At 61.9% G+C, this 57,671-nt stretch carries 51 protein-coding genes, 1 tRNA gene and 1 other RNA gene (2 of these 53 cut by a window edge); 32 read left to right on the forward strand and 21 right to left on the reverse strand.

The window, feature by feature from the left end; genetic code table 11:
- The 3 genes from Clow_RS06990 to Clow_RS07000 form a co-directional block, all read right to left on the reverse strand.
- Window positions 1-867: the start of a bifunctional proline dehydrogenase/L-glutamate gamma-semialdehyde dehydrogenase gene (locus Clow_RS06990; RefSeq protein ID WP_055178079.1), read on the reverse strand. It extends 2,580 nt beyond the left edge of the window; 867 of the gene's 3,447 nt are visible here — the first part of the coding sequence; the start codon lies at window positions 865-867; the stop codon falls past the left edge of the window.
- A gap of 98 nt (window positions 868-965) precedes the next feature.
- On the reverse strand, window positions 966-1,994 hold the full coding sequence (locus Clow_RS06995; protein WP_055178080.1) for an ornithine cyclodeaminase: 1,029 nt from the start codon (window positions 1,992-1,994) through the stop codon (window positions 966-968).
- 76 nt (window positions 1,995-2,070) lie between these two features.
- Window positions 2,071-3,468 carry an amino acid permease gene (locus Clow_RS07000; RefSeq protein WP_245625730.1) on the reverse strand — a complete coding sequence of 466 codons (1,398 nt, stop codon included), beginning with the start codon at window positions 3,466-3,468 and terminating at the stop codon, window positions 2,071-2,073.
- Between the two features lie 656 nt (window positions 3,469-4,124).
- On the opposite strand from Clow_RS07000, the gene dnaK reads away from it, so the two are divergent.
- From dnaK to Clow_RS11440, 4 genes are all read left to right on the forward strand, one after another.
- Complete coding sequence (gene dnaK, locus Clow_RS07005) at window positions 4,125-5,960, forward strand: molecular chaperone DnaK (RefSeq protein WP_055178081.1); 1,836 nt, start codon at window positions 4,125-4,127, stop codon at window positions 5,958-5,960.
- On the forward strand, window positions 5,957-6,466 hold the full coding sequence (gene grpE / locus Clow_RS07010) for a nucleotide exchange factor GrpE (protein WP_082418586.1): 510 nt from the start codon (window positions 5,957-5,959) through the stop codon (window positions 6,464-6,466). The genes dnaK and grpE overlap by 4 nt, the downstream gene beginning before the upstream one ends.
- Before the next feature lie 89 nt (window positions 6,467-6,555).
- A complete protein-coding gene (gene dnaJ, locus Clow_RS07015; RefSeq protein ID WP_055178082.1) occupies window positions 6,556-7,710 on the forward strand; it encodes a molecular chaperone DnaJ in 1,155 nt (384 codons plus the stop codon).
- Window position 7,711: 1 nt separating this feature from the next.
- A complete protein-coding gene (locus Clow_RS11440) occupies window positions 7,712-8,146 on the forward strand; it encodes a heat shock protein transcriptional repressor HspR (protein ID WP_082418587.1) in 435 nt (144 codons plus the stop codon).
- Here the strand turns inward: Clow_RS11440 and Clow_RS07020 are convergent.
- Both Clow_RS07020 and Clow_RS07025 read right to left on the reverse strand, forming a co-directional pair.
- The gene (locus Clow_RS07020) at window positions 8,079-9,293 is read right to left on the reverse strand and encodes an alpha/beta hydrolase (protein ID WP_055178083.1); all 1,215 of its coding nucleotides are present in this window, start codon (window positions 9,291-9,293) and stop codon (window positions 8,079-8,081) included. The genes Clow_RS11440 and Clow_RS07020 overlap by 68 nt on opposite strands.
- Entirely contained in the window at window positions 9,281-9,529 is a 249-nt protein-coding gene (locus tag Clow_RS07025; RefSeq protein ID WP_156334743.1) for a hypothetical protein, read from the reverse strand. Before Clow_RS07025 ends, Clow_RS07020 begins: the two co-directional genes overlap by 13 nt.
- Before the next feature lie 91 nt (window positions 9,530-9,620).
- Here Clow_RS07025 and Clow_RS07030 point away from each other — a divergent pair, with 91 nt between their 5' ends.
- Entirely contained in the window at window positions 9,621-10,409 is a 789-nt protein-coding gene (locus tag Clow_RS07030; protein ID WP_055178085.1) for a carbon-nitrogen hydrolase family protein, read from the forward strand.
- 3 nt (window positions 10,410-10,412) lie between these two features.
- Here Clow_RS07030 and Clow_RS07035 read toward each other — a convergent pair whose 3' ends face one another.
- Together Clow_RS07035 and Clow_RS07040 are read right to left on the reverse strand one after the other, a co-directional pair.
- A complete protein-coding gene (locus Clow_RS07035; RefSeq protein ID WP_156334745.1) occupies window positions 10,413-11,591 on the reverse strand; it encodes a hypothetical protein in 1,179 nt (392 codons plus the stop codon).
- A gap of 151 nt (window positions 11,592-11,742) precedes the next feature.
- Window positions 11,743-12,885, reverse strand: coding sequence for an NAD(P)-binding domain-containing protein (locus tag Clow_RS07040; RefSeq protein WP_055178087.1), 1,143 nt, complete (start codon window positions 12,883-12,885; stop codon window positions 11,743-11,745).
- 87 nt (window positions 12,886-12,972) lie between these two features.
- Between Clow_RS07040 and Clow_RS07045 the strand changes: the two genes are divergently transcribed.
- From Clow_RS07045 to Clow_RS07075, 7 genes are all read left to right on the forward strand, one after another.
- Window positions 12,973-14,316: a sodium/glutamate symporter gene (locus Clow_RS07045; protein ID WP_055178088.1), complete on the forward strand. Its 1,344-nt coding sequence runs from the start codon at window positions 12,973-12,975 to the stop codon at window positions 14,314-14,316.
- A gap of 449 nt (window positions 14,317-14,765) precedes the next feature.
- Window positions 14,766-17,339 (forward strand): ATP-dependent chaperone ClpB, encoded by a 2,574-nt coding sequence (gene clpB / locus Clow_RS07050; RefSeq protein ID WP_055178089.1) that lies wholly within the window; start codon window positions 14,766-14,768, stop codon window positions 17,337-17,339.
- Between the two features lie 118 nt (window positions 17,340-17,457).
- Window positions 17,458-17,781, forward strand: a complete 324-nt coding sequence (locus Clow_RS07055) for a hypothetical protein (RefSeq protein WP_055178090.1) — start codon at window positions 17,458-17,460, stop codon at window positions 17,779-17,781.
- A 112-nt stretch (window positions 17,782-17,893) separates the two neighbouring features.
- A complete protein-coding gene (locus Clow_RS07060; protein ID WP_055178091.1) occupies window positions 17,894-18,994 on the forward strand; it encodes a type III secretion system chaperone family protein in 1,101 nt (366 codons plus the stop codon).
- Between the two features lies 1 nt (window position 18,995).
- A complete protein-coding gene (gene pyrE / locus Clow_RS07065) occupies window positions 18,996-19,541 on the forward strand; it encodes an orotate phosphoribosyltransferase (RefSeq protein WP_055178092.1) in 546 nt (181 codons plus the stop codon).
- Window positions 19,507-20,187, forward strand: coding sequence for a TrmH family RNA methyltransferase (locus Clow_RS07070; RefSeq protein ID WP_055178093.1), 681 nt, complete (start codon window positions 19,507-19,509; stop codon window positions 20,185-20,187). Before pyrE ends, Clow_RS07070 begins: the two co-directional genes overlap by 35 nt.
- A gap of 57 nt (window positions 20,188-20,244) precedes the next feature.
- The gene (locus Clow_RS07075) at window positions 20,245-21,438 is read left to right on the forward strand and encodes a glycoside hydrolase family 76 protein (protein WP_055178094.1); all 1,194 of its coding nucleotides are present in this window, start codon (window positions 20,245-20,247) and stop codon (window positions 21,436-21,438) included.
- Between the two features lie 43 nt (window positions 21,439-21,481).
- On the opposite strand, the gene Clow_RS07080 is transcribed toward Clow_RS07075, so the two are convergent.
- The gene (locus Clow_RS07080) at window positions 21,482-22,141 is read right to left on the reverse strand and encodes a VTT domain-containing protein (protein WP_055178095.1); all 660 of its coding nucleotides are present in this window, start codon (window positions 22,139-22,141) and stop codon (window positions 21,482-21,484) included.
- Between the two features lie 208 nt (window positions 22,142-22,349).
- Here Clow_RS07080 and fbaA point away from each other — a divergent pair, with 208 nt between their 5' ends.
- The 3 genes from fbaA to Clow_RS07095 all read left to right on the forward strand — a co-directional run bounded on the left by fbaA (window position 22,350) and on the right by Clow_RS07095 (window position 24,965).
- Complete coding sequence (gene fbaA, locus Clow_RS07085; RefSeq protein ID WP_055178096.1) at window positions 22,350-23,384, forward strand: class II fructose-bisphosphate aldolase; 1,035 nt, start codon at window positions 22,350-22,352, stop codon at window positions 23,382-23,384.
- Between the two features lie 58 nt (window positions 23,385-23,442).
- A complete protein-coding gene (locus Clow_RS07090) occupies window positions 23,443-24,627 on the forward strand; it encodes an FUSC family protein (RefSeq protein ID WP_055178097.1) in 1,185 nt (394 codons plus the stop codon).
- A 101-nt stretch (window positions 24,628-24,728) separates the two neighbouring features.
- Entirely contained in the window at window positions 24,729-24,965 is a 237-nt protein-coding gene (locus tag Clow_RS07095; protein ID WP_055178098.1) for a hypothetical protein, read from the forward strand.
- Here the strand turns inward: Clow_RS07095 and Clow_RS07100 are convergent.
- Complete coding sequence (locus tag Clow_RS07100) at window positions 24,962-25,882, reverse strand: hypothetical protein (protein ID WP_055178099.1); 921 nt, start codon at window positions 25,880-25,882, stop codon at window positions 24,962-24,964. The two genes, Clow_RS07095 and Clow_RS07100, sit on opposite strands and share 4 nt — an antisense overlap.
- 105 nt (window positions 25,883-25,987) lie before the next feature.
- Between Clow_RS07100 and Clow_RS07105 the strand changes: the two genes are divergently transcribed.
- The 8 genes from Clow_RS07105 (at window position 25,988) to Clow_RS07140 (ending at window position 36,989) form a co-directional block, all read left to right on the forward strand.
- Window positions 25,988-27,277, forward strand: coding sequence for an adenylosuccinate synthase (locus tag Clow_RS07105; RefSeq protein ID WP_055178100.1), 1,290 nt, complete (start codon window positions 25,988-25,990; stop codon window positions 27,275-27,277).
- 132 nt (window positions 27,278-27,409) lie between these two features.
- Window positions 27,410-29,014, forward strand: a complete 1,605-nt coding sequence (locus Clow_RS07110) for an alpha/beta fold hydrolase (RefSeq protein WP_055178101.1) — start codon at window positions 27,410-27,412, stop codon at window positions 29,012-29,014.
- A 161-nt stretch (window positions 29,015-29,175) separates the two neighbouring features.
- Window positions 29,176-30,066, forward strand: coding sequence for a GDSL-type esterase/lipase family protein (locus Clow_RS07115; RefSeq protein WP_055178102.1), 891 nt, complete (start codon window positions 29,176-29,178; stop codon window positions 30,064-30,066).
- Window positions 30,067-30,346: 280 nt separating this feature from the next.
- Window positions 30,347-31,312, forward strand: a complete 966-nt coding sequence (locus tag Clow_RS07120) for an SGNH/GDSL hydrolase family protein (protein ID WP_055178103.1) — start codon at window positions 30,347-30,349, stop codon at window positions 31,310-31,312.
- 207 nt (window positions 31,313-31,519) lie between these two features.
- On the forward strand, window positions 31,520-32,785 hold the full coding sequence (gene purT / locus Clow_RS07125; protein ID WP_055178213.1) for a formate-dependent phosphoribosylglycinamide formyltransferase: 1,266 nt from the start codon (window positions 31,520-31,522) through the stop codon (window positions 32,783-32,785).
- 18 nt (window positions 32,786-32,803) lie between these two features.
- Window positions 32,804-34,723, forward strand: a complete 1,920-nt coding sequence (locus tag Clow_RS07130; protein WP_055178104.1) for a fructose-specific PTS transporter subunit EIIC — start codon at window positions 32,804-32,806, stop codon at window positions 34,721-34,723.
- 52 nt (window positions 34,724-34,775) lie between these two features.
- A complete protein-coding gene (locus tag Clow_RS11765) occupies window positions 34,776-35,936 on the forward strand; it encodes a chymotrypsin family serine protease (RefSeq protein ID WP_156334748.1) in 1,161 nt (386 codons plus the stop codon).
- 27 nt (window positions 35,937-35,963) lie between these two features.
- On the forward strand, window positions 35,964-36,989 hold the full coding sequence (locus tag Clow_RS07140; protein ID WP_055178105.1) for a chymotrypsin family serine protease: 1,026 nt from the start codon (window positions 35,964-35,966) through the stop codon (window positions 36,987-36,989).
- 73 nt (window positions 36,990-37,062) lie between these two features.
- Here Clow_RS07140 and recR read toward each other — a convergent pair whose 3' ends face one another.
- From recR to ffs, 6 genes are all read right to left on the reverse strand, one after another.
- Window positions 37,063-37,719 (reverse strand): recombination mediator RecR, encoded by a 657-nt coding sequence (gene recR, locus Clow_RS07145; protein WP_055178215.1) that lies wholly within the window; start codon window positions 37,717-37,719, stop codon window positions 37,063-37,065.
- Window positions 37,720-37,729: 10 nt separating this feature from the next.
- Window positions 37,730-38,056, reverse strand: a complete 327-nt coding sequence (locus Clow_RS07150; RefSeq protein WP_055178106.1) for a YbaB/EbfC family nucleoid-associated protein — start codon at window positions 38,054-38,056, stop codon at window positions 37,730-37,732.
- A gap of 54 nt (window positions 38,057-38,110) precedes the next feature.
- Window positions 38,111-40,231, reverse strand: a complete 2,121-nt coding sequence (locus Clow_RS07155) for a DNA polymerase III subunit gamma and tau (RefSeq protein ID WP_055178107.1) — start codon at window positions 40,229-40,231, stop codon at window positions 38,111-38,113.
- Between the two features lie 31 nt (window positions 40,232-40,262).
- Window positions 40,263-40,874: a hypothetical protein gene (locus Clow_RS07160; RefSeq protein ID WP_055178108.1), complete on the reverse strand. Its 612-nt coding sequence runs from the start codon at window positions 40,872-40,874 to the stop codon at window positions 40,263-40,265.
- A 33-nt stretch (window positions 40,875-40,907) separates the two neighbouring features.
- Window positions 40,908-42,176 (reverse strand): aspartate aminotransferase type Ic, encoded by a 1,269-nt coding sequence (locus tag Clow_RS07165; RefSeq protein ID WP_055178109.1) that lies wholly within the window; start codon window positions 42,174-42,176, stop codon window positions 40,908-40,910.
- Window positions 42,177-42,303: 127 nt separating this feature from the next.
- Window positions 42,304-42,398, reverse strand: an RNA gene (gene ffs, locus Clow_RS11190) — signal recognition particle sRNA small type.
- A gap of 128 nt (window positions 42,399-42,526) precedes the next feature.
- On the opposite strand from ffs, the gene Clow_RS07170 reads away from it, so the two are divergent.
- A tRNA-Ser gene (locus Clow_RS07170) sits at window positions 42,527-42,615 on the forward strand.
- A gap of 94 nt (window positions 42,616-42,709) precedes the next feature.
- Here the strand turns inward: Clow_RS07170 and Clow_RS07175 are convergent.
- Both Clow_RS07175 and Clow_RS07180 read right to left on the reverse strand, forming a co-directional pair.
- Window positions 42,710-43,612 (reverse strand): SPFH domain-containing protein, encoded by a 903-nt coding sequence (locus tag Clow_RS07175; protein ID WP_055178110.1) that lies wholly within the window; start codon window positions 43,610-43,612, stop codon window positions 42,710-42,712.
- A 142-nt stretch (window positions 43,613-43,754) separates the two neighbouring features.
- Entirely contained in the window at window positions 43,755-44,855 is a 1,101-nt protein-coding gene (locus Clow_RS07180; protein ID WP_055178111.1) for a peptidoglycan recognition protein family protein, read from the reverse strand.
- Between the two features lie 157 nt (window positions 44,856-45,012).
- On the opposite strand from Clow_RS07180, the gene bioB reads away from it, so the two are divergent.
- Both bioB and bsaP read left to right on the forward strand, forming a co-directional pair.
- Window positions 45,013-46,008 carry a biotin synthase BioB gene (gene bioB, locus Clow_RS07185; RefSeq protein WP_055178112.1) on the forward strand — a complete coding sequence of 332 codons (996 nt, stop codon included), beginning with the start codon at window positions 45,013-45,015 and terminating at the stop codon, window positions 46,006-46,008.
- 10 nt (window positions 46,009-46,018) lie between these two features.
- Window positions 46,019-46,261, forward strand: a complete 243-nt coding sequence (gene bsaP / locus Clow_RS07190; RefSeq protein ID WP_055178113.1) for a biotin synthase auxiliary protein BsaP — start codon at window positions 46,019-46,021, stop codon at window positions 46,259-46,261.
- Between the two features lie 12 nt (window positions 46,262-46,273).
- Here the strand turns inward: bsaP and Clow_RS07195 are convergent, their stop codons facing one another.
- A complete protein-coding gene (locus Clow_RS07195) occupies window positions 46,274-47,641 on the reverse strand; it encodes an FAD-dependent oxidoreductase (RefSeq protein ID WP_055178114.1) in 1,368 nt (455 codons plus the stop codon).
- A 219-nt stretch (window positions 47,642-47,860) separates the two neighbouring features.
- Here Clow_RS07195 and pta point away from each other — a divergent pair, with 219 nt between their 5' ends.
- From pta to Clow_RS07220, 6 genes are all read left to right on the forward strand, one after another.
- Window positions 47,861-49,231 (forward strand): phosphate acetyltransferase, encoded by a 1,371-nt coding sequence (pta, locus tag Clow_RS07200; protein WP_082418589.1) that lies wholly within the window; start codon window positions 47,861-47,863, stop codon window positions 49,229-49,231.
- Window positions 49,231-50,424 carry an acetate kinase gene (locus Clow_RS07205; protein WP_055178116.1) on the forward strand — a complete coding sequence of 398 codons (1,194 nt, stop codon included), beginning with the start codon at window positions 49,231-49,233 and terminating at the stop codon, window positions 50,422-50,424. The genes pta and Clow_RS07205 overlap by 1 nt, the downstream gene beginning before the upstream one ends.
- Before the next feature lie 265 nt (window positions 50,425-50,689).
- Complete coding sequence (locus tag Clow_RS07210) at window positions 50,690-51,859, forward strand: 6-pyruvoyl tetrahydrobiopterin synthase (RefSeq protein WP_245625726.1); 1,170 nt, start codon at window positions 50,690-50,692, stop codon at window positions 51,857-51,859.
- Window positions 51,860-51,872: 13 nt separating this feature from the next.
- On the forward strand, window positions 51,873-52,388 hold the full coding sequence (locus tag Clow_RS07215; RefSeq protein ID WP_055178118.1) for a twin-arginine translocation signal domain-containing protein: 516 nt from the start codon (window positions 51,873-51,875) through the stop codon (window positions 52,386-52,388).
- Window positions 52,389-52,654: 266 nt separating this feature from the next.
- Entirely contained in the window at window positions 52,655-53,059 is a 405-nt protein-coding gene (locus Clow_RS11770) for a hypothetical protein (protein ID WP_156334750.1), read from the forward strand.
- Between the two features lie 275 nt (window positions 53,060-53,334).
- The gene (locus tag Clow_RS07220) at window positions 53,335-53,787 is read left to right on the forward strand and encodes a hypothetical protein (protein ID WP_055178119.1); all 453 of its coding nucleotides are present in this window, start codon (window positions 53,335-53,337) and stop codon (window positions 53,785-53,787) included.
- A gap of 74 nt (window positions 53,788-53,861) precedes the next feature.
- Here Clow_RS07220 and Clow_RS07225 read toward each other — a convergent pair whose 3' ends face one another.
- The 3 genes in view from Clow_RS07225 to Clow_RS07235 are tightly spaced (each overlapping or abutting the next) and all read right to left on the reverse strand, a layout consistent with a single transcriptional unit that may run on beyond the window.
- Window positions 53,862-56,276, reverse strand: a complete 2,415-nt coding sequence (locus Clow_RS07225) for a serine/threonine protein kinase (protein ID WP_055178120.1) — start codon at window positions 56,274-56,276, stop codon at window positions 53,862-53,864.
- Window positions 56,269-57,363 carry a glutamate ABC transporter substrate-binding protein gene (locus tag Clow_RS07230; RefSeq protein ID WP_082418590.1) on the reverse strand — a complete coding sequence of 365 codons (1,095 nt, stop codon included), beginning with the start codon at window positions 57,361-57,363 and terminating at the stop codon, window positions 56,269-56,271. Before Clow_RS07230 ends, Clow_RS07225 begins: the two co-directional genes overlap by 8 nt.
- On the reverse strand, window positions 57,360-57,671 hold the end of the coding sequence (locus tag Clow_RS07235) for a hypothetical protein (protein WP_055178121.1). 1,200 nt of this gene lie beyond the right edge of the window; 312 of the gene's 1,512 nt are visible here — the last part of the coding sequence; its start codon lies beyond the right edge, outside the window; it ends in the stop codon at window positions 57,360-57,362. Before Clow_RS07235 ends, Clow_RS07230 begins: the two co-directional genes overlap by 4 nt.

Here is a 57,671-nt window from a genome sequence, read left to right on the forward strand (position 1 = left end):
AGCGCCGCCTTCGGAGCGGCGCTTTAAAGCAAACTCGGTGAGTTCTTCTAGGGCCGCCAGGGTATCCGGCAGGTAGGCCTGGAGCACGATGCCAGCTTCGAGATCCTTGAATTCCGACTCACTGATGAGCTCGGTGAACAGCCGGATAGTCAGGTGCAGATCGTGGTATTCCTCCATGTCCAGGTTAATGAATACTTTGCTGCTGCGGGCCTGGGCTTCTTGGTAGAGCGGGCGCAGGCGATCCTTGAGGCGCACTACCGAACCCTCAAAATCCCAGTGGTTCAACTGCGCGCACAGGCTCGATGCTTTCACCGACACATAGGTTACGCGCGGGTTGCGGATGAGCTGACGGGTGCGCTCGGCGCGAGCCTTGGCTTCCTTTTCGCCTAGCACGGCTTCACCTAGCAGATTGAGGTTAAGCTGCGTGCCCTGGGCTGCAGCTTTATCCAATAACTTATTGAGGGCATCGCCCTCGGCATCGAGCACCAGGTGGCCCACCAGCTGCCGCATGCGCGCGCGGGCCACCAGCATCACGACACCGGGTAGGGCATAGCTGGCGACGGCCCCCAGACCCATCATCGCCTTATTCACTGGGCCGAGGAAGCTCGGAATTTCACCCAGGCTGCGTAGACTGGCCGCCGCCACCTTATTATCCTCCGGGCGGGCCACGCGATCCACGAACTCCATCGTGAAGCGCACACCCTCGGGATCGCGCACCATGTCAGCTAGTTGCTCGGTGGCGCGGGTCTCTTTGCGGGAAGATTCGGAGTCGGTTTGATTCAGCCATTCCTCGGCCAGACGCAGAGCCTGGGGTACCACGGCCTCAACGTCGCCGGAATTGGTGGGGATGAGGGAAGAAGTATTCATCGGGTGATTCTTTCTCTGAGTTAAGGGAGGGGGTAATGGCCGCCCCTGGAAACGGGGCGGGGTGCCGCTACGCGGTAGATACTCGTTGCAGCGCGCGTTTAGAGCAGTGGTGCAAAGGTGGGAATCAAGGAGAATAGATCCTTGGGATCATCGGGATCGGCCACCAGATCAAGGTGGGTCTCAAGATCGGAACCGGCCACGGAATCACGCAGGTAGCGCAGGGCGGCAAAGTCATTGATGGCAAAGCCCACGGAATCAAAGAGCGTGATCTGCTCAGCAGAGGTGCGGCCCTCACGCTTACCGGCGATGACCTCCCACATCTCGATTACCGGGAAGTCCGCTGGCATCTGCTGAATCTCGCCCTCAATGCGGGTTTGCTCCGGGAACTCCACGAACACATCGGCCTTATCCAAAATCGCGGCCTCCAGTTCCGTCTTACCGGGGCAATCCCCACCCACGGCGTTGAGGTGCACTCCGGGGGCTACGTGTTCGGTGCTCAGGATCGTATTCTGAGCTTTATCGGCGGTGCAGGTGGTAATCACATCGGCGCCCGCCACGGCGTCGGCTACCGATGCCGCCCGGTGCACGCGGAAGCCCAGCGGCTCGACGTTGCGCACGAACTTATCCACGGCAGCCGGGTCAATGTCATAGATGCGAATGTCCTCGATCCCCAGGGCTGCACGCATGCCGAGGGCCTGGAACTCGGATTGGCTGCCCGCACCGATCATGCCCATCACCGTGGAATCCTTGCGGGCCAGGTGGCGGGCCACCATGCCGGAGGTAGCGGCGGTGCGCAGGGCCGTGAGCAGGGTCATCTCCGCGAGGAAGGTGGGGTAACCATTATCGACGTCCGCGAGCATGCCGAAGGCGGCCACCGTCTGGAATCCGCGCGCCGGGTTGGAAGGGTGCCCATTGACGTACTTGAAGGCGTACTCCTCGCCATCGGAGGTGGGCATGAGCTCGATGACACCGAGGGGGGTGTGGCTGGCCACGCGGGGGATCTTGTCAAAACGCTGCCAGCGCTCGTAATCGCGCTCCAAGTAGTCCATCATTCCGCTGATGATCTTTTCCACACCCTCGCGCTGAATCCACTGGGTCATGGACTTGACATCGACGAAACCGGTCATAGAAAACAGTGCTCCTTATCTGATTGAGCTGATTGAAGATCGAAGTGTTTGCTGGGGCTGGGTCTGGTGGGGCTGCTTAATCCCCCTGCTGGCGATCATGCCCGTGTTCTTGCAAGCCCGCTTGGCGTTCAGCCTGGCGGGCATCTACAGCATCCATGATTCGACTGCGGTTCACTCTCCACCCCAAAGCCAAAATGGGGAAGAAAAGGAGGGAAACAATGAGTGTCCAGGTGCCCACCGGATAGTCAAAGGCCATGAGCACGATGACACAGCCCAAAAAACCCAGCGTGAGATAGTTTGTCCACGGCGCCAAATACGCTTGATACGCGGGGCGTTCGTAGATGCCCTTCTTAGCCAGGGCCACGAACTTCATGTGGGATAGGGCGATGGCCGCCCAGCTAGCCATCGTTCCCAAAGCGGCGAGGTTGAGCACGATCTCAAAGGTTTGCTCCGGCACCACATAATTCAACCCCACCCCCACTAGTGCTACCGCTGTGGTCAGCAGGATGCCCCCGTAGGGCACTCCGGAGCGGGTGAGCTTGGCAGCGAACTTGGGGGCAGAACCCGCCAGTGCCAGGGAGTGCATGATGCGCCCGGTGGAGTACAGCCCGGCGTTCAGTGAGGAGAGCGCTGCCGTAATCACAATGAGCTGCATGATGGGGGCCGCCACATCCACCCCGATGGAGGCGAAGAAGGTGACGAAGGGCGATTCTCCCGCAGAATACTCGGTATAGGGCAAAAGCAGACACAGCAGGAGAACCGAGCCGAAGTAAAACACCGCAATGCGCAGAATCACCAGGTTGATGGCCTTGGGGATCTCCGTGCGGGCATCCTTGGCCTCGCCTGAGGTGGTGCCCACGAGCTCGATACCGGCGTAGGCAAACACCACGCCTTGCACCACAATGAGCGCGGGCAGGAGGCCATTGGGGAATACCCCGCCGCCCTCGGAAAGCAGATGGATGCCCGTGGGCTGCCCGTTAGGGCTGCCGAAGATCACAAAGAAGATACCGATGATGAGGAAGAGAATCAGCGCGCCGACCTTCACGGCGGAGAACCAAAACTCCAACTCTCCAAAGACCTTCACTGAGACTAGGTTCAGCCCCAGCACGCCCAGTACCACGGCTAGCGCCAGCAACCACTGGGGGAGTTGGTTGATGAAATCGCTGTACTGACCGAACCACTTGATGTAAATGGCGATGGCAGTGCCGTCAGCCACGGCGGTCATGGCCCAGTTAAACCAATACATCCACCCCGCGGTATAGGCGGCTTTCTCCCCAAAGAACTCCCTGGCATAGGAGACAAAGGAACCGGAGGTAGGCCGGTACACAATGAGCTCGCCCAGGGAACGCAGGATGAGGTAGCCGAAGAGGCCACAGATGAGATAGAGGAGCGCCAGGGCGGGCCCGGCCTGTTCCAGGCGCGCGCCTGTGCCCAGGAAGAGCCCGGTGCCAATGGCGGAACCGATGGCGATCATCTGGAGCTGACGGCGGCTCAGCGACTTCTGGAGGCCGGTGTGCTCATCGGGATGCACATGACCACGGTTTTTACGGGATGTCTTTCCCTTTTTGATGCGCCGACGAGTTCGTTGGCGGGGGAGAAGTGGTGATGCAGTGCCCTCCCTCGGTGTGGGAATAAGAGCGGGGCACTCGTTTGGTATGTGCTGTGCCATAAGGCGGAACCTATATGAGAAGGTGCATATTGTGAACCCGTGTTTATTTGGGCTTGGGGGAGAGTGGAATCACTCGAGGGGGCGGTTGACCAGGGGTATTAGGACGTTTCTCCCACTTTGTGGGGTGGCTGGAAAGTAACTGGATGTGGCATTTGTCTCGCCATTATCACCCCCAAATGGGTGATGGTCCACTCTGGGTTTCTCGGTGGCCCGTGCTCTCTTGAGTGTGGAATTGCCTGACGTTCGGTAAGGCTGCTTGATGGAGTGCTAATGCTGTGTAAAAAAATTGAGCGGAGTGGGAACAACTTTGAAGGGGGTGGCGTTGGGGTAGATGTAGGCTTGAGTGTGGCCGACTCAATGATTGTTGTGCTCGTCTGTTATGATGGGTGCCGGAGTTGAGCGGTGCACAGTCAAGGTGCGGCACTCAACTGGAATACATATTCAATCAGGAGGAAAAGATAATGGGACGTGCAGTAGGAATTGACTTGGGTACCACGAACTCGGTGGTATCCGTGCTAGAAGGTGGCGAGCCCACCGTTATTGCGAACGCCGAGGGCTCGCGCACCACGCCTTCCGTGGTGGCCTTCGCTAAGAACGGTGAGGTGCTGGTGGGACAGTCCGCTAAGAACCAGGCCGTGACCAACGTGGATCGAACCATCCGCTCCGTGAAGCGCCACATCGGTGAAAATGATTGGCACGTGGACATCGACGAGAAGAAGTACACCCCACAGGAAATTTCCGCTCGTACCCTGCAAAAGCTCAAGAGGGACGCGGAGGCTTACTTGGGTGAGGACGTTACCGACGCCGTGATTACCGTCCCGGCTTACTTTGAGGACGCCCAGCGCCAGGCCACTAAGGAAGCTGGCCAGATCGCGGGCCTGAATGTGCTGCGTATCGTCAATGAGCCCACCGCAGCGGCCCTGGCCTACGGACTGGAGAAGAATGACGAGGAGCAGACCATCCTCGTATTTGACCTCGGTGGCGGTACCTTTGACGTTTCCCTGCTGGAGATCGGTGACGGCGTGGTGGAGGTGCGCGCCACCGCCGGTGATAACCAGCTCGGCGGCGATGACTGGGACCAGCGCATCGTGGATTGGCTGGCGGAGAAGTTCAAGGCCAGCAACGGCATTGACCTGACCAAGGATAAGATGGCCCTCCAGCGCCTGCGCGAGGCTGCGGAGAAGGCGAAGATTGAACTTTCCTCTTCCCAGCAGGCCACCATCAACCTGCCCTACATCACCGTGGACGCCGAGAAGAACCCCCTCTTCCTCGACGAGACCCTTTCCCGCGCCGAGTTCCAGCGCATCACCCAGGATCTGCTCGACCGCACCAAGAAGCCCTTTAACCAGGTGCTTGCGGACGCGGATATGAAGGTCTCCGACATTGACCAGGTGGTGCTCGTGGGTGGTTCCACTCGTATGCCTGCCGTGACCGATTTGGTTAAGGAACTCACCGGCGGCAAGGAGCCGAACAAGGGCGTGAACCCCGATGAGGTCGTGGCCGTGGGTGCCGCTTTGCAGGCCGGCGTGCTGCGCGGCGAGGTCAAGGACGTGCTGCTTCTCGACGTCACTCCGCTCTCCCTTGGCATTGAGACCAAGGGCGGAGTGATGACCAAGCTCATCGAGCGCAACACCACGATCCCCACTAAGCGCTCGGAAACCTTCACCACCGCCGAGGACAACCAGCCCTCCGTACAGATTCAGGTGTTCCAGGGTGAGCGTGAGATGGCCGCAGCTAACAAGCTGCTCGGCTCCTTCGAACTCGGTGGTATCGCTCCCGCCCCGCGCGGAGTGCCGCAGATCGAGGTGACCTTTGACATTGACGCCAACGGCATTGTGCACGTGACTGCCAAGGATAAGGGCACAGGTAAGGAGAACACCATCACCATCCAGGATGGTTCTGGCCTTTCCCAGGAGGAGATTGACCGCATGGTCAAGGATGCGGAGGCCCACGCCGAGGAGGATAAGAAGCGCCGCGAGGAGCAGGAGACCCGCAACGCCGCGGAGTCCACCGCCTACCAGACCCGCAAGTTCCTGGAAGATAACGCGGATAAGGTTTCCGAGGAAACCAAGACCAAGGTGGAGGCCGCTGCCACTGAGGTGGAAGAAGCCCTCAAGGGCGACGACCTGGAGGCCATCAAGGCCGCTGTGGAGAAGCTGAACACCGAGTCCCAGGAGATGGGCAAAGCCATCTATGAGGCTGAGGCAGCTAAGCAGGGCGCTGCTGATGCTGAGGGTGCCGCCAACGACGACGTTGTGGACGCCGAGGTTGTGGACGAAGAGGGTGACAAGAAGTGACCCAGAACGACGACGCAACCGAAGAGCCGGAGAACGTCGAGGAGACCCCTTTGGAAACCGCTGAGGAAGCTCCCGAGGCGGAGGAACCAGCCGCCGATCCGGTAGCGGAACTCACCGAGGATCTCCAGCGCGTGACGGCAGAGTACGCCAACTATCGACGCCGCTCTACCCGCGAGCGCCAGGCAGCCGTGGAGGCCGCTCGCGCCTCCGTGGTCTCTCAGTTGCTGCCCATCATGGATGATCTGGCCCTGGCTAAGCAGCACGGTGATCTGGAAGAAGGTCCGCTCAAGGCCTTCTCCGAGAAGTTCCACTCCACCCTTGATTCCCTGGGCCTGGTGGCCTTTGGTGAGGAGGGAGAGGGCTTTGACCCTGAACTGCATGAAGCCGTGCAGGATAGTTCCTCCGGGGACGAGAAGATTCTGGGTACGGTGCTCCGCCAGGGGTACCGCCTGGGTGATAAGACCATCCGACACGCGATGGTGATGATCGCTGATCCCGCAGAATAATTAGCGCGGAGATTTCTCGGCACCGCTGATCGCTTTTATTCGACCAGCGGTGCCGTTTTTCTTAAAAGCAAGAAAGGAGGAGATGCCCAGTGGCTGAGCGCGAATGGGCAGAAAAGAACTATTACGCGGACCTGGGAGTCTCCTCGTCCGCAAGCCAGGAGGATATTAAAAAGGCGTATCGAAAAATCGCCCGCGAGAATCACCCGGATAAAAAGCCGGGGGATAAGGTAGCCGAGGAACGCTTTAAGAAAGCCGCCGAGGCATACGACGTCGTAGGCGATGAGGCTAAGCGCAAGGAATACGATGATTTTCGTGCCATGCTCGGCAGTGGCGGGTTAGGAGGCTCCGGTTTTCCGGGCGGGTTTCGCTCGTCCGGGACGGCGGGGAACTTCCAAGCCTCGGACTTCTTTGGACAAGGCGGAGGTTATTCTCCAGAGGGCGGTCTTGGTGACATCTTCGGTAGCTTCTTTGGTCGCGGCGGGAATCCTCGCCAATCAGCTCGGCCGACCAGGGGAGCGGACGTCGAAACGGATATCACGCTCGACTTCCGGGAAGCGGCGAAGGGGGCCACTCTTCCCCTTCAACTAAGCGGCGAGGCCCCTTGCAATACCTGCCACGGCTCGGGCTCTAAGTCCGGCCACCCCACCACTTGCCAGGCATGCCAGGGCACGGGTTTTACCTCGGAGCAGCGGGGCGCCTTCGGGCTATCCGCTCCCTGTAGCGTCTGCGGTGGCACCGGGGAGATCATTGAGGATCCCTGCCCCACGTGCCAGGGCAGCGGCACGGTGCATCGGACTCGCTCGATTACGGTGCGTATCCCGGCCGGAGTGATTGACGGGCAAAAAGTGCGCCTGGCAGGCCAAGGAGAGGCAGGCCCCAATGGCAAGCCCTCCGGCGATCTCTTCGTGACGGTACACGTGCGCCCTGACCCCGTGTTTACCCGCTCTGGGGACGACCTAGAGGTGACCGTGCCGGTTTCCTTTGCGGAATTGGCCCTGGGTGACACGATTACCGTGCCTACCCTGGATTCGCCGGTGCGGGTGAAAGTTCCTGCTGGTACCCGTGATGGGCGCACGCTGCGCGTGCGTGGGCGAGGCATTAAGAACGGTGATCTGCGGGTGAAGGTACAGGTTAAGGTGCCCACCAACCTGGATGCCGCGGCCACCAGTGCCCTGCGCACCTATGCCCAGGCGGAGCGAGAATCCGGGTTCAACCCCCGCACTGATTGGGAAGGGGCGAAGTAGCATGACTAGTGCGCAGCAATCTTCCCAGAGGCAGGGGACGGAGGAGGTTTTTGTGATCTCCGTGGCTGCCGAACTTTCCGGGATGCACGCTCAAACCCTCCGTACTTATGACCGCATGGGGTTGGTGACTCCGGCGCGTACCAGCGGTGGAGGGCGCCGCTATTCCCGTGCCGATGTAGAAATGCTGCGCCACATTCAAAAGCTCAGCCAGGAAGATGGCGTGAACCTCGCGGGTATTAAAGCGATAATCGCCTTGACGAGGCAGAACGAGGAACTTAAAGCTGAGGTGGCGCAGTTGCGCGCAGAAAACGAAAACATGCGGGCACACCATTCCATACGGGGTGGGGAACTCGTGCATGTGCCCCGGTCTACGGCGGTGGTGATGTGGAGCCCGAAGGTTCGGCGTCGCGGCGAACACCGGGGGAATCGGGGTTAGCTATTTCCCGAAGTGCGCGGTGCACCTGGGGATCATTCCAATAAGAGGAGTGATCCCCAGGAGAAACCGGCCACACCGTAGCTCCGAATTGCGGGGAGGTGGGGTCTACACCGTGTATTCCGCCGTAATTGGTGGCGGTGAGATCAATGGGGTCACCGGGGGCGGTGAGCGCATGGACGCTGCCAGGGCCATTGCCGTGTAACCGAAATTGTGAGGCGCGAGGTAGTACAGCACCGGGGGAGCCCACGAGTACCACGGCATCAGTGAGTAACCCTGTGCTTGAGGCTTGTCCCACTACCACGGAACCGTAGCTGTACCCCAACACCACCCGTCTTTGGGTGGGATTGCGGGCGGCGAGGTCGCGTTGAAAGCGCTGTAGTGCCTGGGCACCGGCTTGGGCTGGTTGTGTGGCAATGGCATGGGGCACGGTGGAAGGAGCGGAATATCCTAACCACACCACGGAGGCTCCACCCGTGGCGGCGGCGATGGTGCGTCCTCGTTCTAGATGGGTGGGCCAGCCAGAAGTATCGGAGGAACCGGTACCAGCTACGAAGGTGGTCACGGAGGCCGAAGAATCAAGATCGCCAAAGGCCACGGCCACGGTGTTGGCGCCAGCCTCGATAAAGCGCGCTTCCGGGTATTTCTCCGCTAGGTCACGCCACTGCGGGGCAGCGAGCAGGGTGGCTTCGTGAATTGCGTCAAGGGAGAGATCCGCCATGGAACCTAGGCGGTGGAGCGGCGGGGCAGCCACGGGAGTACACAGGCGAGTTATTTCCCTGGCGCAGTGCCAATCCAATACCGCCCCGAGGGAGGAAATGGCCTGAGTTGCTCCAGTGAGCACGAGGGAATGGTTGGAGAGCGAAAGCAGGCGCTCCGTGGCCTGCTCTAATTCTTTTTGCAGCCCACTGGTGCGGATGAGCACATGTGCTACCTTTTGCATTTGCTTGGCTCCGATTGCCCAGGGAGAAGAGGCATCGTCAAGGCGATCTAGCGCAAGGAGAGGTGCCCCGAGAGGATTGGCCCCGCGCAGGGAGATATTTTGAGAGCGCTCTTGGGTAGAAGCGGTGGCGGTGTGCCTGGCCAGGATGGAGGTATGTGAGGCGGTGCGGTCCATATCGGCGGAATTGAGTGGAGTTAGCGCAGACATTGAGCCATGCTTTCGTCGGTAGCTTGGGCGCGGGAACAAAAGAGGGTGAGGTCACCCAGTAAGCGCTGGCGGGCCTCGGCGGCGCGCAACAGGCTGTGTTCCCAGGAGGCCGTGGCGGCGCGAAGAGCCTGAGCGGTGAGGGAAGAACCGGGTAGGTGTGGCATGGCTCCGGGGAAGTGTGTGGTGGTGGCGCGGAGGCGGTGGAGGAATACCTCGGGAAGGCGTAGTTCGTTCATGCCCACGAGTACAGCGCGAATGATAGTGCTGAGGAAAGGAACCGAGGGCGAAGTTGTGGATAAACGGTAGTTGTCCACATAGGCTGAGTGCATGCGCATCGCACTGGCCCAAATACAGGCTACGCAGAGCCTGGTGAAAAACCTCCGCATTGTGCAGGACTATGCCCAGCGCGCCGCCGAGCGCGGTGCCCGCATGGTGATCTTCCCTGAGGCCACCTCTCAGGCCTTTGGCACTGGCTGCCTGGATACCCAGGCGGAGGATTACGATGGCCCCTTTGCCACGGGAATCAATGACCTTGCACGCAGCTTGGGGCTGGTCATCGTGGCCGGAATGTTTCGCCCGGCAGATCGCACTCCGCAGGGGACTAACCGCGTGTGGAATACCGCGCTGATCGCGGACGGGGGAGAGCTGCGTGGTTATGACAAAATCCACACCTATGATGCCTTTGACCAGCGGGAATCGGAAACCGTGCGCCCCGGCACTAAGCCGGTGACCTTTGAGATTGATGGCGTGATGGTGGGTGTAGCCACCTGCTTTGACCTGCGCTTTCCCAGTCTTTTCCAAGACCTTGCGCGCCGGGGTGCAGAGGTGATCGTGGTACCGGCTTCCTGGGCGGATGGGCCGGGGAAACTACATCAGTGGCGCACGTTGACCGCCGCGCGAGCCTTGGATACCGGGGCGTTCATCGTGGCGTCGGATATGGCACACCCAGGGGGAAAGCGGGGGGAAAACCGCGGACCCACGGGTTTGGGGCACTCTGCTGTGCTTAGTCCGGTGGGGGAACGTTTGGTGGAGGCGAGCTATGACGCGGAACTCGTGATTGCAGATATAGCTCCTGAACAGGTGGAAGAGACGCGGCGCGCGCTGCCCATCTTGTAAAAGTTATTCCGCAGGCGCCCAATCAGCCCCCGGTGTGCGCTGGGGCCAGGCTTCCACCTGAATGTTGTGGGCCCCCGTGGCGCTCAGAGCGGCGGCGCTGTGCAGGGCATTATCCTCCGGCCCGGCAATGAGAATCTCATGATCCTGCCAATTGCCACGGCTGGCGGCGAGCGCGCCGGGAGATTCGGAAACTGCTATGTAGAGGTCCGGCAGTGTGGTTTGGGAATTGACCCACCAAGCGTCTTTATTCGTGGTGGCGCAGGGAACCACGGTGAACCACGAGCTCGCCTGCGCGAGCGCCCAGAGGCGGGGGAGTTCGTAGAGCTCACCGGGGTAATCGGCGCTGAGGAAGAGCGTGACATTGGGCTGGTTTTCCCAGGTGAGCATGTCAAAGAGGAGGGAACGCAGCGGGGCCCAACCGGTAGAGTGAGCGATGAGGAGAATATCGCGCTCGCCGCTGACCGCCAGGGAACCCTGTGGCTGGCCGAAAACCCAGTGGTCGCCCACCTTGGACTTGGCGAGGCGTTGGGCGGCGGTATCGTCCTCCCCGAGCACGTGGAACTCGATCTGCCCAAACTCCGTGGGGGGGGTGGCGAGGGACATTGGCAGCCAGATTCCCGGCAACATGCTCGATGAGGCCAGGACGTGCTGGCCGGGAGCGAAGGGGATGGGCAGGCCGGTATCGAGGGTGACCACGCTAATGCGGCGGCTCATGCGCTGTACGTCGATCACCTCGCCGGAATATGCGGGGGGAATACCCTGCTGATCAGCCTCTACCGCGGCGGCGGCCATCTCCACGCACACGCCTTCCATCAGGTGTTCCGCCTGTTGGGCTGCCACGGTGTATTGCTCATCGGCCACTCGCAGCACCTCGCGCAGCCCAAACTTGAGAGCCTGGGCAAAGGAGGCGTAGGCGATGGCGGGGAAGCCGTGGCGGCGGTGATCGAGTCCGATCTGCTGGACGCGCCACAGTACGTCGGGATCGAGGGCGTCGGGAGTGCTGCGCTCCAAAGCCCACGCTATTGCCGGGGCGAGATCCATATGGGACTGGCTCATCTTGAGCGGAAAAACAGACCGCGCCTCCAAGTGATCCACGTAGAATCGACCATGCGCGGCGTCACGGAAAGTGTCGTGATGGTCGCGGATGAGACGCGCTATCTCGGTGAGGGTGGCGGCGGGCATGGCTTCCATACTAAGGCCCCAGTGCTCTTTTGTAGAGAGGAGCCTGGGGCAAAGGTTCGCAAGCGGGTGTATTCCTTCGTATATGGGGGTAGGAAAAGGGGAGGAAGGCGTGCGAATCGGACATAGACGGCGCTGGTATGGCGGGGGTAGGTCAGGCAAAGCGCTGAGCTATGCGACGCCCTGCCAAGCGCCCCGCGCGTGTGGCACCCACGGTGGACGCCGAAGATGCGTACCCCACCAACAATATCCGGGAATCGCGCTGCGGGGTTACCTCATCGAGCATGGCGATACCCTGCGACCCCCGGAGATGTAGCGGGCTTAGATGCCGCAGGGCCGCGCGGAAACCGGTGTTCCAGAAGATAATGTCTACCTCCTCCTCGTGCCCTTCCTCCCAGGGTTGCCAACTCTCCGGCACGACGAGGTGGTCACTATGCGAGGGGCCTAGCCCGTGGGTGCGCGCTTCCGGAGGCGGGCCGAACTGCACGCCGTGAGGCGTCGCGCTATGCAGGTGCCCTCGAGAGACCAGCACGCCGGAGGCTACGGCCTCCATGTACTCGGGCCAGAGCGGAATGCCGGTGGTTCGCACTACCGACGCCGGGGCTTTCCCGACGTGGGTGCGCGCCCGCACGGCTTTTTCTACGTCTAAACCCCAGGCTTGATCGAAGGTGCGGTCGGTGAAGTTGGGAGGGCGTCGAGTAGACCACAGGGTATCGGTGACTGCGGAAAGTTCCAGTAAGAACTGCACGGCAGAAAGACCCCCACCCACCACGAGGGTACGTTTGCCGCGGAAGTCCTCGGCGCGGCGATATTGCACAGTATGGAGTTGTTCACCCTGGAACGCAGAGGCGCCGGGAACGAAGGGGATAAAAGGCTGAGTCCACGTGCCGGTGGCGTTGACGACGCTGAGTGCCTGCCAGGAGCGGCCGTCGATAGCCGTGACCTGGAGGGGAGAATCCGGCCCGGAGACGGACGTTACCGAGGCGACGGTGACCGGGCGGATAACGCCGAGCCCTAGATACTCCTCGTAGCTTCCGTAATAATCCGCCACGAGAGTGGAAGCGGGAACGGAGGGGTCGGGCCGCTTCATGGGCAGCCCTGGGAGATCGGCAATGCCGTGGGCGCGCCCTAGTGTGAGGGAATCCCAGCGGTGCCGCCAGGCTCCGCCGGGGCCGGAATTGGCGTCTACCACCACAAAGTCTGTTCCTGGGGTGAGGCCGCGGTGCACGAGCTCATGGGCACAAGCCAGCCCTGCTTGACCCGCACCAATGATGATGGTGAGGAGGGGTGTTTTCATCACCCCCATTCTCCCACGGGGGAATGCGTAATCGCAGCGCGAGCCGTTAAGATGAGCCGGTCTTGTACGTCGCATGAAGGAGCCGCTGTGGAATACACCCCTTTTTCCCTGCTGGTTGATGTGGGCTGGATTTCTGTCCTGATGGTGGTGGGTAACGTCCTGCGCCGGAAGGTACCCGCCTTCCAGGCCCTGCTGCTTCCCGCCCCCATTACCGCTGGTCTCTTGGGGCTATTGCTCGGACCGGGAGCGCTGGGATGGATTGGTTTTTCCGACCAAATGGGGGCTTATACCACGCTGCTCATCGCGGTGGTCTTTGCCGCCATGCCTTATTCCATGCAATTTGACCGCTCCGTGCGTTCCGGTGCGCGCACCATGTGGTCCTATTCCACCGGAATGTTCCTGGGGCAGTGGGGCCTTTTTATTCTGCTCGGAATGTTCCTCTTTGAACCCGTGTGGGGCACGGAGGATTGGTTTGGAATGATGCTGCCCGTGGGCTTCGTGGGCGGTTTTGGCACGGCTGCCGCCGTGGGCTCCTCCCTGGAGGCCACCGGCGCGACCGCTGCCAGCACCCTGGGCTTTACCTCCGCCACGGTGGGCACGCTCGCCGCCATCGTGGGCGGTGTGATCTTTGCCAACTGGGGTATCCGCACCGGACGCACCTCGGAAATGCCCAAGAAGCTCCCGTGGGATATGCGCTCCGGATATATCGACGAGGAAACCGAGCGCCCCTCCATCGGTAAAGCCACCACGAACCCCTCCTCCATCGAGCCCGTGGCTTTGCATGTGGGTATGTTGGCGCTGACGGTGATGTTCGCCTATCTGATTAACCAGGCCATTCAGGGAGTATTCCCCGAGGTCTCCATTCCGCTCTTTATCATGTCCTTTGCCGTGGGTATCGTGGGCAAGCTGCTTTTGAACCTCTTTGGCAAGCCCAATTACGTTGACCGGGATACCATCAATTCCCTTTCCGGCGCGGCCACGGATTACCTTATCGCCTTTGGTATCGCGGCCATCGTGCCCGCCGTGGTGGCGGATTACTGGGTGCCGCTCGTGGTGATGTTCGTGCTGGGCACGATCTACTGCCTGGTGTTTTTCTTCCTGGTGGCGCCCACCTTCTTTGGCGTGAAATGGCTGGAACGCGCGCTCTTTGGCTGGGGCTGGGCGACGGCGGCGGTAGCTACGGGCATTGCCCTGTTGAAGATGGTGGACCCCAAGCTGAAATCCGGCACGCTCAACGAGTACGGCGTGGCCTACGTGGGTTTTGCTCCCTTTGAGATTGGCATGACGGTGGTGGCTCCCATCGCGGTGCTCACGGGGTGGACGATGGGGCTGGGCTGGTTGGCCACACTCCTGGCGGTGATCGTGCTTGGAATGGCGGTGGTGCTGCGCTGGGTGCCGGGGCGCCATGTGGAGGTGAAGCACGGGGGGTAGGGGAATTATCGGGGGCTTGGGGGAGAGGTGCCTGCCTGGGATGTGGTGGATAGCCTCCTAAAAAACAACTATCCAACAACTATTTTTATGGTTTGACCTGCGCTGATGGGTAGTTGTGGCGGAGAGTTGTTGGGGTAGTTGTTGCTGAGTTGTTGAAACAACTCTGCGTCGCCACGTGTTCCGGCAACTAGACCTTGACTCTGTCCCGCTCAACTTTTTTAGCCTTCAGTGGAACAAACTCAACTCTTGCTGCGTTGTAGAGATTGTAGGAATTGAATGAAGCAAGGAAAGCTCCCCTGAACGGCGGCTTTCCCGATAACAACCCGCGTAGTGACGCAGGGGCAACGAGTCCCCCGAGGCGGCCCCGGAACCAAGCCCCAGGGGCTCGGACACGCCCTCCTGCTACAACTATCGGCACAGGCTCAGAAGAGACCAGAAAGGCAGAAACAGTGAACTCTTTTACCCCCACCACCAAGACCAGCGAGGCCTTTCAAACCGCCTTGCAGCAGGCCAGTAGCAATGGCAACCCCGATATTCGCCCGGCGCACCTCTTGCACGCCATTGTCGAGCAAAGCGAGGGTATTGCCGCCCCCGTCTTGCAGGCCGTGGGGGTAGACCCCCAGGCGATTGCGCGGGAGGCCGAGGCCCTTGTAGCCAGTTATCCGCAGGCCCAGGGCTCTAATCTGGCTAACCCCAATTTCAACCGCGATACCCTCAATGCGCTCACCGCCGCGCAGGAATTGGCGGGCGAGTTGGGTGATGAATACGTTTCCACCGAGGTGCTGCTCGCTGGGCTGGCACGCGGTACGAGCGACGCCGCTGAGCTATTGAAGTCCAAGGGTGCCACCTATGAGGCGATTAAGCAGGCCTTTCCCTCCGTACGCGGGCACACCAAGGTGACCAGCCAGGACCCGGAGGGGCAGTTCCAGGCCCTAGAGAAGTACGCCACGGATCTCACTGCACGGGCGCGCGAGGGCAAGATTGATCCGGTGATTGGGCGCGATGCGGAGATTCGCCGCGTGGTGCAGGTACTTTCGCGCCGCACAAAGAACAATCCGGTGCTCATCGGTGAGCCCGGCGTGGGTAAGACCGCCATTGTGGAGGGCCTGGCCCGGCGCATTGTGGCGGGTGACGTACCCGAGTCTCTTCAGGGCAAGACGCTCCTTTCCCTCGATCTGGGCTCCCTGGTGGCCGGTGCCAAGTACCGTGGTGAGTTCGAGGAGCGGCTGAAGGCCGTGCTTGATGAGATTAAGCAGTCCGATGGGCAGATCATCACCTTCATTGATGAGTTGCACACCATCGTGGGTGCGGGTGCCACGGGTGATTCCGCGATGGACGCTGGCAATATGATTAAGCCCCTGCTGGCGCGCGGCGAGTTGCGCCTGGTGGGTGCCACCACCCTGGACGAGTACCGCCAGTACATAGAAAAGGACGCCGCCCTGGAACGCCGCTTCCAGCAGGTCTATGTGGGTGAGCCGAGCGTGCCGGATGCCGTGGGTATCCTGCGTGGGCTCAAGGAGCGCTACGAGGTACACCACGGCGTGCGTATCCAGGACTCCGCCCTGGTGGCCGCCGCCACGCTCTCGGATCGCTACATCACCAACCGATTCCTGCCGGATAAGGCCATTGATCTGGTGGACGAGGCCGCTTCTCGGCTGCGCATGGAGATTGATTCTTCCCCGCAGGAGATCGACGAGGCCCGGCGCATTGTGCGTCGCTTGGAAATCGAGGAACTGGCGCTGGAAAAGGAAAAGGATGCCGCCTCCAAGGAGCGCCTAGAGGCGCTGCGCAGCGAATTGGCCGATGAGCGCGAGAAGCTGGGCGAACTTACCGCCCGGTGGAATAACGAGAAGGGCGCTATCGACGAGGTTCGCGCCGCCAAGGAGGAGCTGGAACGGCTGCGCGGAGAATCGGAGATTGCCGAGCGCGAGGGTGATTACGAGCGGGTATCCGAGCTGCGCTACGGCAAGATTCCGGCTGCCGAGCAGGCTATGGTCAATGCCGAGGCCAAGGTGAGCAATGGGGCCAATAACTCCATGCTCACCGAGGAGGTCACCCCGGACACAATCGCGGAGGTGGTCTCTGCGTGGACGGGTATCCCCGCGGGCAAGATGTTGCAGGGTGAAACCGAGAAGTTGCTGGAAATGGAAGCCGTGCTGGGCAAGCGGGTCGTCGGCCAGCGCGAGGCGGTGACGGCGGTGTCGGACGCGGTGCGTCGGGCGCGCGCCGGGGTGGCTGACCCGAATCGGCCCACGGGTTCCTTCCTCTTCCTCGGGCCTACGGGTGTGGGTAAGACGGAGTTGGCCAAGGCCCTGGCGGAATTCCTCTTTGATGATGAGCGCGCGATGGTGCGCATTGATATGTCCGAGTATGCGGAGAAGCACTCCGTGGCGCGCCTCGTGGGTGCACCTCCCGGATACGTGGGCTACGACGCCGGCGGTCAGCTCACCGAGGCCGTGCGACGCCGCCCCTACACTGTGGTGCTCTTCGATGAGGTGGAGAAGGCGCACCCGGATGTATTCGATGTGCTCTTGCAGGTGCTTGACGATGGCCGCCTCACCGATGGTCAGGGTCGTACCGTGGACTTCCGTAATACCCTGCTGATTCTCACCTCGAACCTCGGTGCCGGTGGTAGCCGTGAGCAGGTGATGGAGGCGGTGAAGCACGCCTTTAAGCCGGAGTTCATCAATCGCTTGGATGATGTGGTGGTCTTTGAGCCACTTAGCCATGAGCAGTTGACGCACATCGTGGATATTCAGGTGGGGCAGCTGGCTCGCCGCCTGGAGCAGCGCCGTTTGCGCCTGCACGTCTCCGATTCCGCGCGGGATTGGTTGGGCGATCGTGGGTATGACCCGGCCTATGGTGCGCGCCCGTTGCGTCGCTTGATTCAGCAGGCTATTGGCGATCAGCTGGCTAAGAAGCTCTTGGCTGGTGAGGTGCGCGATGGGGATAAGGTGAACGTGGATGTGGCAGAGGGTGGAGCACGCTTGGATATTTCTGTGTATTCCATAGAAAATCAGTAACGCAATATCCCTTTAGGCACTCTTTAGGGGACGAAAGTAGATTGCTATTGAATTGCCTTTGGCGAGGGTCTTACACTCAGCATTGTTCGTTGCATTCGGATACAGAAAGGAAGACACCATGTTTTCTCGTAAGAATCTCGCCGCCGTGGCGGCCTCCGCTGTGATTGCCTCCGGTGCGGTGGCAGCCCCCGCCTTCGCTGAGGAGCCGGTGGATCCCGACTACAGCGTGGTCAACGTGGAGGGCACCGAGAACACCGACACCACCGCCCCCGAGACCGAGAAGGGTGAGCAGACCGAGGGGTCCTTCGACTTCTCCGAGCTCTCCTCGGGCCTGTCCAGCAGCGATGAGCAGGCCACGGATCAGGGCTCCACGGGCTCCTCCGAGGATGACCTGGGCCTGATCGTCAAGGTGGTTAAGTTCATCATGGGCATCCTGGTCTAAAGAACCCCTCACCTGAAAAAGGAGCGCGGCGAACATCGCGCTCCTTTACTTTTATTCCTGTATTCCTGGGGGCACCTGAGCATGCGGTGCTCCTTACCATTAGAGTAAGAGCGTGTCCGTAACACTACTTTTTGCGCTTGCCGCCGTTGCCCTCGTGATCGCCGCCGTTTTGTGGTGGCTTGATCTCCGGGGGCGCAAAACCCGTTCTGTGGCTGACGGAGCCGCAGGCGAACAGGAGAACTCCGCGGGGGAGGAACCCGCCGAGGACTCCCCACGGAAGAGCCAGGGGCGCCTGGCGATGCCGGGGCAAACCCGCCGGGAGCGCCGCGCTTGGGCTCAGGAGGCGGGCTTTGATTTCACCCGCACCGACGATGCCTTGGCACAGGAGTGGCGTCGTGGCGCCGCTTCCGCGGGTTCCGCCGCCCACGATGTAGTGACGGGAATGAGCGAGGACCACGAGTTTGCTCTCGCGGATCTCGGTTCCACGACGGTGCTGGCGGTGCGCCGCGGAACCTTCTCCGATGTGGTGGTGGATTTCCGCCGCCCCGATATGGGGGAGGATTCCTCCGCCGATCTGGTGCAATGCGGCGAGGTCGAGGGGTTCATCCGGTTCAGCACGGACGTCGAGGCCGCAGAGCGGTTCAGCGATGAGCGGGTGAGTGCGGCCTTGGAGGTCATGCCGGACTTTGTGCGCGCGGTGTGGTGCGAATCCGATTGGGTACTAGCGCAGCTCGATCGCGGCACTCACGGTCACGAGTGGGAGGCAATCATGGCTCCAATGACCTGGCTTGCCGACGCCGCCCACGCCCTCCCCCCGCGCACCGCCGCGCCGTTGAAGATCGACGAGGCCCTGCCCTCGCGCCTCATGCCCGCCCCGGAACCCGTGGCGCGCAAGGAAGAGGCCGAAGGGGGCGTCGATAAGCAAGAAGAGCAGGAGAAGCCCGCGGTGATCCGCCCGGAGGAGCCCGTGGAGTTGCCCACCCGGGCGCGCACGCAGTCCCGTGGCGTGGTGGAGCCGCGCCCGCTGGGCGGCGATGAGGTGCCGGGCATTGGCGATCGCGCCGAGAAGCCCTCCGATCACCAGGGCACCAGGGTGCTGCGCTCGCAGGACGCCGGCCCCTCCATCTTCGATGATCTGGCGGAACAGCTCGGCCGCGACCCCCTGGAACACCTGCGCGGCCTTAATCCCCCGAACAACAAGGAAGGTAAATAGCATGGCTTTGTCTCAGGAGGACCGCGCGGAACTCGCGGAACTGGTTAAGGAACTGGCCGTGGTGCACGGCCGGGTGACGCTTTCCTCCGGCAAGGAGGCCGATTACTACGTGGACCTGCGCCGGGCCACCCTGCACCACCGCGCCTCCCGGCTCATCGGTTCGCTGCTGCGTGAACTCACCGCCGACTGGGATTACGTGGCCGTGGGCGGGCTCACCCTGGGCGCCGACCCCGTGGCCACCTCCGTCATGCACGCCGAGGGGCGCACTATCGACGCCTTCGTGGTGCGCAAGGAGACCAAGAAGCACGGTATGCAACGCCGCATTGAGGGACCCTCGGTGGAGGGGAAGAAAGTGCTGGTGGTGGAGGATACGACCACCACGGGTAACTCCCCGCTTACCGCAGTGGAGGCCCTGCGCGAAGCCGGTGCCGAGGTAGTGGGTGTGGCGACCGTGGTGGATCGCGCCACCGGCGCGGATAAGGTGCTGGCCGAGGCGGGCCTGGAATACCGCTATGTGCTGGGGTTGGAGGATCTGGGGCTTGCCTGAGCAACAGCACCCAGGCCCTACGGAGTGGGGAGAAGGCCGCCACGGGGTAGGCCCCTGGGAGGGGGATTGGCCGGAGGACGAGCGCCTTGACCCCACCCTCCTTGCGGAGGGCGACCGCCGCAATGTGGTGGACGCCTACCGCTACTGGAAGCGTGAGGCCATCGTGGCGGATATTGATACCCGCCGCCACCCCCTGCACGTGGCGATTGAGAACTTTGAAAACGATGCCAACATTGGCACCGTGGTGCGCACCGCCAACGCCTTTGCCGCCGATACCGTGCACATCGTGGGACGCCGCCGCTGGAATAGGCGCGGGGCAATGGTTACTGACCGCTACCAGCACCTGCGCCACCACTCCACCGTGGCCGAGCTCATGGCCTGGGCGGCGAGCGAGGACATCGCGGTGGTGGCTATTGATAACACCCCCGGCAGCGTGCCCCTGGAAACGGCGGAGCTGCCCCGGCGCTGCGTGCTGCTCTTCGGCCAAGAAGGCCCCGGGGTGACCCCGGAGGCCCAAGAGGCCGCGGTGATGACCTGCTCGATTGCTCAATTTGGCTCCACTCGATCCATCAACGCTGGGGTTGCGGCCGGTATCGCCATGCACGCTTGGATACGCCAGCACGCGGATCTGCGCCGTGCGTGGTGATTCTTTATTAGGATCATGGGGAAATACACCACTAATACATCAGTGTGAGGCGTAACAATGCTGGAAAAATGGTCGCACCGCGCGGATTTGGCAGAAACCGCCATTAATGATCGGCACGCCAGCCGCCTGTGGGGGATTCCCCGCACGAATCTCGCGGTAGTAGCCTGGCCGCCTACGTCAAAGGAAAAGGTCTTTATCCGCTGGCATTACTGGTGGCAGGCACATTATTTGGATTGCCTTTTAGATGCCTATTCCCGCCGCAGTACCAATGCGCGGCGCGCACGTATTCAGGAGACCATGCGCGGTATCCGGTGGCGCAACCGCAATAAACTCGTGCATAACCGCTATTACGACGATAAAGCGTGGTTGGCTCTAGCTTTGAGGCGGGCGGCAAAACTGAAAAAGATGAAAAAGCCCAAGCAGATCGACGCCCTGGAGTTCAATATCCTCAGCGGCATCGACGGGCTGACCAGCGTGCTGCCTTGGCGCACCGGAGAGACCTTTTATAACGTCCCCTCCAATGGGCCCGCCGCCATCATGATGGCGCGCACCGGCAGGTTAGAGCAGGCCATGAGCATCGTGGACTGGATTCTGGATAACCTCATCAATGATGACGGCCTCATCATGGACGGCCTGCGCATGAGGATGCACGGTCCGGAACTGGTGCGTGATATTCACCCCTACTGCCAGGGCGTGACCATTGGAGCCTGCCTGGAAATTGCCCTGCGCCTGCGCGAGCGCGCGGGCTTTGAGGAAGAAGAGGTGCTGGCCTACGAGGACGCCGAGCGGGTGGATGATTCCATGAAATACATCACCGCCATTCGCTCCATCGTGCAGGCCGTGGCCCGGAAGATGGCTACCCCCCAAGGCGTGATCGATTGGGATACCGGCGAGGGCGATGGTGGCCTGTTCAAGGGAATCCTGGTGCGCTACCTGGCAGAGGTGGCGGTGCGCCTGCCCGCGGATTCCCCCACCAACCGCGCTACGAAGAAGGTGGCGGCAAAGCTGGTGCTGGCCTCTGCCGATAGCGTGTGGAATCACCGCTTGGAAGTGGATGGTCTGCCGATCTTTGCTACCGACTGGACCGACGATGCCCGCCTGCCGCACAACTACGGCCTGGGGCCTAAGACCCTGGCGGAAACCGCCGGGGTTATCCGCATCGCGGAGCGCGATCTTTCCGTGCAACTCTCCGGGTGGATGCTCATTGAGGCCGCGGCACGAGTACAGGAGTACGTGGAGGCGGAAAGCTAGGGTGCTGTAGGGGTAAGGGGGCGTCGATAAGCGCCCCTACCTGCTACTGCGAGCGGCGCGAGGCCAGGAATTGCTTGGTGGCCCCGATGATGCCCGGCAGTACGGAGAGGAACACGATGAGCAGGAAGATGGCCTCGATGTTCTCCCGGATAAAGGTGTATTGGCCCAGCCAGGCGCCCAGGAGGGTCACGCCGCCGCCCCAGAGTAGGCCGCCGATGATGTTATAGGTGATGAAAACGCGGTAACGCATTCCCGACATCCCCGCCACCAGCGGCGCATAGGTGCGCACGATAGGCACGAATCGGCAGATGATAACCGTGATGGGGCCGTGCTTTTCAAAGAAGTCGTGGGAGCGGCTGAGGTATTCCTGCTTGAAAAAGCGGCCATCGGGGCGATTATGCAGGGCGTGGCCGAAGCGCGAGCCGATGAAGTAACCTACCTGATCGCCCGCGATGGCGGCCAGCACGCACACCACGATGACCAGCCAGAGGGGGGCGAAGGGGTCGGGCTGCACGGAGAGCATGCCCGCGGTGAAAAGCAGGGAATCGCCAGGCAGGAGGGGGAAGAGCAGGCCGGATTCGATGAAAACGATGAGGGCCACGCCGGGGAGAATGAGGGAGCCGAAGGGGCCGGAGCCGCTGAGGAGGTACATGGGGTCCATCCAGTCCGGGCCCAGCGCCAGGGTGCTCACTGTATCTATCATGCTCCTTAGCGTAGGCGGGGCAAGGGTGAAGTGGGGAATGGCTGGGGAGCGGTGCCCGTATATTTTTGATTCTTTTTGCTTTGTGGGTTTTCTGTGGAGAATCCGTGGGCTTTTCGGTGGCGGCGGAGTAGGCTCGATATTGGCATAATCGGTAGGTAGGTCACGCGCCAGCGGCGTGTGCGACGATCACGACATCTGAGGAGTATTCATGCCTATTGCAACCCCTGAGGTTTATAACGAAATGCTCGATCGCGCAAAGAAGGAAGGCTTTGCCTACCCCGCGATCAACTGCACCTCGTCAGAAACGATCAACGCTGCGCTCAAGGGCTTTGCCGAGGCGGAGTCCGACGGCATCATTCAGTTCTCCACCGGCGGCGCGGAGTTCGGCTCCGGCCTGGGTGTGAAGAACAAGGTGGCCGGTGCCTGCGCCCTGGCTGCCTTTGCCCACGAGGCCGCCAAGCACTACGGCATCAACGTGGCCCTGCACACCGACCACTGCCAGAAGGAAGTGCTTGACGAGTACGTGCGTCCCCTGCTGGCTATCTCTCAGGAGCGCGTGGACCGCGGCGAGCTGCCGCTTTTCCAGTCCCACATGTGGGACGGCTCCGCCATTCAGATCGACGAGAACCTAGAGATCGCCCAGGAACTGCTGGCCAAGGCCAAGGCCGCCAACATCATCCTTGAGGTGGAGATCGGCGTCGTCGGCGGCGAGGAGGACGGCGTGCAGGCCAAGGCCGGCGCGAACCTCTACACCACGCCCGAGGACTTTGAAAAGACTATCGACGCCCTGGGCACCGGCGAGAACGGCCGCTACCTGCTCGCCGCCACCTTCGGCAACGTCCACGGCGTGTACAAGCCCGGCAACGTGAAGCTGCGCCCCGAGGTGCTGCTGGAGGGCCAGCAGGTGGCCCGCAAGAAGCTCGGCCTGGCGGACGACGCCCTGGCTTTCGACTTCGTGTTCCACGGCGGCTCCGGCTCCGAGAAGGAGAAGATCGAGGAGGCCCTGCGCTACGGCGTCATCAAGATGAACGTGGACACCGATACCCAGTACGCCTTCACCCGACCCGTGGCCGGCCACATGTTCTCCAACTACGACGGCGTGTTCAAGATCGACGGCGAGGTGGGCAACAAGAAGGTGTACGATCCCCGCTCCTACATGAAGAAGGCCGAGCAGTCCATGAGCGAGCGCGTGGTGGAGGCCTGCCAGGACCTTCACTCCGTGGGCACCTCCGTGACCAAGTAATACGCGGGGACTAAGTAACTCGCGGGCGCGCCTTGGGCGCGCGGCTATGGTAGAGGTCATGCCCAAGCAAAGAATGAGCACGCTAGCTCGGCTGCGGGTGGTGGATACATCACTCCACAGCCGGGCGCTGCGCGTGCGCAAGCGCGCATGGTTCATCGTGCAGTCCGCCGTGGCGGCGGGCCTGGCCTTCCTGGTGGCTCAGAAAGTATTTGGCCACCCGGTTCCCTTTTTCGCCCCCATCGCGGCGGTGATTATCCTCGGCCTCGAAGGCGGGGATCGCATGAAGCGCGCGGTGGAAATGTCGCTCGGCTGTATCGTCGGCGTGGCCCTGGGTGACCTCCTCTTTTATTACCTCGGTCCCGGAGCCTGGCAAATCTCTATTGCCGTGGCCACCTCTTTGCTGCTGGCTTCCTTTATCTCCAAATCGCAATTGGTGAATAACCAAGCCGCCATCGGCTCCATCCTCATTGCCACGATCATGCCGCCAGGCACGGTATCGGCCATGACGGGAACCGGCGGCACCGGCCGTGTGATCGACGCGATGGTGGGTTCCGCCGTGGGCCTCCTCGTGGTGGCCTTCATCCCCAACGATCCCCTCCAATCCGGGCGTCAAGAAGTATCCAACGTATTGGGTATCGCCTCCTCGGTGCTTCAAGACGTCTCTCAGGCCCTTAGAGAAGGGGACGTGGACAAGATTAAAACCGCGCTTTCCGCCGTGCGCGGCACTCAAAGCAACATCAACACCATGCTCTCCGCCGCCAAAGTAGGCCGCGAATCCACCACGCTTTCCCCGCTGCTGTGGAGCAACTGGCGCCGCGTGCGCAGCCTAGAGCGCCTACTTATTCCCGTGGACAACTCCATCCGCAACGTGCGCGTGCTCGCGCGCCGGGCGCAGGTGCTCACCGAGGACGGCGACGAGGTATCCCCCGAGCAGATCGAGATTATTGATGAGCTTTCCGACGTCGCCCTCCAACTCTGCGAGGTTTACGAGCGGCGCACGGCGGTGAACGAGGCCACGGAGATTCCCGTGCTGGTGAACCAACTGCGCCGCCTGGGCGGGCGGGCCACGATGGAGGTGGTAGAAGGGCGCGTGCTCTCTGCTTATGTAGTGCTTGCGCAATCGCGCTCTCTCATTGTGGACTTCTTGCAGATATGCGGTATGTCCCGTGAATCGGCGTTGGCGGTGCTGGCGCCCACCTCCTCCACTCCGGCGTATCCGCCGGAGGTGTGGGAGGAAGAATAGAGAACCAACCCTGCCGCAGCCCCTACCGATATTGGTGGGGGCTGACCTGCTTTCTTTGTAGAATCATGCGGGTATCTAAGAGATGGGTACCCTAGAAGAATATGACTCCCCTACTCATCACCCTCATCATCTCCCTCCCCCTCTGGCTCATCTTCGTGTTCTGGTATCAGCGCTACCGTCTCAATAAAAAGAAGAAGTACAAGGGCATGGGTGCAGATTGGCCGAATGAGTGGCTAGGCGGCAAGGGCACCCAGGAGATTCTGCGGGAGGATTCCACTTCTCAGGACTACGGCTCGCCCCTCCCACAACCGAGCAAAGGCGAAAGCAAAGAGAACTAAGGCCGCACAATCTGCATATCGCGCAGGTGCCGGTAAAAGGTCACGCGCTTCACGGGCCGCTTGGCACTAATCCCGTCCACGGTCACGCGGATATTCTCGCCGCCGGATTGCACGGCCCGCCCGGTGGTCAGCGTTTCCGGTGCTACTACGGCCTCGGGCTGCGGGGCGCGGCGTACAAGCCAGCGGGTGCCGGGGGAGTTCCATAGTCGTTCTACTCCGCGCGGTCCTACGCGGCGAGCTACCGCCGCGCCCAGGCCGGAGCCTTCTTGGGTGGCGGAAAGCGGGGTGCGCAGTTCCACGGCGGCCAGGCCTGGGGCGGTGGTCATGGGCACCAGTCGCGCTCCATAGTGCCCAAAGAGGGGGCGATTTTCCTCCCCGTGGAGGAGCAGGCGGTGATCGTCCACGATGATCTCCCCGGTGTATTCCGTATTTTCCCAGTGGCTCAGTGTGGCGGAACCGGCTACTACCAGGGCGGAATCGTTGCGAATGGTGGGGGTGGGCAGCGCCGGGGCTTCGGCGGCGAGGGCGAGGGCTTGGGCGGTGTCGTGAGGTAGCCCCCAGTTGGTCGCGGCGGTGGAGGTTCCCAGGGGCAAAAAGCCGAACTCTGCCCAGAGATAATCGGCGCGCATGGCGCGGGTGAGTACGGCGGAAAGGGCGGCGTCGGAACCGATCACCACGATGCGCAGGCGCTCGCTCAGGGCCTCAGCCTGTGGGGCGGGGCGGGGGGGGGGGGGGGGGGCGACGTCGGGTTGCGCGGCGATCTCGTCGAGCGTGGGGGTGGGATCGTGGGGGAGTGCTTGCTTAGCGGCGGCGTCGATAAGCTTTAATTCCTGGCGAGTGGGCACCTCGGAGAGTTGGTGAGCGCCCGCGCCGAGGGGCAGGCCGGTGGTGCCGCAGTGCAGGAAAAGGGTCCGCATGATTGCTTATCTTAGGATTGCGCCGGGCGGGTGGGTAGAATCTGGTTGTTATATGCGCGCCCAGGTGGTGCGCAGGAGTCTAATCTGCGGAAGTGTGATGCCAGTATGGCTGCGATTGTGATTGTCGGGGCTCAGTGGGGCGATGAGGGCAAGGGTAAAGCCACCGATATTTTGGGCGGCCGGGTGGATTATGTGGTCAAGCCCAACGGCGGCAATAACGCCGGGCACACCGTGGTGGTGGGCGGCGAAAAGTACGAGCTGAAACTGTTGCCCGCGGGTCTGCTCTCCGAGAACGCCGTGCCGGTGCTGGGCAACGGCGTGGTGATTAACCTTGAGGCCCTGTTTAGCGAGATTGATGGCCTGGAAGCGCGCGGTGCCGACGCCTCCCGCCTACGCATTTCCTCCAACGCACACCTGGTGGCCCCATACCACCAGGTGCTTGACCGCGTGCAGGAACGCTTCTTGGGCAAGCGCGCCATCGGCACCACCGGGCGTGGCATCGGGCCGACCTATGCGGACAAGGTATCCCGCGTGGGTATCCGCGTGCAGGACATCTTCGATGAATCCATCCTGCGCCAGAAGATCGAATCCGCGCTGGACGTGAAGAATCAGATTCTGGTGAAGATGTACAACCGCAGGGCTATCGACGCCGAGGAGATCGCCCAGTACTTCCTCTCCTACGCCGACCGGCTGCGCCCGATGGTGATTGAGGCGGAATATGAACTGAATAAGGCCCTCGACGAGGGCAAGCACGTGCTCATGGAGGGCGGTCAGGCCACCATGCTCGACGTGGACCACGGCACCTATCCCTTCGTGACCTCCTCGAACCCCACCGCGGGCGGGGCCTGCGTGGGTGCGGGCATTGGCCCCACCCGCATTACCTCCTCCCTGGGCATCATCAAGGCGTATACCACCCGCGTGGGTGCGGGTCCCTTCCCCACGGAGCTCTTCGATAAGTGGGGGGAGTACTTGCAGGTCACCGGCGGTGAGGTGGGGGTGAACACCGGCCGCAAGCGACGCTGCGGGTGGTACGACTCCGTGATCGCCCGCTACTCCGCGCGGGTGAATGGTTTTACTGATCTCTTCCTCACCAAGCTGGACGTGCTCACCGGCATCGGGGAGATTCCGCTGTGCGTGGCCTATGACGTGGACGGGGTGCGCTACGACGAAATGCCGCTGAGCCAATCTCAGTTCCACCACGCCGAGCCGATCTTTGAGACCATGCCCGCCTGGGATGAGGACATCTCCGAGTGCCGCACCTTTGAGGAGCTGCCGCAGCGCGCTCAGGATTACGTGAAGCGCCTAGAAGAGCTCTCCGGTGCCCGTATTTCCTACATCGGTGTGGGGCCGGGGCGCGATCAGACCATCGTGGTCCATGACGTACTAGAGGGGTAGATGGGGGTGATGGGGCTGGTGTGAAAACCTGGGAGGAGGGTGGGGATCCTGGGTTTCTGGTAGGTTCTGTGGAGAAAAGGCTCTATATACCAGCCCCTAATCCAGCTCAATATTCTCCTGAGAGGTACCACGGTGAATCTCCGCAGAATCGTTGCCGCCATCACGGCGGTTAGTACCCTTCCCCTCGCCCTCGTATCCATTCCAGCTCAGGCCGATGAGGCCCGGGCTGGTGGGGCCCTACCTGATGGGGCCGCGCAGCAAGTGGAATGGGGGCCGTGCCCCATCGGCGCCGTTGCCGATTCCGCCGCGCAATGCGCCACCTTCGAGGCGCCCAAGGATTATGCGCACCCGGAGGGCGAGAAAATCAGTCTCACCATGAGCAAAATCCCGGCCAAGGGACAATCGCGCGGTGTGATCGCGGGTAACCCCGGTGGGCCGGGCGGCTCCGCCCTGGGCATGTTCCGCGGGGACGATAACCTTCCGAACACCGTGAAACTCCCCGATTCTGTGCGCGAACACTACGACCTCGTGGCCGTGCAGCCGCGCGGGTTGCCCTGGGGCACGCCGTTGGAATGTATGCCGCCTGGGATGGGGGAGTTAGGGCTTGCGGAGGTCTCCTACGAACTCTGCGAGGTGCAGCAGCCGGGCTACGCGCGCACCGTGAACACGGAAAACACCGCGCGCGACCTCGAAGAAGCCCGCAAGATTCTGGGACAAGACCGCCTGAACCTCTATGGCGTTTCCTATGGCACCGTGCTCATGTCCACCTACGCCACCTTGTTCCCGCAGCACACGGGAAAGACGATGCTCGATTCCTCCATGAACCCCGATGACGTGTGGTTCCAGTTGGGTGCCAGCCGCAAGCAGGGGCGTATCGACGCCCTCAATGCCATGTTTGCCTGGATCGCCGAGCGTAACGGGGAGTACGGCCTGGGCGATACGCCGCTCAAGGTGTACAAGGCCTGGGTGGCGCGGGTTAATGAGCACACTGGGCTTTCTGCCGCTCCTCTTACCCCGCCTCCTGCTACCGAGGCGGATATTCCGGCAGGCAGCTCCGTGGGGGAGCTAGCGCTGAGCGGGGTAAATCTGAGTGAGCAGGTGCGCTGGCGTCTCCACCGGCTTCTGGCGCCGCTTGAAAGTACGAAACGCCTGGCGGAAGGGGAAGCGCTGGGGTTGGCATGGATACTCTTGGTGACTGACGGTGCCCTGTATAACCAGAACTCTTGGCCGCGCGTGGCGGAATCTCTGAAACAGAACGCCATCGTGGCCGACCCCTTGGAGCAGAATCTCATTGCTCGGGTGCAGGGCCTTGACGGAGAACAGCAAGCGGAGTTTGCGCAGGGAGTTTCGGAGCAAGGGAAGGGGACAAAGCACGTTGATAAAGCGGTGACATGCAATGAGAACCGCACCCCACTTGATGCCTCGCGCACGATTCCGGCGCTGGTAGAGACAGCGGCAGGAGACGTGATAAGGGCCAATGAGGACAACATTGCCTCGGGCCTGCACTGCGCCGGTTGGCCCGAACCCACCCCGCTGCTCTGGGCTAATGGAGACGCTCTGGAAACCAAGCCGCTCTTGGTGGGCTATGACCATGACAGCGCCACGACGGGTGAGGGAAACTACGCCATGCAGCGTGCGATGGGAGGCGAATTACACGTACTTCCCGGCTACAGTCACGGCGTGATGATCCGCAATCCCGAGGCGGTAGAAGAGCAGGTAGCCGCCTATTTCTCCTAGATGGCGTGCAGGCTGAGAGGTTCTATTTTTTAGAATCCTCAGCCCGCTATGAGCTATCGTGTAACGAATTACCTCCAAAAGTAGATACAGACTGTGAATGAGCCCCGGCGTGTGGTGCGCCTATAGGGGGTTAGGTTCACCCACGAAGATTGGATACCCGTATGAAGAAGAACATTGCTGCCCTGCGCGCGGCCGTCGTTGGTGCTGTTACGGCTCTGGGTATGGGCCTGGCAGCGGTTCCCGCAAGCGCAGCCCCGCTCGTTCCGCTGCCGGAATTGCCGGAACTGCCGGGCACCGTTGCTCAGACCACTCCCAACGGCAAGCAGATCGTTACTTTTGGCGATTCCTTCACCGCTCACGCCGGTAAGGGCGGGGCTCGTGGCGTGGAGCCGGCGCAGACCCCGTGGGCTGGTAAGTGCGCCACGGACCGCGAGAACTGGCCGAAGGTAGCTGGTGAGCACCTGGGCAAGACCGTGGGCGATTGGTCCTGCAATGGCATGAGCGTGGATATGGCCCTGTACTTGGAAATGGCGATCCAGTACGGTGACCTCGGCCCGGATACCGAGGAGGTCGTGATTATGTACGGCGGCCTGGACCCCTTCTACTGGGTAGATGGCGCTGTGCAGATGGTGAACCCCAGTGCGGTGAATAACGCCTCCGTGTTCCGCCAGTTCCTGATTCGCGTGCAGGATCGCATCAAGGAAGTGGCGCCGAAGGCTCGTCTCACCCTGTCCAGCTACCCGGAGTACATCTCCGGCGATACGTACTGCCCGGTGAACTTTGGCCCCGTGGCTACTCCGATCCCGGCTCCGGGTGCCACGGCGGTGCAAAACACCATGCGTGACACCGTGCGGGACGCCGCCGCAGGTATCGGCGCGAACTTCATTGACGTCTACGCGCAGTCCCTCGGCCACGGCACCTGCAACCCCGATCCCGAGCAGCGCTGGACCGTGGGCTTCATTGATAGCACCGCGCACACCATGCCCTCCCACCCCTCGAACGTGGGGCAGCGGGCGATGGGTGGCATCATCGCTCAGGGGCTGCGGGGCTAAAACCTCACGCTCTTAGTACGAGGCGCGTGCCGCAAGAGGCGGTGCGTGCCTCTTTTGTTGGCGGAGCACTGTTGAGGTTGTCGTGGCAAACTTCTTGGCTGGTTCCTCGCCGGGCACGAACGTGGTAAGCGCAGACCTCTTACGCAACATCTGCCACAAAAATCAACAAAAACCTCACTTGTGCGGTAATGTATACCCAGATTTAAGCGATACGTCTGCCCAAACCAGACAACGCTAGGCAACGGACAAGCATGTTTTCAGAAATGAGAATCCCGGTAGCATGAAGAAACTTTCCAGCAGCATGAAGGCAGCGGCGCTCACGGCGGCGTCGATAATGGCTCTTTCCCTGGGCACCCCGGCAGCGGGCGCGGCCCCCGTGCCCCCGCTATCCTCCTCCCCCTCCGCGCAGGACAATCACGGGCATGAGCTCGTGGTATTTGGTGATTCCTTTACGGCTCACGCGGGCAAGAATGGGGATCGCTGGCTGGAACCGGCGCGTGCCCCGCATATCCCTTCCTGCGCCACGGACAAGGAGAACTGGCCCAAACTGATCGGCCAGCAGACGGGTAAGAGCGTGGCGGATTGGTCCTGCAACGGCACCGGGCGTATCCCCGTGGTGGACCTGGTGAATTACGTGGAATCTGCCATTAGCCGCGGAGATTTGGGGCCGGGTACCCAGGACGTAGCCATCATGTACGGCGGCATGACTCCGCTGCAATGGGCGGACGTGCCCGTCGAGGCCGTCACCCCGCACGGCGTAGACTTCACGGCCTTCCGCACGGAGATGCGCGCGATCAAGGAACGCATCCGCGCGGTGGCACCGAACGCGCGAGTCACGATGTTGAGCTACCCGGAAATGCTCAGCGGTGATTTCTTCTGCCCCGCCAACATGGGCTCCGCGCAGGCTTCCTACCCCATTCCCGGTGGAAAGCTCCTTCAGGAGACCATGCGCGATAACATCCGCAGCACCGCGGGCTCCATTGGCGCGAACTTCATTGACGTTTACAGGCCTCCCTGGGGCATGGCATGTGCAACCCGGACCCCGCGCAGCGCTGGGTGGTGGGTTTCGTGGATGATTCCACGCACACCATGCCCATGCACCCCTCCAATGAGGGACAGCGCGGCATGGCTAACATCATTTCCTCCGCGCTGTACGGATAGGTGCTGTACGGATAGACAACAAGGGGTAAACAGCAAGGTTAAGTGGCAGGGGATACGCAGTTTCGCGGGCCAAGAGGTTGCGTGAATAGCGGCTGCACGTGCTAAGCGTCTCCCCGCTGCTCCAGAATGAGCAGCCGCGCAGGCTAAACAGCCGCGCAAGCCAAGCGGGTAGATAGAGCAGATAAGAGGCCCCCGCAGCAGGAGCGGAATCACACGCAAAAACCCCGTTATAGATACAGCAATGACGGTGAATAATTCTGCTCCCCTGCATAAGCGCCCTATCATGGAGCGCATGGTTAATCCGGAAAAAATCGGAACTCCGCATACCGCCTCGGCCACCAAGGTGATGTTGCTGGGCTCGGGCTATCTCAGCCGCGAACTCGCTATGTCCTTTCAACGCTTGGGGGTGGAGGTTCACGCGGTAGACCGGGTGCGCAACGCCCCGGCACAGCAGGTGGCGCACGTGGCTCACGCGGTGGACGTAACGGACGCCAAGGCCGTGACCGATCTCATCGCGCAGGTGCGCCCGGATTTCATCGTGCCCGAGGTGGAGCGGATCGCGGCGAACGTGCTCACCGCCGTGGAGGCCACGGAGCAGGCCACCGTGGTACCCAATGCCGCGGCGGTAGAGCTTTCCCTCAACCGCGAGGGCGTGCGCAAGCTCGCCGCCGAGGAATTGGGTCTGCCCACCACGAGCTATCAATTCGTTTCCGAGTTCACGGAGTTCGAGGTGGCCGTGGGGTCCATCGGCTACCCCTGCGTGGCTAAGCCGGATATTGGCGGCCCGGGGGCGCGTGACCACCGCATGATTCGCAGCGAGGAGGAGGTGGAGGAGGCCTGGCGCCACCTCACCGCCGAGGCTTCTTCCGCACCAGATACCGTCGACGCCGCCCATACCGCAGCCCCCGCCGATCGGGAGGGCCACCGCATCGTGGTGGAGCGGGTGATTGACTTTGATTACGAGGTCACCCTGGTGGCGGTGCGCTCCATCGACCCCGCCACGGGCAAACTCGCCACCTGGTTCTGCGAGCCCATCGGGTGCACGTACCAGGGCGGGGAATACACCGAGGCCTGGCAGCCCGCGCACCTGCCCGCTGCGGCATTGGATAATGCCCGTTCCGTGGCGGCGCGAGTATCCAACGCCCTGGGCGGACGCGGTGTTTTCAGTGTCAAGATGTTCGTGGCGGGGGAGGACGTCTACTTTTCCGAGGTGCTACCTCGCCCGCATTGCACCGGCCTGGTCACGCTGTGCTCCCAGCGTTTCTCCCAGTTCGATCTGCACGCCCGCGCGGTGTTGGGCTTGCCTATCGACGCCACCGTGGTTTCCCCCGGTGCCGCCGCCATGATTCTCAGCCCTGGGGAGATGGATTCTCCTCAGTATGGGGGCCTCGATCAGGCTTGCGCCGTGCCGGAGGCTACCGTGGAGTTCTTTGGTAAGCAGCGAGCCCGGAAGGGGCGCGTCATGGGGGTGGCTCTCGCCAGCGGAGAGACCACGGAGGCCGCGCGGGAAGCCGCGGCTCGGGCGGCGGGGGTAATCACTATTAGCTCAGTAGATTAGAGGCTTAATCTAAGGGGCATGAACGCACAGGATGCCCCGCTTGTTCTTGCGATTACCGCGTGCCCCACCGGTATTGCTCACACCTATATGGCGGCGGAAAAACTCCAAGAAGCCGCCGGTGAAGCCGGAATACGGATCAAAGTGGAAACGCACGGTTCCATTGGCGTGGAGGGTACTTTTACCCCCGCCGATATTGCCGCGGCCAGCGCCGTGCTCATCGCGGCGGACGTGGCAATTTCCAAGGACCGATTTGCCGGGAAGCGCGTACTTTCCACGGGGGTAGATGAGGCCATTAAGAGGCCCGGGGAATTATTAGATCGAGCCCAAGAGGTGCCGGTATTGGAGGGCGCCGCCCGCTCTGCTGATTCCCGCGAGGTGGCACAACCACGCTCCGGTGGGAAGGCTCATCTCCACACGATGTATCAGGCCTTGATGAATGGGGTATCGCACATGATCCCCTTCGTGGTCACCGGCGGGTTATTGCTGGCTGTGGCGCTTTCCGTGGGCGGCCAACCCACGGCGGAGGGCTTGGTGATCCCCGAGGGTTCTTTCTGGGCCACGGTGGAGCAATTGGGGGTACTGGCCTTTGGGCTCATGGTGCCGGTGCTTTCTGCTTATATCGCGGCGGGTATTGCGGATAGGCCGGGGCTCGCGCCGGGTTTTATCACGGGCATGGTGGCCGTGACGGGTTCGCTGTATGGCTCTGAGGCGGGGGCGGGCTTCATCGGCGGTATCATCACCGGCATTCTTTCCGGCTACGTGGCCCTGGGGATTAGGCGTATTCCGGTGAATAGGTTTGTGGCTCCTATTTGGCCCATTATCGTTATTCCTATTCTCACCAGTTTGATCGTGGGGTTGCTGTTTATTTATGTCATTGGGCATCCGGTGGCGGCGCTCTTTGAGGCTCTCACGGGCGCTCTGCAAGGTCTCGATGGTGGCTCCGCCATTGTGTTGGGTGCCGTCTTGGGTGCCATGATCGCTTTTGATATGGGCGGCCCTTTTAATAAGACGGCCTTCCTCTTTGGCGGCGGCCTTATCGCGGCGGGAAATCCCTACCCGATGGGTATGGTGGCCGCCGCCATCGCCGTGCCACCGCTGGCGGTGGGGGTGGCTACCTTGGTGCGGCGCAGCCGCTTTAGTGCCACCGAGCGGGAGGCCGGGGCGGCCTCCCTGGTGATGGGTTTCTTCGGCATCACCGAGGGCGCGATTCCCCTGGCTTCGGCCCGGCCCTTCCAGGTGATTCCCGCCAACGTATTGGGTGGTGCCGTGGCCGGAGCGCTGGCGGGCTGGTGGGCGGTGGCCGATCACGTCATGCACGGCGGCCCCATCGTGGCCCTGCTGGGCGCGGTGGACGGCGTGCCCTGGTTCTTCCTCGCCCTGGCGGCGGGTGTGGCGGTCACGGCCTGCACCATCGTCTTGGCCGTGGGGTGGAAGCAACCCCGCGAAGAAGGACTACTGAGCGAGCGGGCCGTGCTCGTGGACGCGCAGGCAGGCAGCCGCGAGCAGGTGATGGAATTGCTTATCGACGCCGCCGGTGATCGCATTAGCTCCCCCGAAGAGGTGATGCGCGCGGCGCAAGAGCGTGAGGAGAAAAGCACCACGGCGGTGGGGGATGGGGTGGCTATCCCGCATGCGCGTTGCGTCGGGGTGAGTGAACCCGTGCTGGCGATTGCTCGGTTGCGCGAGGGCGTGGAATGGGACGCCCCGGATGAAAAGCCCGTGCGCTTGGTCTTTTTGATCGCCGTCCCAGGCAATGCAGGCAAGCAGCATTTGAAGATTTTGGCGAGCATCGCTCGCACTCTGACCACCTCGGACTTCCGGGATCGTCTCTTTGCGGCGAAGAGTGCCAAGGAGATCGTGGAGCAGGTGGAGGGTGTTCTGCCCCCGAAAGAGGGGAGTACGACCACGGCCCTTGTGGACTCTTCTAGGCGGCCTTAATGTGATGTGTGATTCGCATGAATTTCATCGCATAGAGAGAAAGAGCGCATATATGAGAATACGCCGCACCGCGTTGGCTCTTCTAGCCTCCCTGACCTGCATACCTACCGTGGCCGTAGCGACGTCGAGTGCCGCCGAGGTGGCTCCGGGCGCCCCCATGCACCTCTTCCCCGAGGTGGCTCAGGAGATTCCCGAGGATATGCCGGCGGGCCTCTTCACCCAGTACTGCTCCCAGGGCGTGCCCGGTACGGTGACGCTGCCGGATGGTTCGCAGAAGGACGTGATGGTCACCGCCGGGCATTGCCTGTGGGGAATCGAAGGCATGGGCGAAATGACCCCCGAGGTGTACGCTCCGCTGCGCGAGGGGGACGAACTGATCGCCGTGCGGGAGCAGGGAAAGCAGGTTCACCCGGCTCTGGATGAGAACGACCCGGAGGAACTTCGCCTGATGTATGACGGCGAGGATTGGGCCACCGCTGAAATCGTGGATGGTGTGACGGCAACGCGCGTGGCGGATTCCATTGATGCGGATGGTAATTCTCAGGGCGAGCCCGTGGTGCTCACTGGTGTGCGCGATTACCGCGATCTGGGCCCGTGGGAGGTGGCCTTTGATAACTTCGGCCAGCCCATCTGCAAGGACGGCCAAACCACCGGCCGTACCTGCGGAGTGCAGGTGCTGCGCTCTAGCAATGGGCTCTGGTACGTGGGCTTTGTTCAAGGGGGCGATTCCGGTGGCGTGAACTTTGACCCCATCACCGGCGAGGCCTTGGGCGTGACCTCCATGAGCTTCTATGGGGTGGTGGAGCGCGCGCAGCCCATAGATGTGGCGCTGGAAGAGGCCTACGGTATCCCGGATGGCCAGGTCAACGACTACTTTGCCCTGCCGGAATCCACGGAAGCTCATTCTGAGATGCGGTCCATGAATGAGGACAGCGCGGAGGTCCAAGAGTGGGCCGTGGACATGCTGAGCGAGGAGCTGCCGGATACCCAGGAGGCTATCGACGTCGCTCAGGGCAATGCGCAGGCCGCAGTAGAAGAGGTGGGCACCGCCGTGGAAACCTCCACTGAGCAGCTGATCCATAATCCTTCTGATATTGAGGCGATTTCCCAGAATCTGAGTACCACTGCTGATAATCTGGCAGGGTTAGCGGAGGAAACCGTGGATACCGCTGTACAAGCAGGGCTGGGCTTGGCTCTTCAAGAGCTTGTTTAGCCCCCGATCATAAGAGGATTGAGGAACATGAAGATTCGTAGTTCTGCCGTGGCTTTGTGCGCGGCCGCGATTGCCACCCCGGTGCTGGTGCCTGTTGCCAATGCCGCCGAGGTCGCCCCCGGCTCCCCCATGCGTTCCGATGACCTCACGGAAAGCACGGCCTCGATGCTGCCGGAGAACGTGCCCGATGAGTACAAGCGTGGCGCCTGCTCCCAGGGCGTCCCGGGCACCGTGACGCTTGCCGACGGCACTCAGAAGGATGTTCTCATCAGCGCGGGTCACTGCGTGTACGGCATTGACGGCTACCTGACGATGGGCGATGCCGTGTACGTGCCCACCCCGGAGGGGGACAAGGTAGTGGGCTACACCGATCAGGGTGGGCCGATCGTGGTGAATGAGCAAGAGGCCTTGGCCAGCCCGCTGGGGTACTTTAACCAGTCCTTCAACACCCCTGACTGGGGCACCGTGGAGCTGGAGCCCGGCGTCACCACCACTCGCATGGCCGATTCCGTGGATTCCAACGGAAACTCCTACGGCGAGCCGGTGGAACTCACCGGAGTGCGCGATTACCGCAATCTGGAGTTCTGGGAGGTTTCCCTGGATAACCTGGGGCAGCCCATCTGCAAGGACGGCAACACCAGCGGGCGCAGCTGCGGCACGCAGATCTTCCGCACTCAGAATGGTCTGTGGAGCGTGGGGCTGAACTACGATAACGGCGATTCCGGCGGAGTGAACTTTGACCCGGAGACCGGCGAGGCCCTGGGCGTGACCTCGATGGGCTTTGGCCCCATTGGCCGCGCTCAACCGATTGACGTAGCCATCGAGGATGGTTATGGCATCGAGGACGGCCAGGTCAACGAGCACTTCTCCCTCCCGGAGTCCACCGAGGCCGCCGATCCCACCCGCACCCAGGCGGAGGACGCCCAGGGTGTTTCCGATTGGTTCGAGGCGAACCCGGAGGCAATGGAGGAGATGGAACTGGTCAATCCTCTGGACGCGCTGAGCGAGGAGCTTCAGAGCAGCCTGGATGAGGCCCTGGGCGGTCTGTTCTAGATCAACCCTTGGACCATCTGAATAAGTAAAGGGGCGGGCGCAGTTCATAGAATCGCGCCCGCCCCTTTACTTTTTATACGGTGAGCCTCCCGCTCAATGCGCGGGAAAGCGTGAGTTCATCCACGAACTCTAGATCGCCGCCCAGGGGCATGCCGGAGGCGAGCTTGGAGATGATCAGCCCTGGGAAATCGCGCAGCAGCCGCGCGAGATAGGAAGCCGTGGCCTCGCCCTCGGTGTTGGGGTCGGTGGCGAGGATTACCTCGGTGACCTCGGGGGCGGAATCGTAGAGAGGTTTCTCCGGGGTGGAATCCGCCAGCTGGCGGTCCGGCAGTGCCCCGCCGATGCGCTGCAAGAGCGTGGAGATATTCAACTCGCGCGGGCCGATATTAGCCAAGGGGTCGAGCGCCCCGCCTAAGACGTGGTAGCGCCCGGAGTATTCCCCGGTGCGCTCGATCACCTGAATATCCTTGGGCTCTTCTACCACGCAGATAATCGAGCGGTCGCGCCCGGAATCGGCGCAAATGCGGCAGAGTTCCGCAGAAGCGATATTGCAGCAAATGCGGCAGAAGGTCACTCCATCGCGCACCTCCCCCAGTGCCTTTTGGAGGCGGTTGATGTCCTCGGGTTCCACGTGGAGGAGGTGGAAGGCGATGCGCTGAGCGCTCTTGGGGCCTACACCCGGCAGGCGTGATAGCTCGTCGATGAGGTCTTGCAGAGGTCCTTCAAACACCGCTGTTACGTTACCCGAGCATTCCGCCCAGGCCACCGCCAAGCCCCTGGGAAAGGGGGCCCATCTTGGTTTCTGCCAATTCGCCTACCTTCTTGTGGGCGTCGGCAAAGGCGCCGGTGATGAGGTCTTGCAGGGTATCGACGTCCTCGGGGTCTACGACCTCGGGGGAGATCTGCACGTCCTTGACCTCGCCGCCGCCGGTCATAGTGATGGTCACCAGTCCATTACCGGCGCTGCCGGAGACCTCGGAGGCCAGCAATTCCTTCTGGGCCTGCTGTAATTGGAGCTGCATCTGCTGGGCTTGCTGGAGGATGGACTGCATATCGGGCTGAGACATTAATCGCGCCTTTCTTTTATCGTTTCGCGTTTCGGCCTCCCGATTCTACGCGCCTTAGAGAGGCTTGGCTCCGAGCTCTTGGGCCAGCAAATCCATCACCACGGTCATGGCGTCGCGCCGGTCGGGGCTTCCCGGTTCGCTGGCGGCGGCCCGGATCATCTCCTCTTCCTCGGAATCGGCTTCCTCCTGCGCCGTGGGTTCGGCGGGTGCGGGCTTGGCCGGTGTTGGCTCGGCGGAAGGCGGTGCCGGGATCGCCTCTTCTGGTGGTGCGTAGGGGTCCTCGGGTTCCGGGGGGAGCGGAATATCATCGTGGGGGGCCGGGCTGGGCGCCGCCGTCCTGGTGGGCACCGTGATCTTGGGTGCCGCGTTTTTAGGAGCGGGAGGAGTGGGAGCAGGGGGCGGGGTTTGCGCGGGCGGCTGCTCGCCTCCCAGCGAGGCTGGTTTTCCCCACACCGGCGTGGGTTTCGCGGGTTCCTCGGGCTCCTTGGTTTCCGCAGGCGCGGGGGCTTTGTGCTCGCGGGGGGAACGCTCGGTGGGGTTCCAGGGGCGCGCTGCCGGGGCGGCGGGTTGGAACCCCTGGGCCGAGGGATCGGTGCCCACCACGCAGTGCACCTTGAGGGGGCGGCCCGCCACCTTCTCCACGGCGGTGGCGACGTCCTTGTTATTTTTCTCCGCGTTAAGCCGCGCGGCCAGGGCACCCGTGTTGTGCCCCAGGATCAGCGTGTCCTCGCGGATACCCAGCACGGTGGCCTCCGTGAGCATGATCTGAGCCACGCGATTGCGCTCGCCCACGGCCTCGCGCAGGGCCGCCCAACCAGAGCGAATGGCCTCCAGGGGGTCGGTGACCTGGGACTTGGGCTTTTCGACGTCCCCCGCAGGGGCGGGCTTATCCTGCTGAGGCTCAGGCTGTGGTTCTGGTGTGGGCTTAGGGTCAGGAGCAGGTGCCGCTTCTTGTTGCGCGGCGCGCTGTGAGGGGCGCTGGTAGACCCGCCCACCGGCTCCCGTAATTTTCCCAGAGGTACCAGAGGTAGAGGGCGCGGTGGACTGCTGCGGTGCAGTACTCAGGGAAGCAACCGGTTGCTCGGCGGGAAGGAGAAGGTGCGCGGCCAAAATCTCTAGGAGTAACCGCGGCGAGGTGGCCCCGCGCATATCGGTGATACGACTATTAACCTGATCGGCCAGGCGCGTGATCTGCGGGCCGCTAAAGCGCGCGGCCTGGGCGCGCAGCACCTCGGCGCGGTCGGCGGGGGCGTCCACGAGCCCCATTTCCAGGGCCTCGGGTACGGCTTCGAGCACCATGAGATCACGCAGGCGGTCGAGGAGATCGCTGACGAATCGGCGCGGCTCGATGCCGGTCTCGATCACATCGTCGATGGTGCTAAAAAGCTGGGGCTTGTTGCCCTCCGCGAGGGCGTCCACGGTGGCGTCGAGAAGCGAAAGATCGGTGACCCCCAGCAGCGGTAGGGCCTCCTGATAGCTCAAGCCGCCGGGACCGGCCCCGGCGAGGAGTTGATCGAGGATGGACAGCGAATCGCGCGGGCTGCCCCCACCGGCGCGGATCACCAGCGGGTACACGGAATCCTCCACGGAGACGCCCTCGGCCTCCACGGTGCGGGCCAGCAGCCCCTTCATGGCCTGCGGGGTGAGCAGGCGGAAGGGGTAGTGGTGGGTACGCGAGCGGATGGTGCCAATCACCTTCTCCGGCTCCGTGGTGGCGAAGATGAAGATGAGGTGTTCCGGGGGCTCCTCCACGATCTTGAGCAGGGCATTGGAGCCCGCGTTGGAGATCATGTGGGCCTCGTCGATGATGAACACCCGGTAGCGCGAATCCGCGGGGGCATAGTAGGCGCGGTCGCGCAGCTCGCGCATGTCCTCCACGCCGTTGTGGCTGGCGGCGTCAAGCTCCGTGACGTCGAGGTTGCCCGGCCCGCCAGGGGCCAGGGAGCGGCAGGAAGCGCACGTACCGCAGGGCTGGGAGGTGGGGCCTTGCTCGCAGTTGAGCGAGCGAGCCAGGATGCGCGCGGAAGAGGTCTTGCCGCAACCGCGCGGCCCTGAAAACAGGTAGGCGTGATTAATGCGGCCAGAATCCAGGGCGGCAGAAAGGGGCTTGGTCACCTGCTCCTGGCCGACGACCTCCGCGAAGGAGGCTGGGCGATACTTCCGGTAAAGCGACACTCCCACAGCCTACCTGGGTTGCGGCCCGCGCTTATCGACGCCAGTTGTGTACCGCAATGCGTTCCGCCTGCACCTCGTTGAGGAAGCGGCTCATGCCCTCGCGCATGATGCGATCGCGTTCTTTATCGGTGAGCATGATGAGCTGGAGCATGACGGTGAGGCGTCCGGCTCCGGGGGTGATGCCCTCTCCGTGCACGTCCCCGGCTTCCTCGGTGAACTGCGGCACCGGGCCACCCCACATGAAGGGAGGAACGAGGAGGCCGTGCAGGACGGAGATACCGGAATCAAAGCCAAACTGATCCACCAGCACACCCGAGCGGCTAGCCAGATCCGGGAGCATGGTGCCCGGTTCCGCAGGAAGGACGGCGGCGTTCTTACGCAGCACGTCCACCGCCGAGCCGAGTACGCGCACCGCCGGAACTACCGAGCCGTCAATCACGGTAAAGAGCTCACTGCGCACGTCGGTGGGGGTGCTTTCCCCATCCACCTGGAGGCCCGTATCCACGCGAGCGAAGTCCGTGGTGCAAGCGATGGACTGCCCGCTGAACTCCGCTACGCCGATGTGCACACCACCGGCAGGGTGGACGCTCAACTTGGCGGGCATGAAATCGTCGAGCCAGTATTCCGTCTCCGATCTATTCACTGTCCCGTCGTGCTCCTTCCACTGCCTTCATACCTATACGCCCAACTTCTCCACCGCAGCCAGCAGCACACAGGTAGCCACCCCATCCATCGCCTCGGCCACCTCTTCCACGGGGGGAAGGGAGGGCGCAAGGCGAATATTGCGGTCATTGGGGTCCTGGTGCAGCGGGAACGACGACCCCGCTCCTGTGAGCGCGATGCCCGCCGCGCGCGCCAATTCCACTACGCGCGCCGCCGTGCCATCGAGCACATCCAAAGAGATGAAGTAGCCGCCCTCCGGGGAGGTCCAACGGGCTATATCATACGTGCCCAAGCGCTCCTGAAGAATCGCCAGGACACGCTCGAACTTTGGGGCAAGAGACTGCGCGTGCTTGAGCATTAAGGTACGCACTCCCTCGGCATCGCGGAAGAAGAGGGAATGGGCCAGCTGATTGACCTTGTTGGGGCCGATGCCGCGCACCCCGGCGATGGAGGCGTACCACGCCAGATTCTCCTCCGAGGAGGCGAAGAAACTCACTCCGGACCCGGCATGAGTGATCTTGGAGGTAGAGGACATCCACCAGAAGCGGTGAGGATTGCCGGCCTGGGCAGCGAAGTCCAAGACGTTGTGCACCGTGGGGAAATCCTGAGTGAGGGTGTGTACGGCGTAGGCGTTATCCCACACAATGCGGAAATCAGGGGCGGCGGCCTCCATCTCCGCCAGCGCGCGCGTCTTTTCCTCGGAGTAGGTGGTGCCCGTGGGGTTGCTAAAGATCGGTACCGCCCACATGCCCTTGACCTGAGGGTCTTGGAGAAGTTCACGAATGGCATCCACATCGGGGCCATCTTCCAGCATGGGCACGGAGATCATCTCAAAGCCGAATTTCTCCGTGATAGTGAAGTGGCGGTCATAACCCGGCACCGGGCAGATCCACTTGACCTTTTCCTCCTGTGACCACGGGCGCGGGGAATCCTGCGTGCCCCAGGTGTAGGCGAAGCTGATGAGATCAAACGCGATGTTGAGGCTGGACGCATCGCCCGCGATGATGTTGGCGTGATCAATGCCCAGCAGCTCGCCCCAGATGCGGCGAATATCGGTGATGCCGCGCAGGTTGCCGTAGTTGCGGACGTCGGCCCCGGAGGCGTCGATATGCTCGGCGCTGGGGAGGCTGAGCAGGGAGTTGGAGAAGTCCAACTGCTCGGAGGAGGGCTTGCCACGAGTGAGATCAAGGTTGAGCCCCTTGGCCTTGAGCTCTTGGTATTGGGTGCGTACTTGGGCGGCCAGTTCCTTGCGTTGCTCGGGACTCAGATCGAGGAGAGACAACAGGGGCTCCTTCCGTGGATAAGTAACGGCATAAAAATGCTATCCACATACTACCCGTTGACGCTGTGCCCTGGTTCGCACGAAGTGAGCCGCCCCTTGTGCATTGGCTAGGAGAACCCTAGAAAAGTAAAGGGGACCCCGCGCACCCGCGAGAGCTCGTTGACCCTTGCTGCATTCCTGCCCTGGGGGAGTTCACAAGATACACGCCGCGCGAGATCCAGTGAGTGATTGTAGCTCATCGCAGGGATGGGGCCAAAGGAGATCGGGTAAAGTGGCGTGTCCAGCGGATTTGTTCGCTCTGGGCTGCGCGTGTACTGTGATTCCGGTACGCAGCGCTCATGCTGCGCGCTGGAGGATTCGACTAGCGGCCTATGTCACACGCCTGGAACGCGTGCGGGGTTCACGCCCCTCGTGGGTTCAAATCCCACATCCTCCGCCATGAAACCCCCTGGCTCCGTAAAGCCAGGGGGTTTGTTGCGTGTGTGGCTTGTTTCCGTGGCTCCCGACGCCGAGGGTGCCGCGAAACCGTGACCCTACGGCGCCTGCGTCACGGGCTGTACATCGGTGGGGAAGCAACCCAGCGGGGACTGTCCGCTTTCGGCCACGATGTCGAGGCACTTGGAGGTAAGAACCTCGGGGCTGAGCGCGCCTTCCAGGGCGCGGTTGGCGCGGGCCTCCGCCTCGTTGGTGGCTCGCTTCTGTTCTGCCACGCGGGTGCGGGCGATCTCCGATTGCAGCTCGTCAATGCGGGCCTGGGTGGCCTCATCGAAGTTGATAATCGGGATGGTCACGGAGTGCACCTCAATCTGCCCACCCACCTTGGAGCGCATGCGGTCCAAGGTTTGCTGGGAGAGCACGGCCAGGGTGTCATCATCGGATTCCACGTTTTCCTGGGCGAGGGGATCATATCCGCTCATCACCTCATTGAGGGCGGCCCGGAAATTGCGGTCTACCAAGTTGGATTGGATTCCCTCAAAAGTGCGGTAATCCATGAATAGTTCCTCGGAGCGATCCACTTTGAGCTGCCATTGCAGGGAGGCGTCCACGCTGGCCTTGGCGTCATTTCCCAGGCGTACTTCAATGCTGCCTCGGGTATCTTCTCCGCCATCGCGGTAAATGTCATTTTGCTTGGCGCCATCGAGTTTTGTCACCGATTCCCAGGGGGCCTTGATATGGAGTCCATTGGAAAGGGAGCCGGTGGGTTTACCGAAGGCAGTTTTGATTCCCACGGTGCGGGGCTGCACCACGGTAATGGAGGAAAGCGCCAGGATGAGCACGGCGAGGAGTATGGAGATCCAGCCCAGAGCTTTGCCGGTGACGGTGGAAAGGGAGTTTTTGTTTTCCTCGTCGTGGCTCTTTGTGGATTTTCCAGAGCCGAAAACGATGGATAATATTCCGATGACGAGGAGGGCGATGGACAAGATGAATAAGAACATAAAAGATACTCCTGCCTATGCGTAAAAGTACTGGGCTAGGGGCCGTGGTTACGGTGTCTAATGGCGTTTCCCCGAGAATCCGTAACCACTATTAATTATAGCACATAATACGCTGATAGGCAGATAAGATGTTCCTATCTTTTTAGGATGAGGTCGAGACCGCCTCCGCGACCGATTGCCGTATCTCCGGCAACATCCCCCACAAATGTGCCCCTGGGCAGTCCTTGCGTTCCGAGGTGGGTACCCAGTCCCGGTGTCCGCTGATGGCCTGCTGCATGCGGTGCACGGAGGAGGCGGGGTTGTCGTATTGCACCTGGCTCAGGGGGTCGAGATTCATCGCGGTGCATAGCGAGCTGAGCACGGTAACGAGGGAATCCAGGGCGGCGGGGGTGGGGTGGTAAGTATCAAAGTCTCCGATCACGCACACCCCGATGTTGCCGGTATTGGCCTGGTAGACGTGCCCCGCCGTGACCGTCTGGGTGGTGTCGGGGGCGTCGATACCTGCAAATACCGCACGCCCGGCAATGCCGGTGCTGCGTCCCTGGTAGACGGCTCCCGTGGGGTCAATGAGGAGGTGATAGCCAATATCGCCCCAGCCTCGGCCGCCATTATCCGTGGTGGAGTGGAAGCGGTAGATTCCGCGGACGGCAGCAGCCCAGTCGTGCTGATACTCGGGTTCCTGCCCGGAGGGAATGTAGGTGTGGTGCACGGTGAGGCATACGGGGGCGCTGAACTCCTGCTCCCACGTCATGAGGGATTCATCGGCTCCCCATTGCTCGCGGGAAATAACGTGAAGGTCCTCGGTGACTTCTGCTTCCGGGGTGCGAATGGGTTGGGCGGGGGTGAGGGGTGTCCAGGCCATCTCGCGGGGGTGATGCAGGTGAACATCAAGATCCGTCTCGATGGAGGTTGTTCCCTCGGGCAGGGCGATGAGTTCGGAGCAGAGGGGGAAATCGCCGTCGCGGCAGTGGGCTGAGGGAGAGATGAGTTGGGTGATCGGTGCCCCACTATCGCGGTGGAATACCACGGAGGTCGGCTGCGCTGCTGGGTGCTCGGTGCTTCCAGGAAAGCGCAGGCTGAGGGCGGTTTCTTTGGGCTTATCGACGGCCGTCGCGGCCGTCGCAGCCGTTGCTGCTAGGGCGCGCGGCTGCGAGGCAAAGCGTGAGGCGAGGAAAAGGGAACTGGTGGCAAAGGCTGCGTGTCCCAGCTGTCTGCGGCTGAGGGGGATATGGGAAAAGTGCATGGAGAGAATCTACGGCGCGCTGCGGCGATATGAGTGTGGCGTGGGAGATAGAAAGAGTGTGAGGAGCAACGTCACAGTGAGGAGTAGCGAGGAATTGAACAGTGTTCAAGGGTGGGGATATGATTGGCTCGAGATTCGACCAGGACGGAGCCCCACCTTGACCGCTATCCTCGCCACCGCTCGATCAAAGGCCCTCAACGAGGGGGTGGGCCTAGGCCACGAAGAACTGGTGCAGGTGCTGAGCCTCCCGGAGGAAGAGATACCCGCGCTTCTGGAACTCGCGCACGAAACGCGCGTGCGGTGGTGCGGGGAAGAAGTAGAGGTGGAGGGGATCGTCTCGCTAAAAACGGGAGGCTGCCCCGAGGATTGCCACTTTTGCTCGCAATCCGGGCTCTTTGAATCCCCCGTGCGCTCCGTGTGGCTGGACATTGAGAAGTTGGTGGAGGCCGCTAAGCACACCGCCAAGACCGGCGCCACGGAGTTTTGCATCGTGGCCGCGGTAAAAGGCCCCGATGAGCGCTTGATGAAGCAACTAGAAAGCGCGGTGGCGGCCATCCACGCGGACGTGGATATTCAGGTGGCGGCCTCGGTGGGCACCCTCAACGCGGAGCAGGCCCACCGCTTAGCCAAGGCGGGAATACACCGGTATAACCACAACCTAGAAACCGCCCGGAGTTTCTTTCCCCAGGTGGTCACCACCCATACCTGGGAGGAAAGGCGTGAGACCCTAGAGCGGGTGAGAGAAGAAGGAATGGAGGTGTGCTCCGGCGGCATCGTGGGCATGGGGGAATCCCTGGAGCAAAGGGCGGAGTTTGCCGTTCAGCTCGCGGAGGTGGAGCCAAAGGAGGTTCCCATGAACTTCCTCGACCCCCGCCCCGGAACCCCCTTTGAGGGGTACCCCCTCATGGATTCCCGCGATGCGCTCCGCGCGGTGGGTGCTTTTCGGCTGGCAATGCCGCATACGACGCTGCGCTTTGCCGGAGGAAGGGAACTCACCCTGGGCGCACAGGGCACCGAGCAGGGGCTTTTGGGCGGAATTAACGCCATGATCGTGGGGAATTACCTCACCACCCTGGGCCGCCCGATGGAGGAGGATATTGACATGATGGGGCGCCTCTCCCTGCCCATCAAGGCCCTGAACTCGGCGGTATAAGGGGCATAACGTGGGAGAACTCGCGGCGGCGGTGCTGGCCGGGGACGAGCCGCTCTTTAATCCCTATACCGGGCAAGAGCAGGGCCTCACGGTTGAGCCCTCCCTAGGGACTCGGGCGGGCTATGAGGCTCCCCGCTATTGCCAGATATGTGGGCGCAAAATGGTGGTGTGTATCGTGCCCCACGGCTGGACGGCGCGGTGCTCCCGGCACGGGGAGCTGGATTCCGCCTGCCTAGACCACTGGGAGCACTGAGGACTCTGCGACTCAGGCCTGCGGCCCCGCGTGGCGCACCATGTCCTCCCACTCCACGATCTTCTTGCGCTCGCGGCCCTCGGGCTCGCCCAGGGCGCGCTCGGCCTCGTCCAGGCGGTGCCACCCCTCCCAGGTGGTTACCGCAATGCCCTTGCCTTCGAGGAAGGCCAGGGCGGCGTCGGCAGTGGCTTTCTCCTCTGCGGGGGCGGTGAGGTTCCCGGCGGTGTAATCGGCCAGGAGCATTTCGATGGTCTCCTTGGCATCGGATTTCGTGTTGCCGATCAGCCCCACGGGGCCGCGCTTGATCCAGCCGGTGGCGTACAGGCCGGGCACGATCTCACCCTCGGCGGCGTCGAGCACGTGGCCGCCGTCGTTGGGGATTACGGCCTTGGCGGCGTCGAAAGGCACGCCTACTACCTCGTCGGAGCGGTAGCCCACGGCGCGGTAGACGGCTTGGACGGGCCAGGTGGTGAACTTGCCGGTGCCGCGCACCCCTCCATTGCCATCGAGCTCCGTGCGCTCGGTCTTGATGGCGGCCACGTGGCCGTCCTCTCCGATGATCTCCACGGGGGACTCAAAGAAGTGAATGAAGAGCTTGTGTGGGGCACCTTTCGGGTCGCGCATGGCGTACTGTTCGAGGGTCTGGCACACCAGGTCTACGGACTTGGAGGCGCGCCGGGCCTCCTCAGATGCGGCGTCATAGTCGATATCCTCGGGATTTACCACTACCTCGATGGTGGGGGAGTGATCGAGTTCCTTGAGCTCCATCGGGGTGAACTTGGCCTGGGCGGGGCCACGGCGGCCAAAAATATGTACTTCCTTGGCAGCGTTGGCGGCAAGGCCCTCGTAGACGTTATCGGGAATCTCGGTGACGTGAAGTTCGTCGCCGGTCTTGGCGAGTACGCGGGCAATATCGAGCCCCACATTGCCCACACCCACCACGGCTACAGATTCTGCGCTGAGGTTCCAATCGCGGGTGAAGTCTGGGTTGCCGTCATAAAAGCCCACGAACTCGCCCGCACCGTAGGATTCCGGCAGATCGGAGCCGGGAATTGGCAGGTCGCGGTCGCCGGTGGCTCCGGTGGAGAACACCACGGCGTCGTAAAAGCTCTGTAGTTCCTCCACGGTGACGTCCTTGCCCACGTCGATATTGCCCAGCAGGCGAATCTCGGGCTTATCCAGCACGTTGTGCAGGGACTTCACGATTCCCTTGATGCGGGGGTGATCCGGGGCCACGCCGTAGCGGATGAGTCCGAAGGGAGCGGGCATGCGCTCGTAGAGGTCCACCTGCACCTCCTGATCGGACTTCACCAGGAGATCGGAGGCATAAATGCCGGCGGGGCCGGCACCCACAACGGCAACGCGGAGGGGACGGGACATGGCGGGTTTCCTTATCTATTCCGAGTACAGGGGATTAACTGGCAACAGTCTACTGAGGGGGCGTGGCGGCGGGAAGGCGATGGTGTTTCTCCGACGGGGGTGCGCGGGAGAATTGTGCTTCCAATTCCTCGTATCGCAGGTGGCAAGCCGGTAAAATTGTGTGGGTCATCGCTGTTTGTGCGCGGGTGAAAATAATCCGCTCCGCCAGAAAGGTTGTCTATGACGCATCCTCGTTCTTTCCTGTTCACTGCCATCAACTGCCCCACCGAGGGGATAGACGTTCACACCTGGGCCACCGACCTCGGGGTGAGCGTGTACCCCCTGACGGGGGAGGCGGAAACTAACCCCACGGTGGCACGGATACTCAGTGCCGCTCCGCTTGCTCAGGGAGCGGCACTGCTGCGCGGTACGGGAAACTACCTCTTTGATGCCCAGGTGGCGGCAGCCCTCGGGGTACCGGTGGTGGCGCTTGTCGACGCCCCCGGCCCCCACGTTGACCTCGCCGTGTCCCAGATGGAGACCGCAGGCGCGGTGGTAGAGACGGCGGCCACGGCCGCAGAACTGCGCGAACTCAAGGAGATTAGCTCCTCGGCGGAGCCCTTCATGTCCGCCGAGGTCTTCGAATCCTGGTTGCTCGATAAGGCCGCGGCCACGAAGGCCCACATCGTGCTCCCGGAGGGTGAGGACGACCGTATTCTGCGCGCCGCCGATGCGCTGCTGGCCAAGCAGGTGGCGGAACTGACGATCCTGGGGAAGCCCAAGCAGATCACCGCCCGCGCCCAGGAACTCGGTCTGGACATTTCCCAGGCTACCTTGGTGGATCACGAGGACGATCCGCGTGCAGAAGAGTTCGCCCAGGAGTTTGCGCAGTTGCGCAAGGATAAGGGCGTGACGCTGGAACAGGCGCGGGAAACCATGCGCGATATTTCCTACTTTGGCACCATGATGGTGCACACCGGCCAGGCCGATGGCATGGTTTCCGGCGCCGCACACACCACGGCGCACACCATCAAGCCGGCCTTCCAGATCATCAAGACCACCCCCGAGGCCTCGGTGGTCTCCTCGATCTTCCTCATGGTGATGCCGGGCCGCCTGTGGGCCTTTGGCGATTGCGCGGTGAACCTCAACCCCACGGCGGAACAACTCGCGGAGATCGCCGTGGTCTCGGCGCGCACCGCCGCGCAATTTGGCATTGACCCCAAGGTAGCCGTGCTCTCCTACTCCACCGGCTCCTCCGGCAGCGGCCCCGACGTGGATCGCGCCGTGGCCGCCACCGAGCAGGCCCGAACCAGCGCCCCGGAGATCAAGGTGGATGGCCCGCTGCAATTCGACGCCGCCGTGGACCCCTCCGTGGCAGAGAAGAAGATGCCGGATTCCCCGGTGGCGGGCCAGGCCAACGTGTTCATCTTCCCCGACCTAGAGGCCGGAAACATCGCCTATAAGACGGCGCAGCGCACCGCCGACGCGCTGGCCGTGGGGCCGATTCTCCAGGGGCTCAATAAGCCGATCAACGACCTCTCCCGAGGGGCCACGGTGGCGGACATCGTCAACACCGTGGCTATCACCGCTATCCAAGCAGGAGGAAAATAATGTCCTTTGCCCTCGTCGTGAACTCCGGTTCCTCCTCCATCAAGTTCCAGTTGGTTGATCCCACCAAGGACGCCACCGAGGATCCCTTTGTGAGCGGCCTGGTGGAGCAGATTGGTGAGGAATCCGGCAGGATTACCCTCAAACACCAGGGAGAAAAACATGTGGTGGAAGAGGAGATCCCCGACCACGCCGCGGGATTAAAGCACGTCTTTGAACTCATGGAGGAGCACGGCTGCGGGCCGAAGCAAGTGGATGTGGTGGCCGTGGGGCACCGCGTGGTGCACGGCGGAATCCTCTTTTCCGGCCCCGAGCTGATTAACGATGAGGTGGTGGAGATGATCCGCGACCTCATCCCCCTGGCTCCGCTGCACAACGGCGCCCACGTGGCAGGCATGGAGGTGGCCCGCGACCTCCTGCCGGATATTCCACACGTGGCGGTATTCGATACCGGCTTCTTCCACACCCTGCCCCCGGCGGCCGCGCTCTATGCCATCAATAAAGACGTGGCTATGGAGAACGGCGTGCGCCGCTATGGCTTCCACGGCACGAGCCACGAGTACGTATCCCAGCAGGTGCCCGAACTCCTGGGGCTGCCCGCCGAGGCCGTCAACCAGATCACGCTGCACCTGGGCAACGGAGCCTCCGCGGCGGCGATCGAGGGGGGCCGCGCGGTGGATACCTCGATGGGCCTGACCCCGCTGGCGGGCCTGGCGATGGGCACCCGTTCCGGTGATATTGACCCCAGTATCGTGTTCCACCTACACCGCCAGGCGGGCATGAGCATTGATGAGCTCGATGAACTGCTCAATAAGAAGTCCGGAATCAAGGGCCTGGCGGGGGTCAATGACTTCCGCGCCCTGCGGAAGATGATTGAGGATGAGGACGAGGACGCCTGGCTGGCCTATAACATCTACATCCACCAGCTGCGTAAGTTCATCGGGGCCTACATGATCGCCCTCGGGCGCGTGAATGCCATCACGTTCACTGCGGGCGTGGGAGAGAACGACGCCGCCGTGCGTGCCGACGCCCTCGCCGGGCTAGAGGCATATGGTATTAAGGTCGATCCAGAGAAGAACACCCAGCCCAGCGAGGTTGCCCGCGAGATTTCCACGGATGATTCCGCCGTGAAGGTCTTTGTGGTGCCCACCAATGAGGAGTTGGCCATCGCTCGCTATGCGGTAGCTTTCGCTTGATCTGTAGAGGTAGCCTTGGCCCCGGCGAGGCGTTATCCTGAGCCGGAAAATGTTTCCCATCTCAGGAGCCCCCGCTGTGGCAGAGTTCCCCTACACTCCGCAAACGTCCGTGCACTTGGCCGCCCCCGGCATGGCCACCATGCACTCAGATGCTCAATCCTCCGACGCTACTCCGCTGCCCGGTCCAGGCGCTCGACCGTGGAATGTGTCCACCGTGGATCTTGGAGGGTCTTGTCCGACCGTGCTTTGTGGTAGTGATGGCTTTGTGCAAGTTCTGGTTACGCAGCGGATTGGTTCGGAATTGACCTTCCTGCGCCCCAAGATCGTGGTGCTCGACCCCGCTACCGGGGCCGTGCTCGGGGAATTAGAGATAGCTAAGGGAGCGTTGCTAGGCGGAGTCTATGCCTTCCTCGATGCCGCTGACCGCATGGTGCTGGTAGACGGTACCAATACTCTCATGCGCGTTGCCCACGACCCCACAGGCTCTCGCCTGTGGGTGGAGGAGCGCCTGGATCTCACCCGCTTTTTGAACCGCCGGGAGGGCGATCAAGTGGTGGGGTTGGTGCCCGATTGGAGTGGGCGTGTATGGGTGGCCTCTGGCCAGGGGCAGGTGGCGGTGGTGGAGGAATCCACCCGCACCCTGCATGCCCTTTCTTTAGGGGAGGGGGAGCGCATTGATAACTCCATCTCCGCGGCCCCTGAGGGAGTGTGCGTGATTACCTCCCGGGCCATTTACCTGCTTGATGCTGAGCCGGGCCAGGCACCCGAGGTGAAGTGGCGTCGGGAGTATGACGCCGGCTCCGCGCGCAAGCCAGGTCAGCTTTCCTGGGGTTCCGGAGCCTCCCCCACTTTCTTTGGCCCCCAGGGCAGTGATTATGTGATGCTCAGCGATAACGCCGATGAGCAGGAAAAAGTGCAGGTGCACCGCACCGCTACCGGCGAGCTGGTGGGTGAGGCCGGGCTCTTTACCCCCGGTGCTTCTGGCACGGAAAACTCCATGATCGGTGTGGGGAACATGATTATCGGGGCGTCGAGCTATGGCTACCCCTACCCGCGCTACCCGGAAAACGCCGGGGAATCCGTGCCCAAGGAAGCCCCCTTCGCACCGGGCATGGAGCGCTGGGACGTGGTGGACGGAGGCCTGCGCAATATCTGGAAGCGCGACGATCTCTACTCCTCCGCCGTACCCCGCCTTTCCTGCCCGGACGGCCTGGTGTACACCTGCGAGCGACGCCCCGGAGCACTCGGCAATGGCGTGAAGATTCACGCCGTGGCTATCGACGCCGCCACGGGCGACACCGTGCATGAACAGCAACTACCCGGCCTGGTGACCTTCTTTGGCGTGGACACCTTGCAGATGGTGGGCACTATTAGCCCCGGTGGGGTGTGGTGGCAGGGAACTATCGGCGGCGTTATCCGAATCGCTGCGGCATAGAGAGGAAAGAAACATGGATCGCAGAAACTTTCTGAAACTCGGTGCCGTGGCGGTAGCGGTGGGGGCGATGAGCACCCTGCCAGCCATGAGCGCGGCGGCGCGGGAGAATAGTGCTGGCATTGCTGGCACCCGCTTGGACCTGGTGGCCGAACCTACCTCCGAGGGTGGGGTGCTCACCCTGCTGCGCCTGAGCAACGGCGGGCAGCGCACCCTGGAACAGGGAGAAACCCTGCACGTGGTGGCGCGCAGCCTCGACGGAGCGGGCCTGGTGGACCGGCACGGGGTGATCGCTCCCACCGACATGCAGGGGCAGGTGAGCGAGGGGCGCTGGGAGATCGCGTTGCCACAGGCAGTGGCACCGGGCGAAGCGGTGGAGGTGCCGCTGACCTGGACGCGCGCAGCGCTGCCGCCCCTGAGCAGTTCGGCCGGTGCAGACGGGCCGCTGCGGGTGCAGGTCTTTGCCAGCCTCGTGCTGAGCGACGAGCCCTTCCACGAGGTGCAGTCCCCCGAGGTGCTGGTGGAGATTTAGAAGGGGCTGGTCTAGGGGGCATCCTTGTGCTCCACGATTCTCCGCGTTCCATGAGGAAAAGACGGTTATGGAGCATGTGAGGGTGAAGCGGTTTCTTGGTTTTGGGTTTTCACCTGTCTATATAAGGTGTGTCTACAGTAAGCAACTTGACATGCTCGAACCTAGGTTTCGAGATTCTTGAGCGTATCTGGCTTGAAGCAGGGGGATCTTTCAAAATTTTTTCTTTTCCGCTTGACAGAGTTGGAATGTCAGGTATGTTGAGAGTCATGAGGAAGACATTCTTGTTTCTATCCGTACTAGGACTTCTTGGATTTGCCTCACCGGCCCTAACGGCAAGTGCCGAACCGGAATATAGTGAAGATGGAGACTTTTCTTATGATGAGACCATCTCAGCCGGGGAATCCTTGAAAATTGAAGAGAATAATTGGGATTCTATTTCTGTAGAACGGGAAGGTGTTTCTTTTAGAAGTGCCGGAACTCTTGCCCCTGCATGTGTAAATGCTGTGGCGGAGAAGGGGTTCGTTCAAGTTTATAACAATTGCGGATTTGACGTTAGGGTCAAAGTTGCTTTTGCCTATGTTCCGGACACCTCTTGTCACCTTGTTGTTGATGGGACTCGCCATAATATATCTACGGCTCGCGGACGTATCGACAGGGTTGAATTATGTTGAATGGTATTAAAATGGGGAAACGGATAATTTTTCCGCGATTGGCATTTTTGTCTATGCTGATGTTATTGGTTACTATCGGTATAGATCCACCAGGTGCACATGCTCTAGATAATAATTTATTCGAATATGAGCATTCTTGTCGTGCTGCTTTGAGTGAGCATAGAAAAAATCCTAAGCTCAAACAATGGGCTATGGGGGCAGATTGTCACTGGCATCCTGAACTTGGTAGAAATGGGATGTGGTACTTGTACTGATTGAGTAATATATAAGGGGACATGATGGAAGAGTTTCCTGATGGCTACTACTCTAGGATAGAGGAGTTTGTGGTTAAATATAGGAGCGTTCTTGATGATCTGAAAATATCCACCTTTCCCTTGACCGCAAAAGGGTTCAAATCTGGCGATTTGAAAAACATAGATTTTCCTTCAGACCTTCTTCTTGAAATTAAAGACCTAAAGGAATTTAACGGAGCTAAAAAGCAATCGCTAATGGCCTATGTGATCGGCTCATGGTTTTTGGAAAATGTTTCAGGCCATTGGTGTTTTGCGCCTATGATGAATGAAAACCCGGAAATATATTTTAAATTCGGAATAGGGGTGGCATTTTGCGATGGTAAAAATATAGTAAACGTATCCGGCATCTCTTCTGATGTAATGCAAGGGGAGGATATTGAATTTATTGGGGAATTGCTAAAATCCAATGTTAAATTGGCCAATGATTGCAAATAGGGCATTTGTGCAATCATTTATTGTTTTTCATATCTGCATGATAAATTTTCTGTAAAATCAGTAAACCCCTTGCCCTAAAACCACGTCACCGGCCGCACCTGATTAGCCATATCCACCAGGTCGTAGCGGTGCCGGGGGAAGGGGGCGTTGCGGGCCTGGCGGCGCAGGGCGTCGGCAAGCGCGTAGCGCAGTCCCCGCTGGGTGAAGGGGTAATCGAAGAGTTCGTTGGGGGAGGCCGCGCGGTCGAGGCCGGACTCTCGCAGGAACTTCAAGCCCGCCGAGAGCACGGCGGTTTTGATTTGGAGAAAGCGCGGCTCGTTGGTGGGTATTTCTTCCAGGCGGCGCGCGGCACGGCGGATTCTCGATTCGCTAAGATCCGTGGAGATGAGTTGGAGGATATTGGTCAATTGCGCCATGCGGTGATGGCGGGAGGCCTGGGGCACCTTATCCAGGGCTTGCACGGCTAATTCCAGCTGATTTTCCGCCATGAATTGCCGGGCCAACCCAAAGGCGGAGGAGACGGTGGCCGGGTTGGTGGTCCACACCAGGCTGTAAAGGCGGATGGCGTGGAAGCGCAGTACCAGGGGGTCGTAGGTGAGGTGGGTCCAGTCGCGGGCGATGTGGGTAAAGAATTCCTTGGCTAATTCCTCAAAATTGGCCTCGGCGGTGGTGAGGGTGCGCGCGGCCTCCTCGGGCAGAAGCGTTTGCTCGGTGTAGCCGAGGTCCTGGAGGATGAGTTCATCCACGGCGGCGAGCGCCAGTTTGGGGGCGGCCTCTCCGGGAAGGATGCGCAGCACGTTATAAAAGTGCTGTTGGGCCTGCTGATAATCCTCCAAGAGCAGGTAGGTGGTGGCGGAATACCACTGGTAGCGCCAGTCGTGGCCCAGGCGGTATTCCAGGGAGGCCAGCCAGGAGCGGGCCTGTCCGGTGAAGCCGAGGTCGAGCATGGCGCGCACCACGCCAAAGGGAATCTCCGCCGATTTCTCGTATTCCGGGGTGTTCATGGCCTGGTGCAGGGTTTCCAGGGCCTCCTCGGGTTCGGTGTAGGAGAAACCAGAGAGCATGCCTGCGCCCACGTCGTCGCGGTCGATGAGTGGCACGGGTAGGGCCTGCATGACCTCCCCGGAGGTAATGCGCACGGTGCGGTCGATGCCGTCGATGAGCTGATCGGTGCGGAATACCAGGTGCTTGGTGCCAAAGGTGCGGCGCTGCGGGGAGAAGAGGGAGTGCTGCGCGGGGAACTGGCGGCCGTCGCGTAGCGCGATGACCTCCCGGAGTACGCCGTAGAGCTGGCTGCGCAAGGCGGCAAGGCTGCTGAATCGCTCCTGGGGCTTGGGGTTGGTGGCGCGCACGAGCAGGCGATAAAAGCTTAAGTAGCGGCGCAGTAGTGGTTCGTCGGTGGGGGAGGGAATACCGGGGGCCAGCGCGCCGTCGTCAGTGGGCATGGTGAGGGTGAGGGCGGCGAGCGTGCGGCCCACGGTATAAATATCGCTGGCGATGCTGGGACCTTCGGTGGGCACCTCGGGGGCCTGGTAGCCGCGGGTGCCGTAGATGTAGCCGTAGGCGCCGATGCCGGAGACCGCCCCCAGATCAATGAGCTTGACCTGATCCTCGGTGGCAATGATGTTCTCCGGTTTGAGATCGTTGTACACCACGCCGCGGGAATGCAGGTATTCCAGGGCCGGGAGGACTTCGAGGATATAGGCGATGGCGACGTCGATGGGCAACTTCCCGTTGGGATAAACGCGCATGCGATCCCGCAGACTGGGACCGCCCACGTACTCCATGACGATGAAGCCGCCGGGCACGCGGGGGTCGTCGATGAAGTTAAAGATTTTGACGATGCCGGGGTGCGTGATGTCCGCCAGGAACTCGCGCTCCGCGATGGCCGCTCCGGCGTCGTGCGCCTCCTTTTCGGCCTGCATACCCTTGAGCACCACCAGGCGCTCGGAGACGTTGCGATCACCCGCGAGGTAAATCCACCCCATGCCGCCGTGGGCGATCACACCCAGGATCTCGTATTGCTCGGCCACAATATCGCCGGGGGAAAGTTGCGGCTGGGAGACCTTCTTTTGCGTGGGATCTTGAAGGGCCTTTTCCGGGTCCACGAGGTTGATGAAGGGCAGGGTAACCATGCCGTCGGCCACCGTGCGATCGGTGCGGCGCTCGGCGCGGCGGCGTCGGAAAGTACTCAGTGCCTCCCTGCGCGCCCGCTCGGAGGCGTCCAACCGCGCGGTGGCGGCGTCGCGCAGTGAGCCCATGTCGTTGAGCAGAGCGGCGATGTCACCGACCTCTTCTTCCTCATCTTCATCCTCGTCCGCGAAGGGGTCAAAGGCTACCGCTGCGGTGGCGGGCTCGTCCTCGTCATCGGCAAAGGGATCGAAGGCCACCGCGGCCGTGGCGGGGCCGTCATCGCCTTCTTCCTCGTAGAGGGGGGCCTCATCGTCGCGGGGGACGTCCTCGCGGGGGTAATCCTCGCGCTCACTCATCGGAATCCTCCTTCTCCTCGCGGTAATCCAACGGTGGCGGGCCGTCGGTGGGCAGATAGGAACCGAACCAGGTGTTATACATCTTCCACCAGGTGCCATCCTCGCGTATCCGCTCGATGGTGGAGTTCACCTGGCGTATCAGGCCTGGGTTGCCACCATCTTCCTGGCGGAGCATAGCCACCCCGTAATTCTCCCTGGAGAGGGAGGAACCCACGATGTGAGTGAATTGATCCTGGGCAGCGATACCGGAGAGCAGGGCACCATCGGCCAGAATGGCTTCCGCCTGGTTTTGTTGCAGGGCCACCAGGCAATCGGACCAACTGCGGGTTTTCAAAATAGAGGAATGGGTGGCCTGCTCGCGGGCCTCGCGCAGGCCCGTGGAACTATCCGCCACGCAGATGGTGTGGCCGTTGAGGTCCTCTATGCTCTCAAAGCCGGAGCTGGTTTTTACCAGCAATCTCTTGTTCGTGGCTAGGTAAGGGGTGGAAAAGGCCACGATCTCCTGGCGCTCCTGGGTGATGCTCATGGTGCGGATCACGGCATCCACGGTGCCCTTGTTGAGGGATTCCAGGCTATCGGCGGATTCCATAAAGCGGAACTCTACTTTTTCCGGGTCGCCAAAAATATCCTGGGCGATCTCGCGGGCAAGGTCTACCTCGAAACCCCGCAAGTCGCCGGTTCGGGGGTCGCGGTAACTGATGCGGTACAGGGATTGATCCACGCCCACTACCAAGCGGCCACGCTCCACGATCTGAGGAACTCGCTGCTCAGGGGTGTCGTTATCGGGGCGCAGGGAGCCTTCCACGGTGGTTTCTTCTCCTGGGTCGGCCTTCTGCTCCCCCGGGCGTTCCATGACGGCCCCGGCGGGTAGGGGCGGCCCATAGGTGAATGCGGCGGCGGGCTCCGCTGCCTCCTCCGGGTGCTGGTGATGGTGCATGGCGCGTTCCGCCAGGGGGGAGGAACAAGAGGCGAGGAAGAACGCAGCGCCAGCGAAGAGGGCCAGGTGCGGGCGCAGGGGGCTCAGATCGGAGCGCAAGGGGTTCAGGCCGGAGCGCAGACGACGGCGGGGAAACAGGCGGGGAATCATAGGTACTCCTGCAAACGCGGCCGAATACCCAGCACCACCGCCACAATAGAACCGAGCGAGAGCAGCAACACCGATACGGAGACCAGCGTGGTGGCCCCCAAACCATCGCGGATAAAGGAACGCATGGTGGTACGCGATTGGCCGATGAGCTCGCCGAGGGCTTCATCCAGATCGTTAAAGGCACCCGCCGTGGTGGGGGATTGATCGCTGTGCTCCGAAGTGTTCGTGGTCAGGCGCAGGGCCTCGGAAAACTCCCCGGAGCGCAGATCGCTCACGAGGTGGGCGTGGGCCTCCTCCCATTGGCTGAG

The organism is Corynebacterium lowii, from assembly GCF_001412085.1.
GTDB lineage: Bacteria > Actinomycetota > Actinomycetes > Mycobacteriales > Mycobacteriaceae > Corynebacterium > Corynebacterium lowii.

Coding starts and splice junctions, on each gene's coding strand:
- Clow_RS06995 (WP_055178080.1), bottom strand. CDS start 1,994: ATGACCGGTTTCGTCGATGTCAAGTCCATGACCCAGTGGATTCAGCGC.
- Clow_RS07000 (WP_245625730.1), bottom strand. CDS start 3,468: ATGATCGCCATCGGTTCCGCCATTGGCACCGGGCTCTTCCTGGGCACA.
- dnaK (WP_055178081.1), top strand. CDS start 4,125: ATGGGACGTGCAGTAGGAATTGACTTGGGTACCACGAACTCGGTGGTA.
- Clow_RS11440 (WP_082418587.1), top strand. CDS start 7,712: ATGACTAGTGCGCAGCAATCTTCCCAGAGGCAGGGGACGGAGGAGGTT.
- Clow_RS07020 (WP_055178083.1), bottom strand. CDS start 9,293: ATGTCTGCGCTAACTCCACTCAATTCCGCCGATATGGACCGCACCGCC.
- Clow_RS07025 (WP_156334743.1), bottom strand. CDS start 9,529: ATGAACGAACTACGCCTTCCCGAGGTATTCCTCCACCGCCTCCGCGCC.
- Clow_RS07030 (WP_055178085.1), top strand. CDS start 9,621: ATGCGCATCGCACTGGCCCAAATACAGGCTACGCAGAGCCTGGTGAAA.
- Clow_RS07035 (WP_156334745.1), bottom strand. CDS start 11,591: ATGCCCGCCGCCACCCTCACCGAGATAGCGCGTCTCATCCGCGACCAT.
- Clow_RS07040 (WP_055178087.1), bottom strand. CDS start 12,885: ATGAAAACACCCCTCCTCACCATCATCATTGGTGCGGGTCAAGCAGGG.
- Clow_RS07055 (WP_055178090.1), top strand. CDS start 17,458: ATGTTTTCTCGTAAGAATCTCGCCGCCGTGGCGGCCTCCGCTGTGATT.
- pyrE (WP_055178092.1), top strand. CDS start 18,996: ATGGCTTTGTCTCAGGAGGACCGCGCGGAACTCGCGGAACTGGTTAAG.
- Clow_RS07070 (WP_055178093.1), top strand. CDS start 19,507: ATGTGCTGGGGTTGGAGGATCTGGGGCTTGCCTGAGCAACAGCACCCA.
- Clow_RS07075 (WP_055178094.1), top strand. CDS start 20,245: ATGCTGGAAAAATGGTCGCACCGCGCGGATTTGGCAGAAACCGCCATT.
- Clow_RS07080 (WP_055178095.1), bottom strand. CDS start 22,141: ATGATAGATACAGTGAGCACCCTGGCGCTGGGCCCGGACTGGATGGAC.
- fbaA (WP_055178096.1), top strand. CDS start 22,350: ATGCCTATTGCAACCCCTGAGGTTTATAACGAAATGCTCGATCGCGCA.
- Clow_RS07090 (WP_055178097.1), top strand. CDS start 23,443: ATGCCCAAGCAAAGAATGAGCACGCTAGCTCGGCTGCGGGTGGTGGAT.
- Clow_RS07095 (WP_055178098.1), top strand. CDS start 24,729: ATGACTCCCCTACTCATCACCCTCATCATCTCCCTCCCCCTCTGGCTC.
- Clow_RS07100 (WP_055178099.1), bottom strand. CDS start 25,882: ATGCGGACCCTTTTCCTGCACTGCGGCACCACCGGCCTGCCCCTCGGC.
- Clow_RS07105 (WP_055178100.1), top strand. CDS start 25,988: ATGGCTGCGATTGTGATTGTCGGGGCTCAGTGGGGCGATGAGGGCAAG.
- Clow_RS07115 (WP_055178102.1), top strand. CDS start 29,176: ATGAAGAAGAACATTGCTGCCCTGCGCGCGGCCGTCGTTGGTGCTGTT.
- Clow_RS07120 (WP_055178103.1), top strand. CDS start 30,347: ATGAAGAAACTTTCCAGCAGCATGAAGGCAGCGGCGCTCACGGCGGCG.
- purT (WP_055178213.1), top strand. CDS start 31,520: ATGGTTAATCCGGAAAAAATCGGAACTCCGCATACCGCCTCGGCCACC.
- Clow_RS07130 (WP_055178104.1), top strand. CDS start 32,804: ATGAACGCACAGGATGCCCCGCTTGTTCTTGCGATTACCGCGTGCCCC.
- Clow_RS11765 (WP_156334748.1), top strand. CDS start 34,776: ATGAGAATACGCCGCACCGCGTTGGCTCTTCTAGCCTCCCTGACCTGC.
- Clow_RS07140 (WP_055178105.1), top strand. CDS start 35,964: ATGAAGATTCGTAGTTCTGCCGTGGCTTTGTGCGCGGCCGCGATTGCC.
- Clow_RS07150 (WP_055178106.1), bottom strand. CDS start 38,056: ATGTCTCAGCCCGATATGCAGTCCATCCTCCAGCAAGCCCAGCAGATG.
- Clow_RS07175 (WP_055178110.1), bottom strand. CDS start 43,612: ATGTTCTTATTCATCTTGTCCATCGCCCTCCTCGTCATCGGAATATTA.
- Clow_RS07180 (WP_055178111.1), bottom strand. CDS start 44,855: ATGCACTTTTCCCATATCCCCCTCAGCCGCAGACAGCTGGGACACGCA.
- Clow_RS07195 (WP_055178114.1), bottom strand. CDS start 47,641: ATGTCCCGTCCCCTCCGCGTTGCCGTTGTGGGTGCCGGCCCCGCCGGC.
- pta (WP_082418589.1), top strand. CDS start 47,861: ATGACGCATCCTCGTTCTTTCCTGTTCACTGCCATCAACTGCCCCACC.
- Clow_RS07205 (WP_055178116.1), top strand. CDS start 49,231: ATGTCCTTTGCCCTCGTCGTGAACTCCGGTTCCTCCTCCATCAAGTTC.
- Clow_RS07215 (WP_055178118.1), top strand. CDS start 51,873: ATGGATCGCAGAAACTTTCTGAAACTCGGTGCCGTGGCGGTAGCGGTG.
- Clow_RS11770 (WP_156334750.1), top strand. CDS start 52,655: ATGAGGAAGACATTCTTGTTTCTATCCGTACTAGGACTTCTTGGATTT.
- Clow_RS07220 (WP_055178119.1), top strand. CDS start 53,335: ATGATGGAAGAGTTTCCTGATGGCTACTACTCTAGGATAGAGGAGTTT.
- Clow_RS07225 (WP_055178120.1), bottom strand. CDS start 56,276: ATGAGTGAGCGCGAGGATTACCCCCGCGAGGACGTCCCCCGCGACGAT.
- Clow_RS07230 (WP_082418590.1), bottom strand. CDS start 57,363: ATGATTCCCCGCCTGTTTCCCCGCCGTCGTCTGCGCTCCGGCCTGAAC.